General features: G+C 61.9%; 51 protein-coding genes, 2 tRNA genes and 1 pseudogene (1 of these 54 only partly in view). 37 read left to right on the plus strand and 17 right to left on the minus strand.

What is annotated here, in order from left to right; genetic code table 11:
* The 8 genes from leuS to ACVOLI_RS01765 all read left to right on the plus strand — a co-directional run.
* Positions 1-2,307 carry the 3' portion of a leucine--tRNA ligase gene (leuS, locus tag ACVOLI_RS01730; protein WP_481533277.1) on the plus strand. It extends 336 nt beyond the left edge of the window, so only the last 2,307 of its 2,643 coding nucleotides appear in the window; the start codon falls outside the window, past its left edge; it ends in the stop codon at positions 2,305-2,307.
* 91 nt (positions 2,308-2,398) lie between these two features.
* Positions 2,399-2,974 carry an LPS-assembly lipoprotein LptE gene (locus tag ACVOLI_RS01735; protein ID WP_481533278.1) on the plus strand — a complete coding sequence of 192 codons (576 nt, stop codon included), beginning with the start codon at positions 2,399-2,401 and terminating at the stop codon, positions 2,972-2,974.
* A 43-nt stretch (positions 2,975-3,017) separates the two neighbouring features.
* Entirely contained in the window at positions 3,018-4,061 is a 1,044-nt protein-coding gene (gene holA, locus ACVOLI_RS01740) for a DNA polymerase III subunit delta (protein WP_481533279.1), read from the plus strand.
* Complete coding sequence (nadD, locus tag ACVOLI_RS01745; RefSeq protein ID WP_481533280.1) at positions 4,062-4,772, plus strand: nicotinate-nucleotide adenylyltransferase; 711 nt, start codon at positions 4,062-4,064, stop codon at positions 4,770-4,772.
* 60 nt (positions 4,773-4,832) lie between these two features.
* Positions 4,833-5,252 (plus strand): ribosome silencing factor, encoded by a 420-nt coding sequence (rsfS, locus tag ACVOLI_RS01750; RefSeq protein WP_282269796.1) that lies wholly within the window; start codon positions 4,833-4,835, stop codon positions 5,250-5,252.
* 81 nt (positions 5,253-5,333) lie between these two features.
* A complete protein-coding gene (gene rlmH / locus ACVOLI_RS01755; RefSeq protein WP_282269795.1) occupies positions 5,334-5,804 on the plus strand; it encodes a 23S rRNA (pseudouridine(1915)-N(3))-methyltransferase RlmH in 471 nt (156 codons plus the stop codon).
* Between the two features lie 24 nt (positions 5,805-5,828).
* Positions 5,829-5,905: transfer RNA gene (locus ACVOLI_RS01760), tRNA-Asn, on the plus strand.
* Positions 5,906-6,060: 155 nt separating this feature from the next.
* The gene (locus ACVOLI_RS01765) at positions 6,061-7,806 is read left to right on the plus strand and encodes a thiol-disulfide oxidoreductase DCC family protein (protein ID WP_481533281.1); all 1,746 of its coding nucleotides are present in this window, start codon (positions 6,061-6,063) and stop codon (positions 7,804-7,806) included.
* On the opposite strand, the gene ACVOLI_RS01770 is transcribed toward ACVOLI_RS01765, so the two are convergent.
* The 7 genes from ACVOLI_RS01770 to ACVOLI_RS01800 all read right to left on the minus strand — a co-directional run bounded on the left by ACVOLI_RS01770 (position 7,807) and on the right by ACVOLI_RS01800 (position 13,206).
* The gene (locus ACVOLI_RS01770) at positions 7,807-8,598 is read right to left on the minus strand and encodes a DNA adenine methylase (RefSeq protein WP_481533282.1); all 792 of its coding nucleotides are present in this window, start codon (positions 8,596-8,598) and stop codon (positions 7,807-7,809) included. It lies immediately after the preceding gene.
* Positions 8,599-8,731: 133 nt separating this feature from the next.
* Positions 8,732-8,968 carry a DUF2188 domain-containing protein gene (locus tag ACVOLI_RS01775; RefSeq protein WP_481533283.1) on the minus strand — a complete coding sequence of 79 codons (237 nt, stop codon included), beginning with the start codon at positions 8,966-8,968 and terminating at the stop codon, positions 8,732-8,734.
* 23 nt (positions 8,969-8,991) lie between these two features.
* Complete coding sequence (locus ACVOLI_RS01780) at positions 8,992-10,023, minus strand: vWA domain-containing protein (protein WP_481533284.1); 1,032 nt, start codon at positions 10,021-10,023, stop codon at positions 8,992-8,994.
* Positions 10,013-10,237, minus strand: a complete 225-nt coding sequence (locus tag ACVOLI_RS01785; protein WP_481533285.1) for a hypothetical protein — start codon at positions 10,235-10,237, stop codon at positions 10,013-10,015. The genes ACVOLI_RS01780 and ACVOLI_RS01785 overlap by 11 nt, the downstream gene beginning before the upstream one ends.
* Positions 10,234-10,578 (minus strand): hypothetical protein, encoded by a 345-nt coding sequence (locus ACVOLI_RS01790; RefSeq protein ID WP_481533286.1) that lies wholly within the window; start codon positions 10,576-10,578, stop codon positions 10,234-10,236. The genes ACVOLI_RS01785 and ACVOLI_RS01790 overlap by 4 nt, the downstream gene beginning before the upstream one ends.
* Positions 10,578-11,414, minus strand: a complete 837-nt coding sequence (locus tag ACVOLI_RS01795) for a phage BR0599 family protein (protein ID WP_481533287.1) — start codon at positions 11,412-11,414, stop codon at positions 10,578-10,580. Before ACVOLI_RS01795 ends, ACVOLI_RS01790 begins: the two co-directional genes overlap by 1 nt.
* Positions 11,404-13,206: a PLxRFG domain-containing protein gene (locus tag ACVOLI_RS01800; protein WP_481533288.1), complete on the minus strand. Its 1,803-nt coding sequence runs from the start codon at positions 13,204-13,206 to the stop codon at positions 11,404-11,406. Before ACVOLI_RS01800 ends, ACVOLI_RS01795 begins: the two co-directional genes overlap by 11 nt.
* On the opposite strand from ACVOLI_RS01800, the gene ACVOLI_RS01805 reads away from it, so the two are divergent.
* Together ACVOLI_RS01805 and ACVOLI_RS01810 are read left to right on the plus strand one after the other, a co-directional pair.
* The gene (locus ACVOLI_RS01805) at positions 13,205-13,645 is read left to right on the plus strand and encodes a PLxRFG domain-containing protein (protein ID WP_481533289.1); all 441 of its coding nucleotides are present in this window, start codon (positions 13,205-13,207) and stop codon (positions 13,643-13,645) included. The two genes, ACVOLI_RS01800 and ACVOLI_RS01805, sit on opposite strands and share 2 nt — an antisense overlap.
* Positions 13,646-13,750: 105 nt before the next feature.
* Complete coding sequence (locus tag ACVOLI_RS01810; RefSeq protein WP_481533290.1) at positions 13,751-14,092, plus strand: hypothetical protein; 342 nt, start codon at positions 13,751-13,753, stop codon at positions 14,090-14,092.
* A 39-nt stretch (positions 14,093-14,131) separates the two neighbouring features.
* Here ACVOLI_RS01810 and ACVOLI_RS01815 read toward each other — a convergent pair whose 3' ends face one another.
* Positions 14,132-14,767, minus strand: coding sequence for a hypothetical protein (locus ACVOLI_RS01815; RefSeq protein WP_481533291.1), 636 nt, complete (start codon positions 14,765-14,767; stop codon positions 14,132-14,134).
* A gap of 626 nt (positions 14,768-15,393) precedes the next feature.
* On the opposite strand from ACVOLI_RS01815, the gene ACVOLI_RS01820 reads away from it, so the two are divergent.
* The 12 genes from ACVOLI_RS01820 (at position 15,394) to ACVOLI_RS01875 (ending at position 27,248) form a co-directional block, all read left to right on the plus strand.
* The gene (locus ACVOLI_RS01820) at positions 15,394-16,542 is read left to right on the plus strand and encodes an agmatine deiminase family protein (RefSeq protein WP_481533292.1); all 1,149 of its coding nucleotides are present in this window, start codon (positions 15,394-15,396) and stop codon (positions 16,540-16,542) included.
* Positions 16,543-17,038: 496 nt separating this feature from the next.
* Positions 17,039-18,943 carry a threonine--tRNA ligase gene (gene thrS / locus ACVOLI_RS01825; protein WP_481533293.1) on the plus strand — a complete coding sequence of 635 codons (1,905 nt, stop codon included), beginning with the start codon at positions 17,039-17,041 and terminating at the stop codon, positions 18,941-18,943.
* Positions 18,944-19,011: 68 nt separating this feature from the next.
* Positions 19,012-19,536 (plus strand): translation initiation factor IF-3, encoded by a 525-nt coding sequence (gene infC, locus ACVOLI_RS01830; RefSeq protein ID WP_282265677.1) that lies wholly within the window; start codon positions 19,012-19,014, stop codon positions 19,534-19,536.
* A gap of 287 nt (positions 19,537-19,823) precedes the next feature.
* Positions 19,824-20,021, plus strand: coding sequence for a 50S ribosomal protein L35 (gene rpmI / locus ACVOLI_RS01835; RefSeq protein ID WP_002811096.1), 198 nt, complete (start codon positions 19,824-19,826; stop codon positions 20,019-20,021).
* 10 nt (positions 20,022-20,031) lie between these two features.
* Positions 20,032-20,391 (plus strand): 50S ribosomal protein L20, encoded by a 360-nt coding sequence (rplT, locus tag ACVOLI_RS01840; RefSeq protein ID WP_054657697.1) that lies wholly within the window; start codon positions 20,032-20,034, stop codon positions 20,389-20,391.
* A 200-nt stretch (positions 20,392-20,591) separates the two neighbouring features.
* Positions 20,592-21,587, plus strand: a complete 996-nt coding sequence (gene pheS / locus ACVOLI_RS01845; RefSeq protein WP_296253773.1) for a phenylalanine--tRNA ligase subunit alpha — start codon at positions 20,592-20,594, stop codon at positions 21,585-21,587.
* Between the two features lie 136 nt (positions 21,588-21,723).
* Positions 21,724-24,105: a phenylalanine--tRNA ligase subunit beta gene (gene pheT / locus ACVOLI_RS01850; protein WP_481533294.1), complete on the plus strand. Its 2,382-nt coding sequence runs from the start codon at positions 21,724-21,726 to the stop codon at positions 24,103-24,105.
* 21 nt (positions 24,106-24,126) lie between these two features.
* Positions 24,127-24,426: an integration host factor subunit alpha gene (locus ACVOLI_RS01855; protein ID WP_054657702.1), complete on the plus strand. Its 300-nt coding sequence runs from the start codon at positions 24,127-24,129 to the stop codon at positions 24,424-24,426.
* A complete protein-coding gene (locus ACVOLI_RS01860; protein ID WP_057629341.1) occupies positions 24,407-24,763 on the plus strand; it encodes a MerR family transcriptional regulator in 357 nt (118 codons plus the stop codon). Before ACVOLI_RS01855 ends, ACVOLI_RS01860 begins: the two co-directional genes overlap by 20 nt.
* 61 nt (positions 24,764-24,824) lie before the next feature.
* Positions 24,825-24,901, plus strand: a tRNA-Pro gene (locus ACVOLI_RS01865).
* A 228-nt stretch (positions 24,902-25,129) separates the two neighbouring features.
* Positions 25,130-25,954 carry a ParA family protein gene (locus tag ACVOLI_RS01870; RefSeq protein WP_481533295.1) on the plus strand — a complete coding sequence of 275 codons (825 nt, stop codon included), beginning with the start codon at positions 25,130-25,132 and terminating at the stop codon, positions 25,952-25,954.
* Between the two features lie 565 nt (positions 25,955-26,519).
* On the plus strand, positions 26,520-27,248 hold the full coding sequence (locus ACVOLI_RS01875; RefSeq protein ID WP_481533296.1) for a hypothetical protein: 729 nt from the start codon (positions 26,520-26,522) through the stop codon (positions 27,246-27,248).
* A 121-nt stretch (positions 27,249-27,369) separates the two neighbouring features.
* On the opposite strand, the gene ACVOLI_RS01880 is transcribed toward ACVOLI_RS01875, so the two are convergent.
* From ACVOLI_RS01880 to ACVOLI_RS01895, 4 genes are read right to left on the minus strand one after another with little or no spacing between them, the layout of a single operon-like run.
* Positions 27,370-28,467, minus strand: coding sequence for a tyrosine-type recombinase/integrase (locus ACVOLI_RS01880; protein WP_481533297.1), 1,098 nt, complete (start codon positions 28,465-28,467; stop codon positions 27,370-27,372).
* A 6-nt stretch (positions 28,468-28,473) separates the two neighbouring features.
* Positions 28,474-28,671 carry a hypothetical protein gene (locus ACVOLI_RS01885; RefSeq protein ID WP_481533298.1) on the minus strand — a complete coding sequence of 66 codons (198 nt, stop codon included), beginning with the start codon at positions 28,669-28,671 and terminating at the stop codon, positions 28,474-28,476.
* Entirely contained in the window at positions 28,668-28,847 is a 180-nt protein-coding gene (locus ACVOLI_RS01890) for a hypothetical protein (protein WP_481533299.1), read from the minus strand. The genes ACVOLI_RS01885 and ACVOLI_RS01890 overlap by 4 nt, the downstream gene beginning before the upstream one ends.
* Positions 28,844-29,695: a DNA adenine methylase gene (locus ACVOLI_RS01895; protein ID WP_481533300.1), complete on the minus strand. Its 852-nt coding sequence runs from the start codon at positions 29,693-29,695 to the stop codon at positions 28,844-28,846. Before ACVOLI_RS01895 ends, ACVOLI_RS01890 begins: the two co-directional genes overlap by 4 nt.
* A 59-nt stretch (positions 29,696-29,754) precedes the next feature.
* Here ACVOLI_RS01895 and ACVOLI_RS01900 point away from each other — a divergent pair, with 59 nt between their 5' ends.
* Positions 29,755-30,402 (plus strand): hypothetical protein, encoded by a 648-nt coding sequence (locus ACVOLI_RS01900; protein WP_481533301.1) that lies wholly within the window; start codon positions 29,755-29,757, stop codon positions 30,400-30,402.
* A 44-nt stretch (positions 30,403-30,446) separates the two neighbouring features.
* Here the strand turns inward: ACVOLI_RS01900 and ACVOLI_RS01905 are convergent.
* Positions 30,447-31,535: pseudogene (locus ACVOLI_RS01905) on the minus strand (DNA cytosine methyltransferase); the annotation flags it as partial.
* Here ACVOLI_RS01905 and ACVOLI_RS01910 point away from each other — a divergent pair.
* The 7 genes from ACVOLI_RS01910 (at position 31,533) to ACVOLI_RS01940 (ending at position 37,467) form a co-directional block, all read left to right on the plus strand.
* On the plus strand, positions 31,533-31,730 hold the full coding sequence (locus tag ACVOLI_RS01910; protein WP_481533319.1) for a DUF1441 family protein: 198 nt from the start codon (positions 31,533-31,535) through the stop codon (positions 31,728-31,730). The pseudogene ACVOLI_RS01905 and the gene ACVOLI_RS01910 sit on opposite strands and share 3 nt — an antisense overlap.
* A gap of 201 nt (positions 31,731-31,931) precedes the next feature.
* The gene (locus ACVOLI_RS01915) at positions 31,932-33,101 is read left to right on the plus strand and encodes a terminase gpA endonuclease subunit (protein WP_481533302.1); all 1,170 of its coding nucleotides are present in this window, start codon (positions 31,932-31,934) and stop codon (positions 33,099-33,101) included.
* A 1-nt stretch (position 33,102) separates the two neighbouring features.
* Positions 33,103-33,321 (plus strand): phage head-tail joining protein, encoded by a 219-nt coding sequence (locus ACVOLI_RS01920; RefSeq protein WP_481533303.1) that lies wholly within the window; start codon positions 33,103-33,105, stop codon positions 33,319-33,321.
* A complete protein-coding gene (locus ACVOLI_RS01925; RefSeq protein WP_481533304.1) occupies positions 33,314-34,795 on the plus strand; it encodes a phage portal protein in 1,482 nt (493 codons plus the stop codon). The genes ACVOLI_RS01920 and ACVOLI_RS01925 overlap by 8 nt, the downstream gene beginning before the upstream one ends.
* On the plus strand, positions 34,785-35,096 hold the full coding sequence (locus ACVOLI_RS01930) for a hypothetical protein (RefSeq protein ID WP_481533305.1): 312 nt from the start codon (positions 34,785-34,787) through the stop codon (positions 35,094-35,096). Before ACVOLI_RS01925 ends, ACVOLI_RS01930 begins: the two co-directional genes overlap by 11 nt.
* Before the next feature lie 5 nt (positions 35,097-35,101).
* Positions 35,102-37,090 (plus strand): head decoration protein, encoded by a 1,989-nt coding sequence (locus ACVOLI_RS01935; RefSeq protein ID WP_481533306.1) that lies wholly within the window; start codon positions 35,102-35,104, stop codon positions 37,088-37,090.
* The gene (locus tag ACVOLI_RS01940; RefSeq protein ID WP_481533307.1) at positions 37,090-37,467 is read left to right on the plus strand and encodes a hypothetical protein; all 378 of its coding nucleotides are present in this window, start codon (positions 37,090-37,092) and stop codon (positions 37,465-37,467) included. The genes ACVOLI_RS01935 and ACVOLI_RS01940 overlap by 1 nt, the downstream gene beginning before the upstream one ends.
* Here ACVOLI_RS01940 and ACVOLI_RS01945 read toward each other — a convergent pair.
* Positions 37,464-37,685 carry a hypothetical protein gene (locus ACVOLI_RS01945; RefSeq protein ID WP_481533308.1) on the minus strand — a complete coding sequence of 74 codons (222 nt, stop codon included), beginning with the start codon at positions 37,683-37,685 and terminating at the stop codon, positions 37,464-37,466. The two genes, ACVOLI_RS01940 and ACVOLI_RS01945, sit on opposite strands and share 4 nt — an antisense overlap.
* Positions 37,666-37,872 (minus strand): hypothetical protein, encoded by a 207-nt coding sequence (locus ACVOLI_RS01950; RefSeq protein WP_481533309.1) that lies wholly within the window; start codon positions 37,870-37,872, stop codon positions 37,666-37,668. Before ACVOLI_RS01950 ends, ACVOLI_RS01945 begins: the two co-directional genes overlap by 20 nt.
* 1,178 nt (positions 37,873-39,050) lie before the next feature.
* Here ACVOLI_RS01950 and ACVOLI_RS01955 point away from each other — a divergent pair.
* The 4 genes from ACVOLI_RS01955 to ACVOLI_RS01970 all read left to right on the plus strand — a co-directional run bounded on the left by ACVOLI_RS01955 (position 39,051) and on the right by ACVOLI_RS01970 (position 43,939).
* Positions 39,051-39,677: a hypothetical protein gene (locus tag ACVOLI_RS01955; protein WP_481533310.1), complete on the plus strand. Its 627-nt coding sequence runs from the start codon at positions 39,051-39,053 to the stop codon at positions 39,675-39,677.
* Positions 39,678-39,819: 142 nt separating this feature from the next.
* A complete protein-coding gene (locus ACVOLI_RS01960; protein WP_481533311.1) occupies positions 39,820-40,839 on the plus strand; it encodes a hypothetical protein in 1,020 nt (339 codons plus the stop codon).
* 1,231 nt (positions 40,840-42,070) lie between these two features.
* Positions 42,071-42,619: a DUF805 domain-containing protein gene (locus ACVOLI_RS01965; RefSeq protein ID WP_481533312.1), complete on the plus strand. Its 549-nt coding sequence runs from the start codon at positions 42,071-42,073 to the stop codon at positions 42,617-42,619.
* 1,179 nt (positions 42,620-43,798) lie between these two features.
* Entirely contained in the window at positions 43,799-43,939 is a 141-nt protein-coding gene (locus ACVOLI_RS01970) for a hypothetical protein (RefSeq protein WP_481533313.1), read from the plus strand.
* A gap of 54 nt (positions 43,940-43,993) precedes the next feature.
* On the opposite strand, the gene ACVOLI_RS01975 is transcribed toward ACVOLI_RS01970, so the two are convergent.
* On the minus strand, positions 43,994-44,224 hold the full coding sequence (locus ACVOLI_RS01975) for a DUF1653 domain-containing protein (protein WP_481533314.1): 231 nt from the start codon (positions 44,222-44,224) through the stop codon (positions 43,994-43,996).
* 243 nt (positions 44,225-44,467) lie between these two features.
* A complete protein-coding gene (locus ACVOLI_RS01980) occupies positions 44,468-44,776 on the minus strand; it encodes a hypothetical protein (RefSeq protein ID WP_481533315.1) in 309 nt (102 codons plus the stop codon).
* Between the two features lie 292 nt (positions 44,777-45,068).
* Here ACVOLI_RS01980 and ACVOLI_RS01985 point away from each other — a divergent pair, with 292 nt between their 5' ends.
* The 3 genes from ACVOLI_RS01985 (at position 45,069) to ACVOLI_RS01995 (ending at position 46,783) form a co-directional block, all read left to right on the plus strand.
* Positions 45,069-45,338 (plus strand): putative hemolysin, encoded by a 270-nt coding sequence (locus ACVOLI_RS01985; RefSeq protein WP_481529349.1) that lies wholly within the window; start codon positions 45,069-45,071, stop codon positions 45,336-45,338.
* Positions 45,339-45,409: 71 nt separating this feature from the next.
* On the plus strand, positions 45,410-45,874 hold the full coding sequence (locus tag ACVOLI_RS01990; protein ID WP_481533316.1) for a cupin domain-containing protein: 465 nt from the start codon (positions 45,410-45,412) through the stop codon (positions 45,872-45,874).
* A gap of 267 nt (positions 45,875-46,141) precedes the next feature.
* Positions 46,142-46,783 (plus strand): hypothetical protein, encoded by a 642-nt coding sequence (locus tag ACVOLI_RS01995; protein ID WP_481533317.1) that lies wholly within the window; start codon positions 46,142-46,144, stop codon positions 46,781-46,783.
* Positions 46,784-47,054 lie beyond the last annotated feature (271 nt).

The following is a 47,054-nucleotide window of genomic DNA, read 5'->3' on the forward strand; positions in this document are numbered from 1 at the left end:
CGCAGCCAGCTCAAGTCGCTGGGCTATGCGATCGACTGGTCGCGTGAGTTCGCGACCTGCACGCCGGACTATTACGTCCACGAGCAGCGCATGTTCACCCGCCTGATGCGCAAGGGCCTGGCCTACCGCCGCAACTCGGTGGTGAACTGGGACCCGGTCGACAACACCGTGCTGGCCAATGAGCAGGTCATCGATGGCCGCGGCTGGCGTTCCGGCGCACTGGTCGAGAAGCGCGAGATCCCGCAGTGGTTCCTGCGCATCACCGATTACGCCCAGGAACTGCTGGACGGCCTGGATGAATTGCCGGGCTGGCCGGAATCGGTCAAGACCATGCAGCGCAACTGGATCGGCCGTTCCGAAGGCCTGGAAATCCAGTTCGACGTGCGTGACGTGGATGGCGCCGCGCTGGATCCGCTGCGTGTGTTCACCACCCGCCCGGACACGGTGATGGGCGTGAGCTTCGTCTCCATTGCCGGCGAACACCCGCTGGCCGTGCATGCCGCAAAGAACAACCCGCAGCTGGCCGCCATGCTGGCCGAGCTGAAACAGGGCGGTGTCTCCGAGGCTGAGCTGGAAACCCAGGAAAAGCGCGGCATGGACACCGGCCTGAAGGCCATCCATCCGGTCAGCGGCGAGCAGGTGCCGATCTGGGTCGCCAATTTCGTGCTGATGGGCTACGGCACCGGCGCAGTGATGGCCGTTCCGGGCCACGACCAGCGTGATTTCGAGTTCGCCACCAAGTACAGCCTGCCCAAGCTGCAGGTCATCGCGCTGAAGTCGCCCAAGAACGACGACGAACGCAGCTACGATGCCAACCGTTGGCAGGACTGGTACGGCGACAAGACCCGCGAAACCGAGCTGGTCAATTCCGCCGAATTTGACGGCCTGGATTTCCAGGGCGCCTTCGAGGCACTGGCCGAGCGTTTCGAGCGCAAGGCCCAGGGCCAGCGCCGGGTCAACTACCGCCTGCGCGACTGGGGCGTGAGCCGCCAGCGCTATTGGGGCTGCCCGATCCCGGTGATCTACTGCGACAAGTGTGGCGCGGTGCCGGTGCCGGAAGACCAGCTGCCGGTGATCCTGCCGGAAGACGTGACGCTCAACGGTACGGGTTCGCCGATCAAGGCCGACCTGGAATGGCGCAAGACCACCTGCCCGGACTGCGGCGGCGCGGCCGAGCGCGAAACCGATACCTTCGACACCTTCATGGAGTCGAGCTGGTACTACGCCCGCTACACCTCGCCGGGTGCACGTGAGGCAGTGGACAAGCGCGGCAACTATTGGCTGCCGGTCGACCAGTACATCGGCGGCATCGAGCACGCCATCCTGCACCTGATGTACTTCCGTTTCTTCCACAAGCTGATGCGCGATGCGCGCATGGTGGACAGCAACGAGCCAGCGCAGAACCTGCTGTGCCAAGGCATGGTCATCGCCGAGACCTTCTACCGCCAGAACAGCGACGGTTCCAAGGATTGGTTCAACCCGGCCGACGTGGACACGGTGCGCGACGAGCGCGGCCGTATCACCGGCGCGACCCTGCGTGAAGACGGCCAGCCGGTGGTGATCGGCGGCGTCGAGAAGATGTCCAAGTCCAAGAACAACGGCGTCGACCCGCAGACCATGGTGGCCAAGTACGGCGCTGACACCGTGCGCCTGTTCTCGATGTTCGCTGCGCCGCCGGAACAGTCGCTGGAATGGAACGAGGCCGGCGTCGACGGCATGGCGCGCTTCCTGCGCCGGCTGTGGGCAATGGTGCACAAGCACGCCGCCGACGGCGCTGCGCCGGCCCTGGACGCTGCTGCGCTGACTGCCGAGCAGAAGGCGATCCGCCGCAAGACCCACGAAACCATCAGCAAGGTCAGTGACGACTACGGTCGCCGCCACGCTTTCAATACCGCCATCGCCGCGGTGATGGAGCTGCTCAACACCCTGGCCAAGTTCGACGATGCCAGCGAACAGGGCCGTGCGGTGCGTCAGGAAGCACTGCAGGCGGCCGTGCTGCTGCTGAACCCGATCACCCCGCATGCCTGTCATGCGATGTGGCAGCTGTTGGGCCACGCGCAGACCCTGCTCGAGGACCAGCCGTTCCCGCAGGTGGACACGGCTGCACTGGTCAAGGATTCGTTGACCCTGGCGGTGCAGGTCAACGGCAAGCTGCGTGGCACCATCGACGTGGCCGCCGATACCTCGCGCGAGCAGATCGAAACCCTGGCCAAGGACGAGCCGAACACAGCCAAGTTCCTGGCCGGGCTGACAATCCGCAAGGTCATCATCGTGCCGGGCAAGATCGTCAATATCGTTGCGGCATAAGCCGCAACCGGTATCTCAAGTCCAGTTCACGCGGCATCAGGCAGGCTTGCTGCCTGTTGCCGCTCCCGGCCGGCTCCTCCAGACTGTGTGCATGACTCGATACCTGACTGCCCTGATTCTCGCTGCCACCCTCACCGGGTGCGGCTTCCATCTGCGTAACAAGCTCGCGCTGCCTGCCGATATGCCGGCGGTGCAGGTGGATTCAGCGGTGCGTTACAGCGAACTGGTCAAGATCCTCAACCGCGGCCTGCGCTCTTCCGGCGCCACCGTGGTGGAAGACGGCGACACGCCTGCCGTGGCTGGCAAGACGCCAGGCGTTGCCCGTCTCTTGATCCGCTCCGAGCGCTGGGGTGACCTGCCCATCGCCATCGACGGTCAAGGCCGTGCCCAGGAATACAGCCTGCGCTACGCGGTGGTGTTCTCGTTCCTGCGTCCGGACGGCAGCGTGATCGTGCCGGAACAGGCGGTGGAGCTGTCACGCGACTACGTGTCACCGCCGCAGGACGCCACCGGTACCACCACCGAACGCGAAATCCTTGCCGATGAGCTGCGTCGCGAAATGTCGGCCTCGATCCTGCGTCGTATCGACAGCGTGGTCCGCGCCGATGTGGAAAAAGCCCTGCAGGCCCCCAAGCCTGCGGAGGACGCAGCGGGCGGGGCGCACTGAGTTGACGCGTTCTGGCTTTACGCAGGCGCATAGGGGCTGAGCAATGGAGCTGCGACCGGAACAACTGGCCAGCCAGATCGCCTCCCAAGCCTTGGCGCCGGTGTACCTGATCGCCGGCCCCGAGCTGTTGCGGGTAATCGAGGCCGCCGACGCGGTGCGCGCCAAGGCGCGCGCCGATGGTATTGGTGAGCGCGAAGTATTCGATGCCGATGGTCGCGATTTTGATTGGGGGCAGTTGGCCTCCAGTTTCAATGCGCCCAGCTTGTTCAGTGCGCGGCGCCTGGTCGAAGTGCGCCTGCCCAACGGCAAGCCGGGCAAGGAAGGTGCAGAGGTCATCAGCGACTTCTGCGCACGGCCTGCGCCGGATGTGGTGCTGTTGATCACCGCCGGTGAGTGGAGCAAGGCGCACCAAGGCAAGTGGGCCGAGGCCGTCAACAAGGTTGGTGTGCTGTCGGTGGCCTGGGCGATCAAGCCACACGAGCTGACGGATTGGATCGAGCGGCGCCTGCGCAGCAAGGGTCTGCGCGCTGATCCTGCCGCTGTGCAGCGCTTGAGCGAACGCGTTGAAGGCAATCTTCTCGCTGCCGCGCAGGAGATCGACAAGCTGGCGTTGCTGGCCGATGGTCAGCCGCTGGATGTTGCCAGGATGGAGTCGCTGGTTGCCGATGCAGCGCGCTACGACGTCTTCAGGCTGAGTGAGGCGGCGTTCTCCGGACAGGCGCAGGCTGTGCTGCGGATGGTCGCCGGCTTGCGCGCCGAGGGTGAGGCGGTGGCTGCATTGATGCCGATCCTGATCCGTGAACTGCTGATCACCGCCGGGCTGGCCCGGGTGCAGGCCAGTGGCGGCAACCTGGCTGCGGAAATGAAATCCAAGGGCATCTGGGAATCGCGCCAGGCGCCGTTCAAACGCGCCCTGCAGCGACACCCCGATCCCCGCCGCTGGGAGCGCTTTGTCGCCGAGGCCTCGCAGGTCGACCGCATGGCCAAGGGGCGCGCAGAAGGCGATCCCTGGCTTGCGCTGGAACGGCTGCTGGTTGCGCTGGCTGAAGCCCGCGCAGTGCGCCTGCTTGTCCGTGGCGTGCGCTGAATGAGTACTGCCGGGCTGTCGCCGGCAGGCGCTGCCGCAGATGGCGGCCTGTGGCTGCTTTACGGCGGCACCTTCGATCCGGTTCATAACGGCCATCTGGCCATCGCGCGCTGCGCTGCAGCCGAGCTGCAGGTGCCGGTGCACCTGATGCCGGCCGCCGATCCGCCGCACAGGGCGCCGCCTGGTGCCAATGCCGCCCAGCGTGCGCACATGCTGGCACTGGCGGTTGCCGACGAGCCCAACCTGCTGTTGGATACCCGCGAACTGCAGCGTGCCCAGCAGCAGCCCGGCGTGCCGTCATGGACCGTGGACACACTGCGCGACCTCCGCGCCCAGATTGGCCCTCAGCGGCCTTTGGCCATGCTGATGGGCGCTGACAGCCTGCTCGGCTTGCCCAGCTGGCACCAATGGGAGCATCTGCTCGATCTTGCGCATATCGTGGTGGCTGAACGCCCAGGCAGTGGCCTGGATGGCGATCTGCCAGCGGAACTTGCGCAACGGCTGAAGGGCGCCTGGGTCAGTTCGTCCGAAAGCCTGACCGCCAGTCCGGCAGGAGCCGTCTGGCGGCTGCGCCAGCCGCTGCATGCCGAGTCGGCCACCGAGGTACGGGCCGCCATTGCCAGTGGTGGGCCATGGCGGGATCTGTTGCCTTCGGCGGTGGCCGGGTACATCCTTGCGCAAGGCCTGTACGGCAGTGCCGCGCCGGTGTGAATGCCGGCAGCGGGCATGTTCTCTATAATCGTCCCCCTTAATTCATCGAGTTCTGCTGCTTTGACCACCGAAGCCCAAGTCATCAAGACCCAAATGCCCAGCCCGGCACCCTCCGTACCGGCCCTGCTGGCGTCCGTTCACTCCGCCCTTGAGGAGATCAAGGCCCGGGATGCCGTCGAGCTCGATGTGCGTGGCAAGTCCAGCGTGGCTGATTACATGGTGGTGGTCTCCGGTACCTCTACCCGTCACGTCAAGTCGATTGGCGAGGAAGTCGTGCGTTTCGCCAAGAACCTTGGTGTGATGCCGCTGGGTGTCGAGGGCGAGCGCGAAGCCGAGTGGGTGCTGGTTGATCTGGGCGATGTCATCGTCCACGTCATGTTGCCGCGCGTGCGCGAGCTGTACGCGCTGGAGCGTCTGTGGACCGTCGGCGACCAGCCGCGCTCGGCCTACGACGACGAAGACGAGCAGGATGCTGGCTGAGCCTGACGGCCACAGCTTCTGTTGCTGTGACGGCGCCGCAGGGCGCCGTCTTCGTTTGTGCAGGTTGATAGGAGGGGACGCATGAAAGCCAGATTGATCGCCACCGGTGAACGCGCGCCGTCCTGGGTGGCGCAGGGCTTTGCCGAGTACCAGAAGCGCCTGTCGCATTGGTTGCCGCTGGAGCTGGTGGAAATCGAGCCGGGCCTGCGTGGCAAGGGGCGCGATCCCAAGCGCGCGATCGAGGACGAGGGCAAGCGGGTATTGGCTGCGCTGCCCAAGAATCCTTACGTGGTGGCACTTGATGTGCCTGGCAGGCAGCTCAGTTCCGAGCAGCTGGCGCAGCGTTTGGAACACTGGCGTACGCAGGGACGCGACCTGGCGTTCCTGATTGGTGGCCCGGAAGGGCACGCAGCGGAAGTGTCCGCAGTGGCCGACGAGAAGTGGTCGATAGGTCCGCTGACCTTGCCGCATATGCTGGTTCGGCTGGTCGTGGCCGAGCAGTTGTATCGCGCAGCGGCGATGTTGGCCAATCACCCCTACCATCGCGCGTAATTAACGTATAGAATGCGCCTCCCCGCCCGAATAGCTCAGCCGGTTAGAGCACTTGACTGTTAATCAGGGGGTCGTTGGTTCGAGTCCAACTTCGGGCGCCAGTAATATCAAAGGCTTGCATCGGAAGATGCAGGCCTTTTTCATTGCGGACGTAAAATTGGACGTAAAATTACCGGCCTTACGCGCGAGCCCGACAGCCTCACCGATGGAACGATAGGCCTCTCCAGACATACACTCTGGACGTCAGGGGGAGTCAATGGCAGCCAGGATCTACTACGACGGAGAGTGCCCGTTCTGCACGCGCTATACGGCGCTGCTTCGCCTTCGAGAGTCGGTCGGCAACGTCGACCTGGTCAACGTGAGAGACGACGCTGTGGCGCGCCAGGCGCTGCAGGCGAGCGGCTACGACCTCGACCAGGGCATGGTGGTGGATCTGGATGGCCGGCTTTACGCCGGCGCCGACGCCATGCACACCCTGGCCATGCTCAGTGGCGGCAGCGGATTCCTCAATCGAATCGTCGCGAGTGTGTTCCGCTTCGCGTGGCTGGCCACGTTGCTGTACCCAGTGCTGCGGGCTGGCCGGGCGTTGACGTTGTTCGCGCTGGGACGCGAGCGGATCGCCGGCAACTCGATCGAGCATCAATCGCTATTCGCGATCTTCAGCCATGCATGGGGTCTGCTCGCCTACCTGCATCTGCTGTACTACATCTACTACGAAGGCACCACGCACGTCTTCTGGACCACGTGGGCAATCGGCGCCTTGGGTGCCTACCTCACGGTGCGGCCGCGCTCGCCTCGCACGTTCGTGCTGCTGTGCGGCTTCATGCTGTGGGACGCCTGGGCGCAAATGCCGGTGTATTCCAACCACACCATCCTTCGTAACTTCGTACTGCTGGCGATCGCGACGGCCGCGATCTACAACTGGATCCGAGGCCGCAGCTGGTCATGCTTCATGCGCAGCTTCGCGCCGATCGGACGCTGCCTGCTGGCCATCATGTACGTGTTCGGCGTCTTCCATAAGATCAACACCGACTTCCTGGATCCTACCGTCAGCTGCGCCGTCGCACTCTGGCAGACCATGCCGGAGCCGTTGCCGCAACTGGACACGCAGTGGTTCCGCTGGCTGGCCATCTACGGCACGCTCATCGGCGAATCCGCCATCTTGCTCGGGCTGCTGTTCCGGCCAACGCGCCAAGCTGCGATCATCGCCGGCATCGCGTTTCACTCGTTGCTGGCACTGAGCGGCTATGGCTTCTATCCGTCGTTCTCGACGCTCGCGGTGGCTCTGCATCTGCTTTTCCTGTCGCCCGAAGCGGCGACGCGCATCACGACCTCGGCCCAATGGGCGAACCTGCAGGGCGCGCTAGGGAGGCGCAAAGGGCAGCTGCTGGTAGTGCTCTGGTTCGCTGGAATGTGGCTGCTCACCAAGAGCGGCAATACGTCATCGCTCGGCCTGTTCTGGCTTCCGTGGGCGGCCTGGACGATCTACCTGGTCGGCAAATACGGCAAAGACCAAGACGGGGAAACAACGCTGGGCCCGGCGCTGATCTCGCGCTCCTGGATATTGAACGTCGTATCCCTGTTCTTCTTCGTCAATTGCTATGCACCCTACCTCGGGCTGAAGACAGCCCAATCGATGAACATGTTCGCAAACCTGGCGGTCGAAGGCGATTACAACAACCACCTAATCTTGCGCGGCAAGCCCGGCCCGTTTGGTTACCTCGATGACGTGGTGAAGCCAATCTCGGGCGGTTCCCAGGTGTCCACATACGCCGCCTCGCAAGGGCTGCACCTGACGTACTACGATCTGCTGAATATCCTTGAGCGCGATCGCACCGCTGTCGTCACCTACGAACGTCACGGCGTGGTCTACAAGCAGCAGTCCTACACCACGCTGAAGCCGGACATCGACCGAACACTGCATCCTCGCTGGTTCCGGAACTGGTTCCTGTTCCGTCCGATCGACATGCATTCGCCGAAGCCTTGCTCGCTTTCGCAGTGACTACAGCAGCTGCGCCTGGCTATCGTCCCAGTTCTTGATTATCAGTTCGCCGGCGGCCGCCTCGCGGCCGGTGCGGCCGACCGTGTAGTGGATCTGCAGCGGCACCATCGTGAAGCCGTCGAACACGCGGCGGATCTCCGAATGGTCGTTGATCGAGAGAACCACCTTGCCCTGGCACGACCGCATCATGCTGGCCATGCGCTCATACTCGCTGAAGGGGAACTCGACGCCGTAGCCCTCGGTCTCCCAATACGGCGGATCCAGGTAGTGCAGCGTCGCTGGCCGGTCGTAGCGCTGCAGGACCTCGTGCCACGGGCCGTGCTCGATGATGACGTTGGCCAGGCGCAGGTGGACCATGCTGAGCTCTTCCTCGATGCGCAGCAGGTTGAGCTTCGGGCCGCTGCCGCTGGCCACGTAGCCGAAGTTCTGGCCGTGGACCTTGCCACCGAAGGCGAGCTTCTGCAGGTAGTAGAATCTGGCGGCGCGCTGGATGTCAGTCAGCGTCTCCGGCCGCTCCATCTGCGCCCACTCGAACATCTCGCGCGAGACCAGGCTCCAGCGGAACATGCGGACGAACTCGTCCAGGTGATGGCGCACGCAGCGATACAGGCGCACGAGCTCGCCATTGATGTCGTTCAGCACCTCGACCGGCGCGGGGTACGGCCGCAGCAGTAGCGCGGCTGCTCCGCCGGCGAAGGCCTCGACGTAGCATTCGTGCGACGGGAAGTGGGGATAGAGGTGGCGCAGCAGCTTTCGCTTGCCGCCTGGCCAGGGGATGATCGGGTTTGGCATCGTTGCGTGTCCTGATAGGCTGGACCCGCCTCCGCGGAGGTGGCAGGGCCCTGGGCTGGGGACACGTGCGCAATCACGTGATTCTTCTGGCGGCCGCCGGCGTGTTGACGCACGTCGGTGGTCGCCCTGTCTTTCAACCTCTCGTCTGCACCGGGTCGCGACCGTAGGTGCGCTCGTCCTGGATCCGGCCGTCCTTGCCCTTGATGAACAGCTGCGCCGGCTTGCCCTGCTGCCAAGCGCGGTTCGCCGCGTCGACGGCGTAATCGATTGCCGGCTGCTTGAGCTCGAACGTGCCGCTCACGACGCTGTCGCGCGTCACGCTCCAGCCGCCCTCGACGTCGGGGAGTACTTCGAATCGGATGCGTCTCATGCTTGGCTCCTGCAGCCGTGTGTCTAAGCAACGTATGGGGTAACGCGATCTATGATCAGCGCGTTCTTCTCGCCCGAAAGCTCGTCCAATGCGATCACGTAATGCAGATCAGTCCCGTCCGAAAGGTCGATGTTCATGCCATAGCAGGCGAGCGCGGTGATGCCGTTGACAATTGCGCCCGCCTCTTCGGCGATCTGCAGCGAGGTCATCCCGGATCCGGCGTCCGCGGGCTCGCCATCGGTGACGAAGAAAGCCAGCCGCTTAGCGTCGCCAGGTGCTCCCGAGAAGAAGTCCGGCATGTCCATCACGCCGGCCGTGAAGTACGTGGTGTAAGCCGACGTGCTGCCGCTCACCCAGGTCTTGAGGTCATCGATGTCGCTGCTATCAACGCCGCGCCGCAGAATCGATGTCCGACCTGCAGGCGAAGTGCCGAAGCCGACGATCATGATGTCGGTGTTCACATTGCGCTCGGCGATCAGCGAGCCGATGAAGTCCAGCGCCGCGTTGATCGCGGACTTCATGTTCGTCAGGCGCGTCTGCCCGTTTGGGGTCATCGTGTCCATCGACCCGGACAGATCCAGCGCGAAGTAGACAGCGACCGATGAAGGCGAGACCAAGCCTATCTCCGCCACTTCCGGGTACCAGCACTCGTCGTTGTCCCAGCCTTTCAGGATCCGCCGCAGCTTGAAAGAGGCGGGTTTCGGATAGGGGTTGAAGGCGCCGTACCGGCCGCCCTGGAACACGCCGCCGGCTCGGCCGCGATAGGCGCTCTGTTCGGGTCCAAGCTGCCCCGCTAGATAGCCGCTGGGCGCTTGGCTGGGCTCTCCGAATCTGACGTCGAACGTTCCGGAGATGCCGCCTTCCGATGTCTCGCCGCCCCACAGGTTCTCGGCGTTGATGTAGATCTGACCGCTGCTGGTTAGCTCGCCGCGCCATGCCGTGCGATCACCGCCCCGGAACTCGAGGAACGCGTCGATCGGACCCTTGCACCAGCCGAAGTGCATGATCAGCTTGTACCAGTAGCCGACGGTGGTCTTCTTGCTGCTACCGCCCATGCTCTGCCTCTTCCTGTTCTTTTGCGTGCGCCACCAGGGCAAGCGCGAACCCGTCGCCGGTCGCTTCGAGCACCGCCGCGTCGATGCCGTCGCGCACGAAGCTCGTCCAGTCCAGGCCGTGCCTTGCAAACCAAGCACGGCCGCCGGCAGCACAAAAGCCCGGCTTCGGCCCGAAACCTCGAATCGTTCGCATATGCTCGATGCGCACGATCACTTCTTGCCGCCTTTCTTTCGGATAGCGTCCGTGCCGGCGGGCTTCCAACCGAGGACGATCGAATCGTCGACCCACACGGTGCCGTAGATCCGGATGATCGACTTGCCATCTTTCACGGTCGGCGCGTTGCCCTTCTGAGCCTCCTGGTTCTGCGGCTTGGGACGCATCGCGTAGGACACAAGCAGCGACAGGATGATGACCACGATCGCCCAGATCACTTGCACCCATGCGGCGTGCACTGGGCGGCCACCGACATACTTCGTGGCATAGACGCGGGCCCGCGCCTCGTAGGCGATCGCGAGAAACAACGCGCGCAGGCGCTTAGCGTGAAGGGAGCGCATCACCACACCGGGTTCCCATCGAAGAGGTTCTTCACTGGCAGGTACATCGACCCGCCGTAGTTTTCGCCGTTCTCGAAGTAGCCGTCACAATCCGCCCAGTTGTGCGCGCATCCTGGGTAGGCGGTCACCTCAAGGTCATCGGCAAGATCTGCGGCGCCGTAGTTGACGACGATCGCGGCGCCCGTGTGGGCCATGATGGTGCGGAATTCCTTGAGGCCATCGGCCCGCGTCCATTCGATGTAGCCGCCAGCCAGACGCCCGACCGGCAATGTCGCGAACTCCGGTGCGGTGAGCATCAATCCACTCACGTCGCTCAGCACGGCGGGCAGCGCATGGAGTTCCTTGTCGACGTTGCACATGCCCAGGCCTTGGCCGTACAGCGCTAGTGGGCAGCCACGCTGCCACTTCAGCTGCAGCCCGCTCCTGCGGCCAGATGTTCGCGACGGTTCGCACGTGAGTTTCAGTGTCGTGTCGGTGTAAGAAGGAGCAACGACGCGGCCGATCCACTCGGTCGCCACCTCGCTGTCGCCGTAGTGCTGCGCCATGCAGGTGACCATCACTGGATCGCTGGGCGGGTACGGCCGCCACCACGACGCGATCTCCACGTCGTCGTCGCCCAACTTCAACGGCAGCGTAATGGTCACGTTGCTCCGTTTCGCATCGACGCCTTCACGGATCGGGCCGCGAGCGATGCTGATCGGCATGAACTCTTCCGAACCAATGGTGATCACTCGGTCGGCGCTGGTGTAGTGCTTGGCTATGGGGCCGCGCTCGAACCGGAAGAGTGCGATCGGCTGGCCGAACCAGCGACTGAACTCGCGAATGCTAAACGTCATCGGTCACCGCCATGAAGCTCATGTCGCATACGCCGATGCCGTCAGCGTCTGTCTGGTGGTCGATCTCGATCTCGTCGCTGGCCTGCGTGCAGAGGCACATGAACGACACGAGCCGGATCCTTGCCGGCGTGACGCTTGCGCCCAATGCCGAGCTCAACGTCAGCGATTCATTGGCTCCGGCCTCGCTGGATCCGGTGACCCGGCGGTAGTAGACCGTGCCGTCCTTGAGTTCGATGCGGATGTCGCGCCGGCCCTGTTGCTGGCGGCCGAACAGCGTGTAGCCGCACCACTGGACGGCGACGGTCGTGCTATCGGCCGCGATGGTAGCCACTACCTTCAGGTCAGCAGACCAGCTGGGCACCCACACCGGCGACAACCGACCCGCCAGACCGTAGAGCAGCGATCGGACGACGCCATGCTCGACGCGGCCATCCATCAGCCAACGGTGCGAGGCGCTACGGAAGGCACGGCCGGCCAGGTCGAACACGGAAGGCGGTCCGCTGCCCTCGTCGACGATCTCGATCTGCCGCGCATAGCTGGACGTAGGATCTGATCCCTCGTCGGGCCGATGCTCCAGGACCGGGAACCCGAGGTATAGGGCGGCCGGAAGGATCGCGGGCCAGTCGCACGCCTCTGCGATTTCGAAGCTGACGCTGCGCTTGCCTGCGACGTCGTTCCAAGCGCGCTCTTCCGCGCCGTCGACGACTCGGGCCGTGCGGATGGGGTACAGGCGGGTGCCTGCTGGCCACGCGGCAGTGAGAGGCTGCAGCAGCGCCAGGCTATCGCTCAGAACTGCGTCGATGGTCACGACCTCAAACGCGTTCACCGAGCGCCACAGCATCGCCTGGCCGCCTTCCCGGAACTCGAATCCGGCAGTGCGGCAGGGAACGACGGTGACGTCCTCGGCGACGCCAGCAGACAAACGCTGGACGTCTGGCCAGATCGGCAACGCCCACAGCTTCGTGCCGCGATCGAACAGAAGCGCATCCGCCACACGCCGCGCTTGCTCTTCGGCGACAACGTCGAAGGTGAAGGTGCGGCGCGGGCTGATCCACCCGCCTTCCGCGAACCCACTGCCGGTGTCGAAGCTCGCTTGCGAGAGCAGCGATGCGATCTGCGCGCCCTGGGCGAGCGCACCGGCGATGAAGCCGATGTTCTGCGGGAATCCTGCCTTGCTCGCTTCGGCCACGTTCTGCGCTAGCGCGACGGCCGCCTGCGCGACGGCGAACGCCTTGCTGATCGCGAACAGGGCGCGATACGTCTTGCTCTGCTCGCCGCCGTAGGCCTTGGCGATATCCGCCAATTGGCCGAACGTCGAGGAAGCGCCCGCAAGCATCGCCTGCTGGCGGGCCGATTCAATCTGGCGCAGCGCGTTCTGGTGCTGCGTGGTGAGCGCTTGTTCCTGCGCGTTCCACTGCGCCTCGACGCCGTCCTTCAGGCCCTTGGGCAGCATGGTCTCTACACCACGCATGGTGTGGCCCTCTCCGACCTGCTGGGTGCCCACCAGGACGTTTTTGAGAACGCCACCCATCGGGCCTGCCGCCTGCTCCAGCAGGTGGTTGAACAGCCCTCGGCCCTCGAGCTCCCGATCGGCGTCGCGGATCCAAAGGGAGTCCAGTCCCACACGGCCAGCTATGTTGGCACCGGTGAGTTTGTTGACTGGCCCCCGCAGCAGAACCTCGGCGCCGCTGGGGCCCAGTGCCTCGGCGAGGAGCGCTCTGAACTCCGTCTCTGCGTCCCAAGGCTCGTCATCGTCACCGAACGCGGACTGCAGGGCGTTGAGGGTACCCATGGCCACGCCCATCATCGGCAGGCCCAGGGCGCCCGAGAACAGGGCGCTCAATACCTTGCGCGGCGATCCAGTGCTCGAGGATGTGAGTCCGTGGCAGGTGCTGCTGCAGGGCGCCGGCTTCAGCCCAGCCGAGGTGGCGGAGCGGTATGAACGCAACCGCGCGCTGAAGAACTACGAGGAGCACATCACCAAGCGACGCCAGAGCCTGATGAATGCCTACGCCATGGCCATCCGGAACGGTGATGCAGCGGATCGAGTTGCGGTCATGGAGAAGGTCCGTGCGTTCAACAAGGCGAACCCGGAGCTCGCCATCTCCTCCGACAGCATCCGGGCTTCTTTGAAGTCCCGGGCCAGGTACAGCGCGAAGGCCGAAGCGGGCATCGTCATCAACCCCAAGCTGGCGGCGCGCCTGCAAGAGAGGGTGGGGCCGGCGGAGTAGGCATGTGCGAGGAAATGCAACTTTCTTGCACCCCAAGGTGGACGGTAAAAAAAGGGGCAATTTCGGGGCGTCGGCAATCCGCCGGCGTTGTTACAGGGGTTAGTTTTGAAAAAGGAAAAGCAAAGCCAGCGTGCCCTGGTACTTTCGTTTGGCAGCGAGGTTGCACCGGGCGGTTTCCGGCCGGTGCATCCAGACCAGGACGCAGGCAGCGGCACGCCTGACGGCAGGGAGCATTGCCGCAGGGCGGCCGAGACCTCGATGGAGAAAGAACTCAGCCCCGACCACGTCGTACTGTATGCCGAGTTTCGCAAGGGCCGCGGCATGCCATCGACTGGTGTTGTGAAGCAGTTTGATCAGATCACGAAGGACATGCTGACCCAGGCTCGTTCCACGCAAGTTGTGGCGACGATGATCAGAGCGGAGCTGGGACTGCCTGAGCTCGGTTGATCTGCATCGCTCTGGCGGGTGAATGCTCGCCAGAGCCAGCTATGCATTCTGGGACAACAGCAGTGCGCGATGCTCAGCTTCTTCTTTCTTCCGCCGGGCCCTGTATTCAATCACCTTCCTCTCAAAGAGAGACGTTGGATCCCATTGGCCATCGTTCTTCCGTGGTCTAAGACGGGCATGTGAACGAAGTCTCGAAACCGCTTTTATTGCGTCAAGGCCAATAAGGGAATACTGATATTGGCTCTCTTGGTATGTCCGGATATATTCGGGGGGGTCATCCCCGTAGGTGAACACATCTGCGATCGCGTTATCCGCCGCTCTTACCTGGTTGGGTAAGTCCAATATCGGGAACATGACATCTTCGGGGATGGATAGCCATTCCACTTGGAGCTGCTCCGGCTCAAATTTTGGGCGCGAAGCCCTAGGGTGCATCTCCCCTATTTGATCGGGCTCCCCGCTGTCTTGGGCAACCTCGCTACATGCAAGGATGAACCTGTCGAGCTCGCCCCCGACAATGGCTGTCAAATAGGCGGCGGCCTTCTTGGTCCTTTGTCGATGAGACCACCACTCTCGAATAGTGGTAAGGAATGCACCCACAATGACACCGAGCAAGCCGATCAAGGCTGGAGTCATTTGTTGAAGGAGCTTCCATGCTTCTGGGCTCAGGTCGTCCATGGCCTTGATAAGTGAACTTGGGAAAGTCGTTATAGGCCGGTGGCGCGCTAGCCGCAAGGCAGCTCCTATGCCGCCTACGCTAGGTGGACATCGGGTGTCATCACTCTGGCATCGCTGCCGTGTCGCGACCACGGCAGGATGGGGTTCTCAGTGTCGCGATCTGTCGCGCACTGTCGTGCTTAGTGATTGATTTTCCTAGTGTCCCGGGACCTTGACATGGTAGGGGTCACAGGTTCGAACCCTGTACCGCCCACCACTTGAAACTACGCGGCAGCGACGGTTTCGGTGGATTCACGTGACGAGCGAATCAGGCGTTCTGGCCTCCCATTCGCATCCCGTAGACCCCGGCAGATCCGGGTATCTCTTGGTTCAGCAGAGTCCCTTGTGGTCACTCTTCCTGCGCGTCTCGCAGTGCGCTGGATTGCGTGCTGGGCGATGCCGTGTGTGAGTCCCTCGCTACGCCTGTCGCGACAGCACCTTCATCCGTTGCACGGGAGTATCTGTTCGCCTGATGCTGCGAGTTTCTCTGGTGTTGGCGGTGGCCGGGTGCTGCGTGCGCTGCTATCCGTTGGCCACGTCCCGTGGGCTGGCTGGTTGCCCTGTTGAATATTCGTTGAGGTGGCGTGATGTCCAGTCGTAGGCAGTTTCTTGCCCAGCTTTCTGTTGGTGTCGGTGCGGCGGCATCTGTGAAGATCGGCATGTCTGCGCCGCTGGTGGCAATGGCCGAGCCGCAATGGCGCGTGCCTGCGGAGGAGGCGTCGCAGGAGCGTGTATTTCTCGCCTATGCCGCATCCAGGGCGGTCTGGCGTGATTGGGCTGGCCCGGTGAACCGGACGGTTGCGCTGCTTGCCAGGACGATAGCCCGCTATCAGCCTGTCACCATTCTGTGCCGCCAGGCGCAGGAGGCTGAGGCCAGGCGTGCCTGCGGCACTGCCAACATCCGCTATATGCCGATGCCGCTCGATGACATCTGGGTGCGCGATTACGGCGGTTGTTTCGTGCTTGGGCCTGATGCGCAGCTCGCATTGGTTGATTTCAACTTCAATGGCTGGGGGCGCAAGCAGGCTTTTGCGGCCGATACCGCTGTGGCGAAGATCTTGAGTGGTGATCTGCAGGCACGCTATATACGCAGTCGCCTCATCGGCGAAGGCGGTGGTATCGAGGTGGATGGTGATGGCACGGCGATCATCACCGAGAGTTGCTGGGTCAACGACAACCGCAATCCGGGCATGAGCAGGGGGCAGGTCGAGGCTGAACTGAAGTCGGTGCTGGGCTTGCGCAAGATCATCTGGTTGCCGGGAATCAAGGGGCGCGACATCACCGATGCCCATGTTGATTTCTATGCCCGTTTTGCCTCGCCAGGTGTGGTCATTGCCAATCTCGACAACGACCCTGAGTCCTATGATTTCGCGGTTACCCGCCGTCATCTGGAGATTCTGGAGGCAGCCACCGATGCGGCCGGGCGACGATTGCAGGTGCATACGCTGTCGCCACCGCAGGCGCCGCGCGACAACGTGTACACGCGCGAAGCCGACTATGCGGCGGGTTACATCAATTTTCTGCCAATCAATGTTGCGGTCATCGCTCCCGAGTTCGGTGATGCCGAGGCAGATGCGCGCTGCAGGGATCTGCTGAAGTCGCTCTATCCGGGGCGCGAGATCGTCCAGCTCAATATCGACCCGATTGCTGCCGGTGGTGGCGGCATTCACTGCGTGAGCAAGAATCTTCCGGTTTTTGGTGGGGCACGGCGGCAGCTGGGTGTGGCTGGGCATTGAGGATCCGTGGGTGTGCGGCCGTTTCGAGGGGGCGGTTGGCTGGACCGTCGGTTACTGGCCGCAGGAGGCCATCGGGGCCTACCCGTGGTTGCCAGCTTTACGGGTTTTGCCGGGCTTTCGGGCGGTCCCGGGTTGCTTGGTCGGCGTGGCTGGGGCGCCTTCATTCTGCTGAAGTCCGGCTGCGGGGGCTGGGGTTCAGGCTTCTGGCGCTGGGGGTGGCGTGTGGCGCGGAAAGTCCCCAGAGCAGGTTTGCCCCGATTGGTTTACTATCTTCCCCAACAACCCCTTCGGCAATCGAGGTGGCCCGCGCCAAGCGCCGGCCGAGCGTGTGACATGAGCACTACCATCGCCCACTGCTGATCTCCCGCCACCGCCCTGATGCAGGCGCCGTCGTGGCGCTTTTTTATTGCCCGAAACCCCATGAAACTCCCTTGAGGCAGCGCCTGTTGGCGTTGTTTCCAACCCGCTCGGCGGGTCGTGACCTTTGGTGAATCCCATGATCAACATCACTCTCCCAGACGGCAGCGTCCGTCAGTTCGAAAACCCGGTCAGCGTCATGGACGTTGCCCAGTCCATTGGTGCGGGCCTGGCCAAGGCCACCATTGCCGGCGCCGTGGACGGCGTGCAGGTCGATGCCAGCGACGTGATCGATCACGACGCTTCGCTGCGCATCATCACCGCCAAGGACGAGGAGGGTGTGGAAATCATCCGTCACTCGTGCGCCCACCTGGTCGGTCATGCCGTGAAGCAGTTGTACCCGGAAGCCAAGATGGTGATCGGTCCGGTCATCGCTGAAGGCTTCTACTACGACATCTACAACGAGCGCCCGTTCACGCCGGAAGACATGGCGGCGATCGAGAAGCGCATGGGCGAGCTGATCGCGCAGGACTATGACGTGATCAAGAAGGTCACGCCGCGCGCGGAAGTGGTCGAAATCTTCAAGGCGCGTGGCGAGGACTACAAGCTGCGCCTGATCGAAGACATGTCCGACGACATCACCGCGATGGGCATGTACTACCACCAGGAATACGTGGACATGTGCCGCGGCCCGCACGTGCCGAACACGCGCTTCCTGAAGTCCTTCAAGCTGATGCGCATCTCCGGTGCGTACTGGCGTGGCGATGCCAAGAACGAGCAGCTGCAGCGTATCTACGGCACTGCCTGGGCCGACAAGAAGCAGCTCGAGGCCTATATCAAGCGCATCGAAGAAGCTGAAATGCGCGACCACCGCCGCATCGGCAAACAGCAGGACCTGTTCCACCTGCAGGAAGAGGCGCCGGGCCTGGTGTTCTGGCACCCGAAGGGTTGGTCGATCTGGCAGGTCGTCGAGCAGTACATGCGCAATGTCTACCGCCAGAGTGGTTACGGCGAAGTGCGTTGCCCGCAGATCCTCGACGTGAGCCTGTGGAAGAAGTCCGGTCACTGGGATAACTACCAGGACAACATGTTCTTCACCGAGTCGGAGAAGCGCACCTATGCGCTGAAGCCGATGAACTGCCCGGGCCACGTGCAGCTGTTCAACCAGGGTCTGCACAGCTATCGCGACCTGCCGATCCGCTACGGCGAGTTCGGCGCCTGCCATCGCAACGAGCCGTCCGGCGCGCTGCACGGCATCCTGCGCGTGCGTGGTTTCACCCAGGACGATGGCCACATCTTCTGCACCGAGAGCCAGGTCGAAGCCGAAGTGACGGCCTTCCACCAGCAGGCGCTGGCGGTGTACAAGGCGTTCGGTTTCGAGGAAATCCAGGTCAAGATCGCGCTGCGTCCGGAATCGCGCCTGGGCGATGACGAGACCTGGGACAAGGCCGAGGGCGCGCTGCGCACCGCGCTGTCCAGCTGTGGCGTCGAATGGCAGGAGCTGCCGGGCGAGGGCGCCTTCTACGGCCCGAAGATCGAGTATCACCTGAAGGACGCCATCGGCCGTACCTGGCAGCTGGGCACCATGCAGGTCGACTTCATGATGCCGGGTCGCCTCGGTGCTGAATACGTGGACGAGAACAGCCAGAAGCGCCATCCGGTGATGCTGCACCGTGCGATCGTGGGCTCGATGGAGCGTTTCCTGGGCATTCTGATCGAGCAGCACGCCGGTGCGTTCCCGACCTGGCTGGCGCCGGTGCAGGTGGTGGTGGCCAATATCACCGACGCCCAGGCCGATTACGTCGACGAAGTTCGCAAAAGCCTTGCAAATCAAGGCTTCCGGGTTGACGCCGATTTGCGCAACGAGAAGATCGGCTATAAGATTCGCGAGCATACGCTGCAGCGCGTACCGTACCTGCTGGTCGTGGGCGACCGCGAGAAGGAGAACGGGGCCGTGGCGGTACGCACGCGGTCAGGTGAAGACCTTGGTTCGATGTCGGTTCAGGCCTTCGTCGAGCGGCTGCAGGCAGAATTGAAGCATTGAAGTAAGTAGGGCCCCGGCCCCGGCGGACACTCCGCAGGGCCGGTACTAATCCACTTGGAGATTGCAATATCAGTATCCCTGACAACAAACAGAACCGCCGTAATCAGGAAATCCGGGTGCCGCGCGTACGCGTGATCGGCAGTGACGGTGAAATGATTGGCGTGTTGTCGCGCGACGAAGCGCTGTCCATGGCCGAAGATGAAGGCCTGGACCTGGTTGAAATCCAGCCCCAGGCCGATCCGCCTGTCTGCAAGATCATGGACTTCGGCAAGTTCAAGTTCGAGATGCAGAAGAAGGCCAACGAGGCCAAGAAGAAGACCAAGCAGGTCGAGATCAAGGAAGTGAAGTTCCGTCCGGTTACGGACGAGGGCGACTACCAGATCAAGCTGCGCAACATGCGTCGTTTCCTCGAGGACGGCGACAAGATCAAGGTCAACATCCGCTTCCGTGGCCGCGAAATGAGCCATCAGGAACTGGGTCGCGAGATGGCCAACCGGATCGAGGCTGATCTGGGTGAGGAAATCGTGATCGAGTCCCGTCCGCGCCTGGAAGGCCGGCAGATGGTCATGATGATCGCGCCGAAGAAGAAGTAAGCCGTCGGCCCACGGGCCTGCTGCTTTGCTGAACAGGGAGGGGCTTCGGCTACCTCCCTGTTTGCATGCCTGTTCAGCCAATTTGGGTGCCAGCCTGCTTGCAGTTTGCAAGTGGCTGGTGCACAAGGCATAATGGGCGGCCCGGTTCGCCGGGTTTGTTGTTTGCTTCACCCCCAGGACCTGCCTGCCTCCAGTGGGAGCGCGGGCTTTTGACAGACAAGGGCAAGGATGGAAAGTGTGGGTCAGCCCACCGCCCAGTCAGTAAAGAGACCATCAAGGACATAGCAATGCCCAAGATCAAGACCAACCGGGCGGCGGCCAAGCGTTTCCGCAAGACCGCCTCCGGCAAGTACAAGTGCGGTCACGCCAACCGTAGCCACATCCTCACGAAGAAAGCGACCAAGCGGAAGCGTAACCTGCGTCAGACGAATCACGTCCGCGCAGAAGACGCAGGCCGTCTGGACCGTATGCTTCCCTACCTCTGAGGACTGAACCATGGCACGAGTAAAGCGTGGTGTGCAGGCGCGCCGCCGCCACAAGAAAGTATTGGATCTCGCCAAGGGCTATTACAACGCCCGTCGCAAGGTCTTCCGCGTTGCCAAGCAGGCAGTCATCAAGGCGCAGCAGTACGCCTACATTGGCCGTAAGCAGAAGAAGCGCAATTTCCGTTCGCTGTGGATCACCCGCATCAATGCGGCTGCCCGCATCAACGGCCTGAGCTACAGCCGTTTCATGAACGGCCTGCTGAAGGCTGGTATCACCCTGGACCGTAAGGTTCTGGCTGATATCGCCGTGCACGACGCAGCCGGTTTTGCCGCTCTGGCAGAAAAGGCCAAGGGCGCACTGGCGGCATAAGCTCTTCCTGCAGCAGTTGTAGCGTTCACGCGCAGCGGCTGTGGTGAGACAATGCATGGGGAAGGGCGCAAGTCCTTCCCCATTCTTTTTTGTGCTGGTTGCCGCTGCCGATGGTTGCGCGGCGGTCAGCCACTGGTGGCGACGGGGGTCGGCCCGGCGCGTACCGCGTAGGCAAGCCGGCCAGAGGTTTCGTCGATCCCATGAGTGACATCCAATCCTTGACCGCGCAGGCGCTGGCCGATGTGGCCGCGGCGCAGAGCCCGGAAACGCTGGAAAACCTGCGTGTTTCGCTGTTGGGCAAGAGCGGCAGCATCACCGCACAGCTCAAGCAGCTTGGCGCATTGCCGGCCGACGAGCGCAAGGCAGCAGGCGAGGCGATCAATATCGCGCGCGACGCCGTGTCCTCCGCGTTGGGTGAGCGCAAGACGCTGCTGGAAAACGCCGCGCTGGATGCACGCCTGGCCTCTGAAAGCATCGATGTCACCTTGCCGGGCCGCCATGGCGAACGCGGCGGCCTGCATCCGGTCACGCGCACCCTGGAGCGCATCACCGAAATCTTCGCCCGCCTCGGTTACGAACTGTCCGAAGGCCCGGAAATCGAAGACGACTGGCACAACTTCGAGGCGCTGAACTTCCCGCCGCACCACCCGGCGCGCGCCATGCATGACACCTTCTACTTCGGCGACGGCCGCCTGCTGCGCACGCATACCTCTGGTGTGCAGGTGCGCTACATGGGCGACCACAAGCCGCCGCTGCGCATGATCGCGGCCGGCAAGGTGTACCGCAGCGACAGCGACCAGACCCATTCGCCGATGTTCCATCAGGTCGAAGGCCTGCTGGTGGACGAGCACTCCAACTTCGCCGACCTCAAGGGCACCTTGTCCGAGTTCGTGCGCGCCTTCTTCGAGCGCGATTTCGAGATGCGTTTCCGCCCGAGCTACTTCCCGTTCGTGGAGCCGGGTGCGGAAGTGGACATCGCCTGGCAGCAGCCCGATGGCAGCACCCGCTGGCTGGAAGTGCTGGGTTGCGGCATGGTCCACCCGAACGTGTTGAAGTCTGTTGGCATCGATCCGGAGCGCTACACCGGCTTCGCTTTCGGCCTGGGCGTTGAGCGTTTCGCGATGCTGCGTTACGGCGTCAACGACCTGCGCGCCTTCTTCGAAAACGACGTCCGCTTCCTCAAGCAGTTCGCGTAAACGAGCAGCTGTAGTGCCGAGCCATGCTCGGCAGCTCCTGATCCGCTCAATAACGTTGACCAACCCCAGGCGCAAAGCGCCGGGTATCAACAAAAAAAACCGCAACGGGAGGCGCGCCTCCCATCAAGGTAGACACATGAAATTCTCTGAAAGCTGGCTGCGCAGCCACGTACCGACCACCGCATCGCGCGACGAACTCAGCGCCGTGCTGACTGCCATCGGTCTGGAAGTCGAAGAAGTCACCGCGCTGGGCGCAGGCCTGGGCAACGTGGTGGTCGCGCGCATCGTCGAAGCTACCCGCCATCCGGAAGCCGATCGTCTGCAGATCTGCAAGGTCGATGCAGGCCAGTCCGAACTGCTGCAGATCGTCTGCGGCGCGCCGAATGCGCGCCCGGGTCTGGTCGCGCCGCTGGCCATGGTTGGCGCGCAGATCGGCGAATTGAAGATCAAACCGGCCAAGCTGCGTGGCGTGGAATCCAACGGCATGCTGTGTTCGGCCAAGGAGCTGGGCCTGGACAACGATGCCTCCGGCCTGCTGGAACTTCCGGACGACGCACCGGTCGGCACCACGCTGGTTGATTACCTCGGCCTGCCGGATGCCAGCATCGAGATCAAACTCACCCCGAACCGCGCTGACTGCTTCAGCGTACGCGGCATCGCCTTCGACGTGGCAGCCGCTACCCGCAGCGAAGTGAAGCCGTTCGCTGCCGACGCCGTACCGGCTCAGGGCGCTCGTGAACTGAGCATCCAGCTTGATGCCGGTGCCGAAGCACCGCGCTACCTCGGCCGTGTGATCGAAGGCGTCAATGCCGCTGCGACCACGCCGCTGTGGATGGCCGAGCGCCTGCGCCGTAGTGGCGTGCGCCCGGTGTCGCTGCTGGTCGACATCACCCAGTACGTGATGCTGGAACTCGGTCAGCCGATGCATGCTTATGACCTGGATACGCTGAAGGGGCCGATTGCCGTGCGCCGTTCGCGTGCCGGTGAAAGCCTCAAGCTGCTGGACGGACGCGACGCCGCGCTGGATGACAGCTTCCTGGTGGTGACCGATGCCGACCGTCCGGTCGGCCTGGCTGGCCTGATGGGTGGCTTCGATACCCGCGTCACCGATGCGACCAGCAAGGTATTCCTGGAGGCTGCGCATTTCGCCCCGGCGGCGATCATGGGCCGCGGCCGCAAGCTCGGCCTGCACACCGATGCCGGTCACCGCTTCGAGCGTGGCGTGGATCCGCAGCTGCCGCGCACTGCCATCGAGTACGCGACCAAGCTGGTAATGGACCTCGCGGGCGGCACGCCGGCGCCGGTCACCGAGGCCGTGCGCGAAGCCGACCTGCCGGTCGCCGCCAGGATACTGCTGCGTCGCGCCCGCATCGTGCGCGTGCTTGGCATCCAGATTGAAGACGCCGAAGTCGAGCGCATCCTGCGCGCGCTCGGCATGCAGGTCGAGGCTGTTGCAGATGGTTGGAACGTTACCGGCCCGAGCCGCCGTTTCGACATCGCCATCGAAGAAGACCTGATCGAGGAGCTGGCTCGCATCCACGGCTATGAGTCGATCCCGACCACCTTACCGGGCGGCGCTGCACGCATCGCCATGCCCAGCGAAACCCGTCTGGATGACCTCAGCGTGCGCCGCCAGCTGGTGGCCCGCGAAATGCTGGAAACCATCAACTTCGCCTTCGTCGATGCCGAGCTGCTGAAGCAGTGGCAGCAGAGCGAAGGCCTGGTTGCGCTGGCCAACCCGCTGTCGGCGGAGCTGGCAGTGATGCGCCCGCTGCTGCTGCCGGGTCTGGTGGCAACCCTGGGTCGCAACGTCGCCCGTCAGGCTGGCCGCGTGCGCCTATTCGAGATTGGCCGCGTGTTCGCGGCGCAGGCCGGCGAGGGCAAGCCCGCGCCCAAGGAAACCGTTCGCATTGCAGCTGCAGTGTGCGGCGACGCTGCCACCCTGCAGTGGGGCGAGAAGGCGCGCAAGGTTGATTTCCACGACCTCAAGGGTGATCTGGAATCGCTGGCTGCGGCCTCCGGCGCCACGCTGGAATTCCGTGCCTCGCAGCGCCCGTATGCGCACCCGGCCCGTTCGGCGGACATCTGGCGTGATGGCGAGTGCATCGGCTGGATTGGCCAGCTGCACCCGCGGCTGACCAAGGCGATGGACGTGGATGCCGATGTCTATGCTTTCGAGCTGGACCTGGCCCCGCTGGCTGCACGTTCGCTGCCGCGTTCCAGCGAGTTGTCGCGCTTCCCGGCCGTGCGTCGTGATCTGGCGGTGGTCGTGGCTGAATCGGTCAGCTGGGCTGACCTGTCGGCCACCATCCGTGCTGCCAGTGGCGAACTGCTGCGCGAAGTGGCGCTGTTTGACCGTTATGTCGGCCAGGGCGTCGAGCCGGGCTTCAAGAGTTTGGCTATGGGCTTGATTTTGCAGGACAAGTCGCGCACATTGACGGACCGCGACGTGGAAGCCGTAGTCACCGAGGTGGTGGCGGCGATTGATCGCGGGCACGGCGCAAAGATCCGTGGCTGAGGCGGCATACAGGGAGCAGGCATGGCATTGACCAAGGCGGAGATGGCGGATCGGTTGTTCGACGAAGTTGGTCTGAACAAGCGTGAGGCCAAGGAATTTGTCGACGCGTTTTTCGATGTGTTGCGCGATGCGTTGGAACAGGGACGTCAAGTGAAGCTGTCGGGCTTCGGCAATTTCGATCTGCGGCGCAAGAACCAGCGCCCGGGTCGCAACCCCAAGACCGGCGAGGAAATTCCGATTTCCGCCCGTACGGTAGTCACCTTCCGTCCGGGCCAGAAGCTCAAGGAGCGGGTGGAGGCATATGCTGGATCCGGGCAGTAACCGCGAACTTCCGCCGATTCCGGCCAAGCGCTACTTCACCATTGGTGAAGTGAGCGAGCTGTGCGACGTAAAGCCGCACGTGCTGCGCTACTGGGAAACCGAGTTTCCCAGCCTTGAGCCGGCCAAGCGCCGTGGCAACCGCCGCTACTATCAGCGCCACGACGTGCTGATGGTCCGGCAGATCCGCGGCCTGCTGTACGAACAGGGCTACACCATCGGTGGCGCCCGCCTGCGACTGGAAGGCGAGGGTGCCCGCGAAGAGTCGGCGCTGAGCAACCAGATCATCAAGCAGGTGCGCATGGAGCTGGAAGAAGTACTGCAACTGCTCCGTCGCTGAACTTTTTTGTGTGAAAACCGGTATAATCACCGGCTCGCCGCAAGGCGAAAGCAGTAACGATCGGGGCGTAGCGCAGCCTGGTAGCGCATCTGCCTGGGGGGCAGAGGGTCGTCGGTTCAAATCCGGCCGTCCCGACCAATTACTGATTTAAGAACAAGGGCTTACGGCATTCGTCGTGAGCCCTTTTTCGTTGTACACCCTATTTGCACCCTATTTGCACCCTATTCGAGTGGCAGCAGCGACATTGCAATGGTGGTGAAGGGTCGCAGTTTGGATGTTTCGGCCCCTAAGATCGTCAGTTGCTGCGATCTACTTGGGTTAAGATTGCAGAGATTGTAAGGAGGTGGTATGGGTCGGGCGAAAGTTGTGTCGTTGATCAACATGAAGGGAGGGGTCGGTAAGACGACACTAGCTGTCGGGCTTGCGTGGGAGCTCGCGAAGAGTCATCGAGTTCTCCTCGTCGATATCGATCCGCAGTTCAACGCAACCCAATGGGTCGTTGCGCCCGAGATCTATCTCCAATGGGTCCGCACCAAGCACACCGTTCTGAGTGTTTTTCAGCCTCCATCGAGTGCAATTGCCAACATGGGGTCGGCCCCCGTCGTGCCGCCAATCAAGCCAACACCCGCCTCCACGATCATAAAAGTGAAGAAGGGGGGCTGGCAGCTCGACATCTTGCCGTCGATTCTCGACCTGATGAAGCTTGACGCAGCGCCACGCGGTACCGAGAACCGACTGAGGGTGTTCTTGGAGAAGGTGAGGGATGACTACGACTATGTCTTGATTGATTGCCCGCCCACGGCCTCGCTTTTTAGCTACAGCGCTTTCCTTGCGTCTGATGCGTACATGGTTCCGGTGAAGCCTGATCCGTTGTCGGTGCTTGGCTTGCCACTCCTGGAGCGCGCAATGCTTGATTACGAAGAAAGGTCAGGGCAAGAGCTGCCTAGACTGGGGCTGGTATTTACGCAGGTCCGGCAAACAGAGGCGATGCAAGCCACAATGGACGAAGTGCGGCGCGGGTATCCTGGCGAGGTATTTAAGAACTTAATTGTTCAAACGACCGGGGTAGCGGAAGCGGTCGACGGCAACCTGCCTCTGCAGTTGTCTGCAAAGGGAGGGAAGTTGGCTGAAGTTAAAGTTGCGCTCGAAGGCATTCGCGCTGAATTTGTAAAGAGGGCTGGCATGCTATGAAAACCCGTGATTCAAAAAATTTTGGGACCACTCGCCAGCGTTATCTATCTCTTGTTTCTCGCTTATACGATTTGGCCTCTGAGTTCGCCGATGAGGAGCTCAAGGAGATGATAAGAGAGTGGGCTGCACATGATCGAAATGGTGTCAGAGATGCGATCGAAGCCCTTGTTCGCCTTCACGCTGACTGCCGCCCAGTCGTAGAGAAAAACACCACGTACTCGATATCGCATCCTAGAAAGGAAGGGCGTGCAGGACCATCTTTGGTGATATCTGACGACCGGCCGCCTATCTTTAGATCCGCTGCTTCGATTGAAGAGATACTGTCGGATAAGTTGCTGTTTCCTAAGCTTATGGATATCGCAGTCCTACTGCCTAGTGCGATAGATCCACCGTTCAAGGAAAGCCGAGATCGATATATTCGACGCGTAGTTAGATCTCTAGATTCGGTATCGGAGCGCGAAAAGTCGGAATTCTTGAAGCGCGTACGTCAGAGAATCGAGATACACGGTGACGATGGGTCATTCATTTCGAGCTGGAAGAATCTTATTAGGGATCTCTAACAGCAATGACAGCACGTGTCGTTAACCCTGCGGCAGCGCAGGTTAAAAAGGATTTTGGCGACTACTGGCGCGCCGCCGAGAAGGGAAGGCTGGAGGACCCTGCTCGGCAGCGTCCGTTGCTGGTATCTGCTCACAAGTATGCCGTTTGCTTTAGCCAGCTTAGTCGTGCGATGTCTCCGATGGAGGAACATCGACGAATCTTCTTGCAGGAAATCTCTTCTGATTCGATGCATCTTGTCCACGCGCTCATAAATGGTGACGCGCGCGGCGCCCGCTTCTATCTGCGGAGTGTGATTGAGAATTTTTGGCGGCACCATTATTTCAGGGACCACCCGATTGAGTATGGCTGGCTCACGACACGTCAGAAATATTACGTCGAAATGAAAAATCTGCGTGAGCATTGCTCTTGGCTTGATTGCTTCAGAGAAGGCAACGCCTCTTGGCTGGGGAGCCTGTCCAAGCTGTATGCCGACCTTTCAACTTCGGTGCACAGTACTTCATCTCGAACTTTGGTTTTACGAGGTGCCTTGGAGGACATCAAACTCGCCGATAATCAGGCCGTTGAGGTTTCAAGGGATTTACATGCAGTCCTTAAGGCTTGTTTAGCTCTCTCGATTTATTCCGAGAGCGCGGTTTTTTTGGCGCTTCATGTCAATGTTCAGGAGCTCCTACTAGGGGTTCTAAATAAGAGCCACAGAGATTGGTTGGCGAAAAATCTCCCAAGTGAAGAGTAGTCGCGAGTTGATCGCGTAAATTGTAGTGTCCGCCCATTTGGCGGAGGCATTGTCGGCGGTTTAGACAGGTTCCTGGTATGCCGTTCTCAGCAGGCATGCAGTCACGTCGAGCAGCTATGTCTCAGCGAATGTGAATCGGAAAGGGACTGACATCTGTCCACGGTGCCTCATGTCCCGCAAGGTAGTGCTCCGTCATGGCGACATTGCTGTGGCCCATGAGTGCTTGGATTTGCTCGTTCGTCCAGCCCGCTTCTTTGAGTAGTGCGCCACCCAAGCTGCGGACCTCGTGGAAGGTTGGTGGGTTGTCGGTCTCGATGCCGGCGGCATCGCGCGCTGTTGCGAATGCGCGCGACAGCTGTTCCGGCAGTACCTGGGTGTGGTGTTCTCGGTCCTTTGCTCTCATGTTGCTGGGTCGTGCTTTCTCCGGCAGGCGATGAATCAGAAACGGGGAAACGACTGCGTCCCGGCACTGGCCCAGCAGCTCGGCCAGGGGGCCGGCCACGGCAATCTTCAATCGCACGTTCGTGGAGCCCTCCGTCTTGGCGGGGATCACCCATAGCGAGCCATCGTGCACGTCGGAGAACTTGGCGCTGACCACGTCGTCGCGGCGGAGCAGGGTCAGCAGCGACAGATCCATGGCATTGCGCACCCACTGTGGTGCCGCATCCCAGATCTTCCGGTAGTCATCAATGGTCAGACGCTCGCGCTTCCGTGTGTGAGAGAACTTGCGGGTGGCCAGGGCAGGGTTGGTGTCGATCCAGCCTTCTTCGACTGCGCAGGCCAGAATCCAGCCCAGCACCAGCCGGAACTGCTGGCGCGCGCGCTCCGACTCGGTCACTTCCCGAATGAAAGTGGCGCATGCCTTCACGGTCACCTCTGCAACAGGCGTGGCGCCCAGGCCGGCCTCGATGCGGCGGATGACGCTCTCGTACACCTCAGCCGTCTTCGGTGCCCACTTGCGACCGGGAATATCGTCGGCGCGGAACACCTTGATGGCGTCAGCTACTGTTTCGCCCGGCGTCAGCACTCGGCCGACCAGGTCATTGCCCGGTATCAGCAGTGCATTGAGCTTCTTGGCTGCGGCGAAGGCCTTGGCCTTGTCCTTGCCCATGGAATGCTCTTTGCGGGTTATTGGATGCCGGTATTTGTACCCATCTCGGTTGGGGTACAGATTTGCGGGCCAGTCACGGCGGTTCGTTTTGCGCACACGTCCCATCATGGCAAGTTACGCCGCCGCCAAGACGCTGGCGACCAGATCGTCGCCACCAGCCAACCACGCGTGCTCATCGACGTACCACTGGCCGACGACCTTGGTTGCAGGGATCTTCCCATTGCGGCACCACCGCCCGAGTAACTGGGCATCGGGGCGGCTGTCCTCATCGAAATACTTTTCTGCCCATTTGCGGGCAAGCACAAGCTTCATGCTGTCTCTCCTTCCAGCGCCGCGCGGGCGCTCTTGATTCGGTCTTCGTTGGCCAGCTCCTGGGCGCGGAGCCGGATGATTTCGTTTGCGGCCGCGGCCAACTGCTCGCAGAGAAAGGCTTTGCGCGGCTGCTTCATCCGCTTGGCCGGCTTGGGGAATAGCTGCGGGGTGGTCATGCGACATCTCCCAGCGGCAGGCCTGGTTGGTGGCCACAATCGATCGATGACGGTGAGATCCAAAGGCATTCGGTGCGGGTAGCGCCGCCGCGACCCGCCGAAATGCGCGCAGTCGTCTCGACCCTTTGCCAGCCCATCAGGGTGTCGTCGTACAGCTCGGTTCGGTAGCCGCTGACTACGACGTGGCCGCGGAGCTCAAGGAGCGCAGCGAGCAGGTCCTGATGATCCTCGATCGACATTTCGTGCCGGTAGTAACCAGCTTTGCCGGCCTGCATTACGCGGGTGCTATGTACATATGGCGGGTCCACGTAGTGCAGGGTCTGCGGGGTGTCGTGCTGCTGCATGACCTCGATCGCCGGGCGGTTCTCGATGAGCACGCCGGTGAAGCGTTCGGCGATCGCGGCGAGGCCGTCGGGGTACTTTAGCCAGTGGTGCTGGGCGGTTCCGTAGGCTCGCTGGGAGTCGATGCGGAACCCAGTCTTTCCCTTCGTGGCACCGGCAGAGCCGAAACCCATCTGAGCCCTGATCAATAGCCGGCGTGCGCGTTCCACCGGTTGCTCGGTGGGTTCCCAAGCTTGCTCGAACTCCGCTCGCGCATAGGGCGTTAGCCGGCATGCCTCTACCAAGCGGGCACACTGATCAACGTTCTGCAGTACGCGGAAGAAATTTACGACGTCACCGTCCAGGTCGTTGTATACCTCGGAGTAGCTGCGCGCCTTCGTCAGCAGGACGCCGGCAGCACCTCCGAAGGGCTCCACATATGTGCGATGGGCCGGCAGGTGTTGGTGGACCCAGCCAGAGATCCGGAACTTCGCGCCGTGATAGCGGAATGCAGGGGCGTTGATCATGCGGACGTTCCTCGTGCGCACATGGCAAAATGCCGCCCAATCCACAGGGGGATCAGGGAATGAGCATGTTGGATGGGGTGAGTCAATGCTGGTTGTTGAGCAGAACCTGCGCCGTGAACTGGAGCGCCTGGGCGACGGTCGCAACATTGATGGCAGGCACGATCGCCCTTTATGTCGGATTGGCGCCTATGTTCATTGCTCGCAAGCAGCGAGCACGTATTGGCCGTGTCGAAGCACGAGTGGCGGCTTCGGACTTGAGGCTGCAGGCTCTTCATGTGGCAGCAGGGCTCAGGCTGCTCGAGCATTCCACCACGCCCTCGCACATCTATCGTGTCGCTACAGCGCAGTTTCAGGTTCTTGACGTCGAGAGCTGTCGGAAAGTACTTCCTTACCTGGATGCCCTCCCGGAGGAGCTTGAAGGACCCCTGAGTAGTGTTATTTCCGATATCGGTATTGGAGTCAGGGTCCTTAATCGCCTCGAAATTGAGAATGGCGAAAGGCAGTACGACGCAACTGGTCCAAGAACGTTGTATGCGACGCTGCTCACTAGTATTGAGGCTGCGCGTGAGGCTCTTTGGACTGCGATTGGCGATGAAAGCCCACTGGAGGCCTTGGAACCCGGAGCGAGCGAGCTTGCGGAAATCCTCCGAGCCAAGGCTCGCGCTGACCTTGTTTCGTACCTCACAAGCGTGAAGCACGTCCGCTAGAGCGCGAACCGTGACCATTTTGTTTGCGTCACCAATATGGTTGTTCATGCTGCGACCCTCTCGGGTGCTTTGATGTTTCCGAGATTCGCCCGCGCCAACGCCGCAATGGGTGGGGGGCTGACGCTGTTGCCTACCATGCGCACCGCTGCGCTGATGCTGAGCGGCGTGCCGTTGGCGGTGCGATCGATGATGTAGTCGCGCGGGAAACCTTGGGCGCGGAACAGCTCGTGTGGCTTGAGCATGCGCAGGCCGATGTCCACGATCACGTAGGGCGTGCCTTTGACCATCACCATGACCAGGCCAAGCCGGTCCTTGGTCGTGATTGTGTCCAGTGGATCGTGTAGATCGACCGCGATACCGCTCCCGTAGTACTTCACCAGGAACGCGGCGACGCGCAGGGCGCCCGCTTCCTGCTCAGGTGATAGCTCTGCCAGTTCGGCGGTGACCAGCCGCTGTTGGCTGCCGCTCGCTGTGATGGTGCTGACCGGGTCGCGCGCATCGTTGCCAGCGCCTTGGTAAAAGCCACCATTTGCCTGCTCAAGGAAGGCAGTCATAAGGCCCTGGCCGCCTCCGCTGGCAACGATAGTCCCGAGCGGCCCCTTAATGTCGTTGATACCGTGGCTGAAGCGCTTCCCGGGTGACTTCCCTTCGCCATGGCCCATCTGGACCAAGCACGAGACAGCGACACCCAATGCGTGGGCCGCGCCAGCTGGGCGGGCTGCACCTGCGCCTGCTGTGATCGTCGGTACCGGCTCGGTGGCAGGCGTCCCAATGCTGTCGCCGCGGAACTTGACCAGGTGTGGTGCAACCACCGAGAAGTGCCCACCCTTCACGCCGGCGCAGACGGTGCGCAGGGGCTCGTCGGCTGCCATCGTCCGCTGGTTGCTGGCGTTGGCGTGCTCTGCGATGAAGGGCCAGATGCTTCCTCGGTACTCACTGGAATCACAAAGAACGCTTGCCCCGGCGTATCCATTCGGGACGATGAAAGGGTCGGCCGAGTTGATAACGTGGCGCATGACGCCCTTTGCGATACGGCGCATGGTGGCGTCGGCCAGCGGCCGGGGACGGGTGAAGATGGACGGGCAGGGGATAGAGAAGTCCAAGCAGTCTGCAGCGGTGACACGCGGCAGCTGGCTGAGGCCCGGGAGGCCGACTACGCCGCCCTGGTCAAAAAGGTTGTGCAGTTCTTCGACACCTTGCCCGACGTGCTCGAACGCAAAGCGGGGCTGACACCGGACCAGGTCGTGAAGGTGCAGGACGAATGCGACCGCGTCCGCCAATCCATGTACGAGGGCATCACCGATGACGACGTACGCGACAGCGCGTAGCGTTCGCCTCGGCGTTGCCGAGATGATCCGGCCGCCGAGGCGAATCCGGGTAAGCGAAGGGGCCAAGGTGTTGCAGGTGGCCAACGCGGCCGGTGCCGCCGGCGCGTGGTGGTGGACGACGTGCAGAAGCTGGCACGGCACTACTCCCTGCTGCATTGCCCGCACTGCGGAGTCGGCCTACAGCACCGGTGGAAGGAGGGCATGAACCGCTCCGGTGTCTGGGCGGCAGAGGGACAGGTGGTGCACCCCGACGGCACGGTGATCGGTGAGCGCCCCGAAGCGCGCATCGCAAGCTTCTGGCTGGGCGGCGTCGCGGCCGCGTACCAGTCCTGGGAGTCGCTGGTGGAGCGCTACTTTCAGGCGCTGCGCACCTTCGCCACCACCGGCGAAGAGCGGCCGCTGAAGACCACGCACAACGTTGACGGCGCCATTAACTACGTGCCGATGGCTGCCCGCTCGGTGAGCGCCCCCAGCGAGATGAAGAACCGTGCGGAGGACTGGGGCAGAGGCGCGGTGCCGGCAGGTGTGCGGTTCCTCACCGCCACGGTTGACGTGCAGGGCAATCGGTTTGTGGTGCTGGTGCTGGGTTTCGGCATCGGCGAGTCCGGGCAGCTTGAACGTTGGGTGGTGGACTCCTTCACGCTGCGCACGTCGACGCGCCCGGACGGATCTGGCGGCTTCTTGCCGTTGGACCCGCCCAAGTACCTCGAAGACTGGGAACGGCTGGTCGAGAAGGTCATCACCCGCCGCTACCCGCTCGCCGACGGCACGGGTCGCACGATGCCTATCCGCATGACCGGCATCGACTGGGGTGGCAAGTCCGGCACGTCGGTCCGCGCGCTGGAGTTCTGGCGGTCGCTGAAGGCTCGGAAGCTGCACGCGCGGGTTCGTCTCATCAAGGGCGACACGCGGCGCGAGGGCGCACTGTTCCGCGAGACGTTCCCGGACAGCAGTAAACGTAAGGACCGCAAGTCCGGATCGAAGGGCGACGTACCGCAGTTGTTGCTGAACGTGGATCGGCTGAAGGACACCGTGAGCGCGAACGCAAAACGGGCCGAACCGGGGCCGGGCTACTACCACTTTCCGGACTGGTTGCCGGAGGCGTTCTACGCAGAGCTGACGGCCGAATCCAGGACCGCGAAGGGCTGGGAGAACCTGGCCAACCGGCGCAACGAGGCCTTCGATCTGTGCGGCTATGCAGAGGGCTTGGCGCTGTGGATGAAGGTGCCGGCGATCAACTGGACCGCACCGCCGCCGTGGGCAGCGGAATGGGACGACAACCCCGAAGTGAGGGCGGACGATGCCGCCCCGGCATCGCCGCCGCGTGCGCGAACGCGCCGCGTCATACGCAGTAAGTATCTGGGACGCTGAAATGGCATTTACGAAAGAACAGACCGTGGCGCTGGAAGAGGCGATCGCGGCCGGTGTGCTGAGCGTCCGTTACGCAGACCGCACCGTGACATACCAGAGCCTGGATGCAATGCGCAGGCTCCTGAAGCAGATGCGCGAGGAAGTGGGCGAGGGTTCGGGGCCGGCTCGCCGCCGGCACCGCGTCGTGCGTCTTTATCAGTCGGGGACGGGCAATGGCTGAAGTAGTTGAAGGCAGTTACCGCGCTGCGGGCAACGGACGTCGCTTGCGCACGTTCCGGCCCATGTCACTGGGGCCGAACGGCGCCTTGTTGGGCCTTCCCACGCTACTGGCGAGGGCGCGACACCTGGCGCGTAACGACCCGTGGATGGTCAGTGCGCTCAACAAGAGCGTTTCCAACGGCATCGCCACCGGCATCCAGGCAAAGGCCCTCTGGGGCGGCAAGGCCCACAAGAAGCTGGTCGCCAATCTCTGGCGCCGCTGGGGCAAGTACGCCGACGCGGATGGCGTGCTTGATTGGAATGGCCTGCAGGCGTTGGCCTGGCGCGAATGGAAGGAGGCCGGCGAGGTATTCGCTCGGCTCCGGTATCGCCGGCGCGAGGATGGACTGCCGGTGCCGTTGCAGGTCCAGTTGATCGAAGCCGAACAGTGCCCCCAGCACTACAACGGCGTGGCCAGCAACGGAAATGCGATTCGGCAAGGCATCGAGTTCGATCACATCGGCCGGCGCGTCGCCTACTGGATGTTCCGCGAGCATCCAGGTGACCAGCACTTGCAGGTCAACGGTAACGAGCTGGTTCGCGTGCCCGCTGAGCAGGTGCTCCATCTGTATCGACCCAACCGTGCGGGCGCCATCCGGGGCGTACCAGGTTCGGCCCCGGCGCTGCTGCGTATGTTCAACCTTGATCGGCTGGACGATGCGGTGCTGGAACGGCAGGCCTTGGCCAACCTCTTCACCGGCTTCATCACCAAGAAGTCCAGTGCGGACAACGAGGATGGAGATGCAGTTGGCGACCTGATCTCCGGGGAAGACGAAGACGGCACCGCGATCGGTGGACTTGAACCGGGCACGTTGCAGGAGCTGCCCCCGGATACGGAGGTGAAGTTCACCGAGCCGCCCGGCGCCGGCGCGGACTACGGTGACTTCCTGCGTGGCCACCTGCTCGCCATCGCGGCCAGCCAGGACGTGCCGTATGAGGTGCTGACTGGCGACCTGCGCAATGTGTCCGATCGCGCGCTGCGGTTGATCCTCAATGAGTTCCGCCGCGTTATCGAGCAGGACCAGTGGCTCTACATGATTCCGATGTTCTGCCAGCGCGTGCGCGATGCGTTCTTCGACCAATCAGTGCTGGCCGGGCTGCTGAAGGTGCCGCGCTATGCATCGCTGCGCGATGAGGTGACCGAGACGTTGTGGGTGCCGGAGGGTTGGCCCTGGAGCCATCCGGTGCAAGACGTGAACTCCGAAGTGAAGGCCGTGCGCGCCGGCTTCAAATCGCGCTCTGCCGTGGTGCTGGGCTCGGGCGAAGACCCTGAGCAGGTTGACCGCGAGCAGAAGGACGACAACGACCGGGCCGACAAGGCGGGCCTGACTTACGACAGCGACCCCCGCCGCACCAACGCCTCCGGCGCGCGGCAGGGCACGAAAACCGGCGCCGAAAGCGCCGACGACGATGAAGGAAACAATGATGACGAGTAAGCCCGGCCTGCTGGCCCGACTCCTCAACCGTGGTAACAAGGCCCCGGTGGTGGCCACGCTGGCGGCCGCGGTCCTCAACCAGCCGCTGTTGGTGCAGCCGGCCATCGGCGAGGCGCTGGTGGGCGGCTACCTGGAGGGAAAGATCACCAGCGCAAACAGCGAGCTGAGCGCGGACCGATTCGAGGTCACCGGGCCGCAGTTCGCAGGTCATCACCGCACACCCGGTCACTACGGCCGAAAAACGCGCCGCCGACGTGAAGGCGAAGCTGGACCCCACCAACATCTACAAGAATCGAGGTAACTGATATGGAGATTTCCCTGGCCGGCACCCGCACCGGCGAATTCCTGCTGTCCGAAGCGAACGGCGAGCGCAGCCGCGAGCTGATCCGCATCCCGGCCGGACAGGGCATGTTGGCCGCTGGCACGCTGTTGAAGGCGGACAACACTGTCGCCGTCAACGGCGCCGATGCCGTCAAGGTGCTCTACGGCCCCGTCGAAACCGGCGCTGATTCGGATGCGCTGGCAGTGAAGGGCGCAGCGGTGGCACGTGATGCCGAAGTGTTCGGCGAGAAGCTGGTATGGGCTGGTGGCGTGAGTGCTGATCAGAAGCTGCTGGCGGCGATCAGCCTGGCCGAGTCCGGCATCGTTACCCGCTGGACGGAAGCGCCTATTGCTTCCAACACCGCCTATCACCTGGTGTTTGCGGACACCCCGCTGGTTGGTACGGCGGGTGAAGTCCTCGAGCCGATCGTGGCGCACGTCAAGGACGTGTCGGCGGTGTATCTCGCCGGGTCGATGCTGATCAACAAGGTGCTGGCGCCAAAGCCGCCCAAGGCCATTGGCCAGCAGCAGGATTCGGTCTACTCGATCTCCGGCGCCCGCAACCAGCTGCGCCCGTATGAGCCCCTGCCGTTGCTGTTTGGCCGGGTGCGAATCACGCCGGACCTGCTGAGCAAGCCTTACACCTGGTACGAGGGCAACGATCAGTACCTGGGCCTGCTGCTGTGTGCCGGTATCAATGTGGGCCGCGTGGAGCCTTTCTACAACGGCGACACGGAGCTGGCGAACTACGAGGGCGTGCAGGTCTACCACGCCGGCTACAGCCAGATGCCGAACCAGCCCATTCCGCTCTACAGCAATGCCGACACGATTGATGGCGCAGAGCTGACGAAGGACAAGGCATGGGTCGAGCGCACCACCAGCGCCGACACGGTTCGAATCCAGATCAATCTCGAATACGTTCTTGGGGGTACCGGCACCAGCGGCAAGAGCTACACCGTTGGCGAGACCGTCGAAGCGCAGTACCGGACAGCTGGAGCCACTACCTGGCTGCCGCTCGTTTCCCAGAACTTCCGCTCTGACCGCTTCGACGTGCGCCGCGCCACGCTGGCCAAGGACGTTGCCCGGGGCCAGTACGACGTGCGGGTGCGCATTCTTGGCTATGGCAATTATTCCGGCAAGAACACCCAGAAGAATGACTTTCAGTGGACCACGCTGACCAGTATGCAGGCGGACGATGCCGACTACACCGGCCTGTCCCGCACCGGCGTGCGAATCAAGGCCACCGGCCAGCTCAACGGGTCACCTGATGAACTGCGCGCTGTGGGCCATGCAGATCCGATCCCAGTGTGGGATGGCGCTGTCTGGTCGACGGTGGAAAGCAGCAACCCCGGTGCCCACATCCTCGCCTATGCCCGCGGCATTGTTCGTGATGGCCGCCTGCTGGGTGGCATGGCCTTGTCGGATGAGCAGATCGACATCGAGTCGTTGAAAGCGTTCTCCCTGCACTGCGCAGCCAACGGCTACACCTACGACTGCTACATCAAGGACGCCCGGAACCACGATCAGGTGCTGGCAGCGATCGCGCTCGCCGGGTTCGGGCAGATTACCTGGGCGGGCGGTCGGCTGGGCGTCGTTTGGGTGGCCCAGGAGCAGCCGCTCTCCGGCGTGGTCAACATGGCCACCATCAAGAAAGGCCAGTTCCAGGTCGACTACAGCCTGTCCAACGCTGCCGACGGCATCGAGTACACCTACCTGGACAGCACCACGTGGGAGACCAAGACGCTGCGCGTGCCGGCACCGGGCGTCACTACGATGCTCAATCCGGCGCAGGTCTCCGGCGAAGGGGTGACCAGCGAGGCGCACGCCGCATGCCTCGCCCGCTGGCATCTGGCCCAATCGCTGTATCAGTACAAGGACACCCTCCCGCCCAAGGCCGTAGATGACGATGTGACGTGCACGCTTGGCCATGAGTTCATGCATGTGGCGCTTGGCAACTATCACGGAGAGAAATGATGGAAGGTGTGATGCTGTTAAGTGCAGCCGGTGACATCGAACGCGTGTTCGATGAGTTGAATCGGGATGTGTTGATTGGCAGACGGCTCGAGGTGTTTTTCGAGCCCAGTGGCGACGGCTCACCGAGCCTCAAGGGCAAGCTGATCTGGCACACGGAATGGGAGCACCGGATGGGCGATGTGCTCCGCGGCACGTCGCTCGGTCCCCGCATCGAGCGCACCATTGAGCAGGTCGCGGCCGGCGAGTTCGGCGGTGTCCCGGGGATGGATGTCATTGCGGTGGTCAAAGCGGCGTACGTGGCCCACGCTTCGGAGACATTCGGTATTGAGGCGAGACCGTCGGAAGCGCCCCCTGTCGATGAGGACAGTCAGGGTTAAACGAGCCCCTGCAGGCTGCCTTCGGGGGCAACTCCGAGTTTCACCAGCCAAGTTGCGATCATTTCAATGATCGCCGTCTCGTCCTCTGGGTACTGGTCGATCAAACGTTCCTCGACGTCGTCGCAGACGCCCCAGAAGGCCTTCGACTCGCCATGGCTGAGCAGGGCATGGCTGATCTCGTTGAAGGCAAGCTCGTAGTCAGCGATCTGTTGGTTCATCAGGGTTACTCGCTCGGATGCAGGCCAAGGCCTCGATGACGTCTTGCACCTGGTCGTGGAAATGGTCCAAGTCCTCGATCGCCACTCGCGGTTCGACAACCTCGACTTCGCCGGCGACGATCTCGGCCAGATCTCCGGCAAGGGCGGTCTGAGCCTCAGGTTTGAGGCGGGTACGTACGAGTTCCATTTGCAAGAGCGGGCAATGCGACGATCATTGCGGCAGTGGCCAGTCCGAACGCGACCTGCCTAAGCATGCTTTTCATCAGCAACTCCTGTTTGTCGTCACTCCATGTGACGCTGCGTTTCTATCATCGCCGTTCAGTTAACGCAAACGACCATGCCGCCCGCCCCCATATCGGTACCCCTTAACGCTTGCGCCGACGGGGCTTTCTCGGCGGCACCTACACCTCTGGGACATAGCGTACGTTTCCTGAGTGCGTGGCCTGTTAAGCGGAGGCAGCCAGGCCATCGTATAGCCCCAATATCTCGCGCTCCCACTGACGTGCCCAGGCTTCAATGAACCGCTCGGCCTCCGCAACATCGTCGTGGAACGAGTGCGTCATATGGCGGGTTTGCAGCTTGCGTGTGCAGCGCGCTAGTCCATTCAGTAGCGGGGTTACAGGAAGCGATTGCCCGATCGCGTAGGACCCGCGCTTGCCCGTCGAAGTTGGCTTGCGAGGCGAAGGAGGGTAGGGAATTGGTAGCCATGACCGAATTCATCTGACCGGGGTGACTCACTTACTGAGATCGACCACCTCTACCGCATTGGGGGGGCAGCTGGCGAATTCGGTGTTCTACGCGGCCAGCAAAAAGCCCTGTGGCTGAGGAGTTGGCGGGATGGCAGGGCCGTTGGCGGGAATCCTTTGGCTACTTGCACCCACGGCGAATTCCGTTGCGTGACGCATTGCAGCGGGATTGACCTCGACTTCTGTCCTAACCTCCGCTGGCCTGAATAGTCAGGCCTACAAGGAGAGTGGCATGAATAAGTGGCTCAAGCGCGTTATCGCCTGCGGCTTCCTTTCAATGGCTGTCTTTGGTGGTACGGCTTCAGCGGCTTGGTGCGGAAAGCCGTGCAATGACGTTTACTTGGCATGTAAAGCGAGCGGTACGGATCTGGCGGTTTGCCAAGCGAACTTTGAAGAGTGCATGGAGTTGCGGTGTGGGGGAAACCCATAAGTTGAACGAGCCCCGCCATGCGGGGCCTTTCTTTTGGCGTGATGGCTTCGCAGGGGTGACTGTGGGCTTGCTCGTGGCGCCCTACCGGCGGTCCGCCCGTAAGAGTCACGAAGACAGGCGCTGGGTGAAGAAAATGTGATAAATAGGCCGAAGCGGCGGCATGACGCTGCCGGGACAGGGGGGCGAGGGATGAAGATAATCTTGTGTGCTGCACTCATGCTGTTAGTCACTGGCTGTATACCTCCGGCAAAACCCACGTCGGTGTCACACGCCGTAGTCAGTTTTCACGAAATGAAAGCTAGGGAGGAAGTCCTTGGCGAAGTGGTGGTAGACAACCGCGGCCCCGAACTCGAGGCGAAAGCAAAGCTGGCGACCGCTCTCGAGTGGGAAAAGGTCATCGCCGAAGCGCTAGATGAGGCAAAGGTGGAGTGCAACGGCTTTATCTCTGATCGGACTACAAAGTCCGAGAAGCGCCGGAAATGGCCAGCTGTATTGATGATCTCGGGAATTGTTGCGAGTAGCGTGATCGTTCCTACGCTTGCAGCTGGCAACGCTGCCGCGAATTCCGGATGGATAGCCGGAATTGGCGGATTATCTGGTGGGGCGGTGGCAAGTTCAAAAGTACTCGAAAGTTCCGGACTAAGCGGCGCAACCGACGCGAGAGAGCGCAATGCTGTAGCAAAAGTTTTCCGAGAGCAGGCTGGCATCGCTCTAGACCCGAGTCTACCGGTGGACGAGAGGATGCGTGCCGCGATCAAGATCAAAGCGGAGTGCATGGCTCCAGAGATTCATGTGCCGAGCGCGACTACTAGCTGAAAGAAGATAAGACCCGGGCCGATCACCTGGCCGAGCTTGGCCAGTACGTCGCCGACAACCGGGCCAATACGGTGGACGTCTGCAAGGAGGAACTGCAGGGGGAGTTGCTGAAACTCTCAGACCTGCTAGTGGCCAAAGCCGCATGAAGCAACAAGCCCCGCGACGCGGGGCTTGTTACTCACCCTTGCTCCTGCAGACGTCTGCCAGAGGCGCCGCCGATGTTATCCTGCTGGCCTTCCAAAGGACGGATTTAATATTTATGACATTGATAATTGCAGCCCATGCGGCGAAGCACGAGAAGCCTGGAATCTGGTTCGCCGCAGATAGCATGATCTCTCGGGGAACGGTCGTCCTTTGTGAGTATAGGAAAACTCATGAAGTGCGTGTGCGAATCAATGCGCCCCGATTCGAGCGTGACCACATAGTTGATTTTGGCAAAGTGATCTGCGATGTTCCGATTATTGTTGGGTTCGCGGGTGACTTGACTACTGCGCACCACATTTTGAATCAAATTTCAGATCACCTTTCCAACTTGATTGCCTATATGGACACGGAGGGCAACCCTTCGCTTGTCATGAAATGTGAATTTTCGATCAGTAAGGAGCTTGGGAATCGCCTGCCCTCGAATAAGCAGGATTTCAAATCTTCAATAAAGCTACTTGATTCGAAATTCATTGCGGGCGTTGTTGAGCATTCATTTAACCTGGCGCTTCAGTCGGGGCGTCGCTATAAGATCAATGAGGATGAGATTAGGAATCTGAATGCTCAGTTTGTTGTGGGCTTGCAATGTCCTAAGGAGATGTCGTTTCATCTCTACCGTATTTCTCCGGATTTTCCATCCCCAGATTACTTGCCTGAGATTTCGATGACTGAGGTTAAGCCCGGGAAGGTGGTCACGATCGGTGTGGCAGGTCAGGATTCGGATGTTCAGGCTTGTCGTGATCGGGCCTGTGCTGCGGGTGAGGACCTTGGGGAAGGATTGTTCCGTCATTTGGTGAAGCTCGTGGATAGCCATGAAGTTGATTCCATTGGGCACCCATGTGTTCTGAAGAAGTTCTCCGGATCAGGCATAGAAACGGTCAAGTTGACAAAGCTCACTCCAGGGGCAGGTGAGGCAAATGCCAATCTAAAAGGTCAGGATCACGTTCCCTCGGATTTTTGAAGCGAATGGCTTAACGCCGTTTGTTAACCGAGGTCGGTTCGATGTAAGGATGGCGCGAAATTGAATTATTGATGTGTAGTGAGCCGATTTTCTGAGCCCGCCCCATAACCCCGTTGAACCTCCACCGCGCCGGCTCAGCATGTCTTAAACCAAATGGGGCAGGGCATGAACGAGCAGACCGAAATCACCATGGAAGTGACCAAGGGGATCACCTACACCAGCCGGCGGTGAGGCCGCGCTGTCGATCGCGGGATAAGGCGGTGCTGCAGGCACTGATCAGCAAGCGGCCGGCGGCTGAGATGAGGGTGTCGAGGTGAGCTCGGCACTGCAGTTGAACGACAATTCGGACTGCAAATTATCCTTCGATCTATTCCGGCGGGGACTGCCGAGCCAAGCTCTGCAATCCCTTCAGCCAGCGTTGGCGGCGTGGCGATCGGTGCGATTGACCGGCCTCAGTATTGGCCCTATGACGAGGACAAGCAGGAATGCCCAGTGGGCACGAAAGCGGGCGGCTTCACTATGGGACCAAGCCCGGCAGGTTGCCGTAGCAGCGTCCGGCGATTGGCGATCGAGTCACCGAAGTAATGCCGGCGCCGACAGGTTGAGGCGGGAGGCTGCGAAGTTCGAGGCGATGGCGGCGCGCTGGGAGCCGGAAGAGGTGGAGTTGCATGCACCCTATCGCCGCATAACTCGTTGATACGTAAAAGCCGAGATGGAGGCTTTCGGACCCGTGCCGTTACCCCATCTTTCCTATAGATTCCAACAACTTGGTTGGGTCATTGCAGATGCCTGGGGGGCAGAGGGTCGTCGGTTCAAATCCGGCCGTCCCGACCAATTACTCGCTTTGGATGAAGGGCTTGCGGCTTACGTCGCGAGCCCTTTTTCGTTTTGTTTCCAGGTGTTTGCTGCTTCGGCAATGAGGTGCCGGTGCTGGCTGTTTGCCGCGGCGCTTTGGGCCTGCCGGGATGGTGCAAGGTCGTCGCGCGGACTGGATGCTGTGGAGCGGCGATTGGCCGTCTCCGGCCTCCAATCCATCCGCTGCGGGCTGCCCTCAGGATGAACCCACACACACGAATCACAGGCTCGCAGGGCGCTATGCTCGGGCCAGGCCAGGGGCCGCCAGTGCCAGGTCGGGTTCGTGTCCTGCCCGTGTCGGGCTGATGTCGTTACCCAGAACCGGGAAGGGCACGATGATGTCGGTAAGCCAAACAACTGATTCAAGGGGTCTTTCATGCACATCAACAGCGCCCGACTTCGCGAGCTCCGCACTGGCCGGCAATGGTCGCAGGAGCAGTTGGCCAATCTGAGCGGTTTGAACCTGAGGACCATCCAGCGCCTTGAGTCAGGCGCGAAGATCTCGACGGAATCCTTGCGGGCACTGGCTGCCGTCTTCGAGGTGCCTGCCGAAAGCCTGCTGACGGGCAATCCGTCCCCCAGTCAGCCTGCGCTGGAGGCGATGCGCGACGGCGTGCTGCGCGGCCTGGAGTTCACCGGCACCACCCCGCGGGCGGACTTCTGGTGGTTCGCCCTTGCTGTGGCGATGGTGCTTGCCTTCGCCCAGCTTTTCGCTGAAGCCATTGGCCAATGGGCGCTGGAAATCGCCTCGCTGCTGGTACTGCTGCCCTGGATCGCGGCCTGTACCCGGCGCCTGCGCGACGCTGGTTTCAACCCGTGGTGGCAGCTGATCAGTCTGGCGCCGGTTGGTGGCATCCTGGTGCTGCTCTATCTGCTTACCTATCCCAGCAAGGCGAAGGAGCCGGCCGAGGTGGCTGCGGGATGAGCAAGGATGCCTATGGCTGGGTCATGTCTGGATGCGGGTATGACGTGCAGCTATCGGTGATCTGTCACCTTCTTCGCTGGAACCCGCAACCCTTGGAGCGGGCTACGATATGACGTGGTGCGGATAACCGGCATGAACGGTATAACCGGACCAAGGATCCGGTCATTGGGTGCTTAGTCCTATGCGAGTACTTCTGGTATTCCTCCTGTTTGTAGTGGCTGTTCCAGAGGGGCTGGCAAAATGCAAGTCGCGCTTCTATGTGATTTCCGGCTCGGTCGTCGACGCCAGTGGTGCGCCGTTATCTGGCGCAATGGTGGGGGCCTCTTGGCTGCAGAATTCGCGAGCTTACGGGCCCGCTTTGGCACTCACTGATCAGAATGGCCTGTACTCGCTACCCATCAGGTTCGACCTCAGCTCGGGTTACTCGTTATGGGGCGACAAGTGCAAAGGAGTCCTTCGTCAGTTCTCTCTTTCGGCGTACACACTTACTGAAAGATCGGCCCCAATCCCAGTTCCAGTCGGGCAGGGCTCCAACATCGAGGCGCCCCGCATTCAGATCAGCCAGCCGATCGAGCGAGAGCCACTCTGGCCGGATGAGTTCAGGGCTGACTGATCGTTCAAGTCGACGCAGCTTGGCTGAAGCACTTTGATGTCGTCAGTCGGCCGCGAATCCCAGCTTCTGAGACGCCCCGGCGCCATGCTGGGCCATGCTTCCACAGAACTTCAAATGGGCGAAGGTCGCAGACTTCGAGGGCCAACTGACGGCAATCTACGTCAACGAAATCGCAGTATCCCGGTTGGTCGAGCGGCTGGACGGATCGTGGTTCGTGAACCTGGCGTACCACCTGCCTCCACCTGGCGGAGCAGTGCTGCATCCGCCACGTAACTGCCGGAGCTACGAGACCGGCAGGGCGGGATGCGAAGAATGGGCGCGGCGGAATGAGCGCAGATTGCGAGCTGAGACGGCAGAGATTGCGTTCAAAAAATGGGGGCATCGCTAGCGGCAGCTCCCTCCGGACTTGGGACTGCGTAGCTTGTTTGTTCTTGCAGCACCTCACGTTGCTCAGACCCTGCTGGGGTAGGTCAAGACGGTGCAATGCTGCCCGGCGAGGTTTAGGATCACAGCCCCAAAAGGGCGGCCGTGCTTGATCGCCCGACGTCTGACGTAATGAGGCTGCAATGAACTATCCCGGTAAGCCATCCGCCCTGTGGCGCGTTCTGGAATTTCTCTTCGGCGGCAACATGATCGAAGGAACGGTGAAGACAGCGCTCTGGGTTTTGGCGATGGTCGGTCTTCTGAGCTGGTTGTCCTGCCGGTAAGGCCATCAGCCGGCTGCGGCGGCGAGGGTGCTGCTAGTGTCTGCTACGCAGGTATCAGCCCTGGTAGGCAAACCTTGGCTGGGGCACACCTTCGACAGTCACCTGTTCCACGAACATCGCATAGGGGCGGGCCCATACGCCCAGGTCGCCGTACAAGGGCTTGTAGAGGACCAGAGCTTCCAATGTTTCGCTGCTCCGGGCGAGGCCGATGACTTCGTACTCGCCGCCTTTGAAGTGGCGATAGCGTCCAAGTGCGAGGCTGGGAAGAGCAGGTAGGTCGGACATAGATGGTTTCTCTGTCGGGTGGGGCGGCGGATCGTAGCAGTTGGAAGAAAGGCTTGCCCTGCGGACTGCAGATGAGGTCAGCTTCGATCGATGACGGTGCGCGCCTATCGGCTCAAGTTCACTTGATCCAATCACACCCCGAAGAACGGTAGAAGCGTCGCCTTGATACCGTGATGTACACCGGTGGCTGATTTGCGATCAGATCAAGGGCCGCCAAGAGTGAATAACAACTCGCGTCTATCCTCAGCGCTTGCCCAGGTAGCCTTCCAGGACTTGCCTGGCCAGCGTCAGGTTGGTCACGATGGTAGGGCCGAGGAGCGCTCGCGTGGCTGGGCCGTTGGTGAGGCTCAGGCCACGAATATCGAGAGACTGCCTGATGCGCTTGCCCACGAATCTCTCCAATTGCGGAGATGCGGGCAATGAGGCGCGGATCTCGCGCATCTCGATGATCGCCTCGCGCCAGGCTTTCTCATCGGGGGTGGCTGAGGAGAAGACGGTGATGAGCCTGTCCAAGGTGGTCAGCATGTCGTGAAGCAGCGTGTCTTTGGGCATGTTCTGCTCCTTCGCCAAAGGATGAATTTTACCGGCTGCCAGATGGGATTCAAACCGGCAGGCACCGCGCAATCCTGCCGGTGGCGTTGATGTGCAGGTGGACTGTTGGAGCAGGGCTCAGTCTGGCAATCCAAGGCTCTGGCGGTCTCGCGAGAGCCGAAAAGCGCGTGCAACGCTTTTGCGCGAGACTTTGAATGCGGCGCCCACGTGGGGTGGTGGCGAGAGCGCAGGGTCATCACAATCTTTTGCTGGCCTGCTGCCGAAAATAGGGCAGTCATCCTGGAGAGCATCCATGAAATTCTTTGTACTTGGTGTAGCCGCCTTGCTGATGTCTGCTGCGGTCACGGGCTGCGCGCCGAAAGATGACGCGAAGACAGAGGCGACGCAGCCGCGTGTGGGCATGGCCAATCCTGCATCCGAGCACTGCGTGAAGAAGGGCGGCAAGGTCGAGATCAAGAAGAACCGCGAGGGTGGTGAGTACGGCATCTGCCATCTTGCTGATGGCACCCAGATCGAAGAATGGGAGCTGTTCCGGCGCGATAACGCGGCCGGCACGAAGTAAGCCGCTGGTTTGCATCGCATGTGGCTGATTTTGCTACTGTCACGGTTTGTCCTGCTTGAGCGAAGCCTGGAATGAGTACGGTGGACCAGTTGGTGGCGCAGTTGCAGTTGGCGCCACATCCGGAAGGCGGCTACTTCCGCCGCTTCCATGAATCGCACCAACACATCATCGTCGAGGGCGTAACACGTCCTGCGTTGACGGCTATCCACTACCTGCTTGGTGCGGGGCAGGGCAGCGCCTGGCATCGCATCGATGCGGAGGAAATTTGGCAGTGGCAGGCGGGCGAACCGTTGCAGCTGTTGTTGTGGGAGGGTAATGGCGCTGCAATCAAACAGATCGAGCTGGGTGCCGTAGGCGATGGGCGGCAGTCATTGGCGATCGTGCCCAGGGGCGTGTGGCAGGCTGCGCGGCCGCTGGGTTCGCACGCTTTGGTCAGCTGCATGGTTGCGCCGGGCTTCCTGTGGTCGGGGTTTGAGCTGATGGCGGCGTCAAGTGATGACGCGGTGTGGCTGCAAACGCATGATGGTTGGGTATAGGTGAGTTGGTGTTCGGTGTGACTTCCTTGCCCCGAATGTTCGGCGTACAAGGTGCGGCCGCGCGTCAGGCGACAGCGATCCGGCAGAGGACATCATGGATGGAGAAACGCACTCTGACCCCGGTTTTTCGTATGAGGATGGTTGATGGCGAATGATGGTTGTCCGGATCCGTGCGGTGGCACAGGTGATAGTTCGCCAGACACGAGGCATCAGCAGATGCCAGCATGGTTGCGTGGGCCACGGTGGCGGCGTTGGCTGCTGATCGTGATGCTGTTCCTGGTTGGCTGGAGCGCGTTGTTTGGTGGTTGGATTGGCATTGCGCTGTTACGCGATTCGACCGACAGGAATGCCGGTGCCGTTGCCTTCAACATCGTGTTGGTGGTGTTCATGGCGACGGGTATGTTCTTGATATTGCAGCGCGGGCTCTATCGCTGGTTCTGGCATATCGAGCGCAGACGTGGTCACGGGTGGTTTGAGCCTGGCGGCAAGGCAATGCAATTTGGCGCGACGCGTACCGACACGCCGCCCGTCATCGCTTGGCCGTGGCAATTGCGGTTGCGCCATCTGGGCTTTCTGCTGCTTGGCATGGCGACGCTGCTGTTTATCTTTCTGCCTTTTGAGAACCAGCTTGCGATTGGCGGCTTTCTGGCGCGCCACAGTGCTGGCAGGGCATCGGCCGGAAGCCTGTCCATGTTGATCTTCGCCTGGTTGCCTTTGCTGCTGCTTGGCGGCCTGTCGATGTTGCTGTTGTCGCGGCAGATCCGGCGTCGGGACGCAGGCCAATTGACTGCAGAAGGGAAGCTGCTGCTGGCTGCGGAGGTGAACTGGCTGTTCTCCTTTGCCACCGCTTTTGCCATGACCATGTTGTTGTGCCGCCTGTTCGGCGCAATGGTGGTTCGCTACGTGTAGAAAACCGGGGTCAGAGTCGTATTTTCACATCGGTGCGCTGGAAGCACGTCGGTGGGCCGAGTTGCTGATGGTGATTGCCGGCATGGCGTTGCAGGCCCATTTTCTCTATTCCATGGGGCCTGCATTGGTGGCACCGAGCCATTGCTCGTTCAGCTGCGGTGTAGCGGTGTACTGGGGGGCCGCGGGGGGGCGGGGGGGGGGGGGGGGTGGTGACCCATCCCGCGGCAAGCAGGCCCACCGAGAATGGGCGGAAGGGTAATATGGTGGGTAT

The sequence above is a fragment of the Stenotrophomonas sp. STEN029 genome, assembly GCF_056760015.1.

Excerpts from the sequence above, each read along its gene's own strand:
- ACVOLI_RS01735 (WP_481533278.1), top strand. The coding sequence starts at position 2,399 with ATGACTCGATACCTGACTGCCCTGATTCTCGCTGCCACCCTCACCGGG.
- holA (WP_481533279.1), top strand. The coding sequence starts at position 3,018 with ATGGAGCTGCGACCGGAACAACTGGCCAGCCAGATCGCCTCCCAAGCC.
- nadD (WP_481533280.1), top strand. The coding sequence starts at position 4,062 with ATGAGTACTGCCGGGCTGTCGCCGGCAGGCGCTGCCGCAGATGGCGGC.
- rlmH (WP_282269795.1), top strand. The coding sequence starts at position 5,334 with ATGAAAGCCAGATTGATCGCCACCGGTGAACGCGCGCCGTCCTGGGTG.
- ACVOLI_RS01765 (WP_481533281.1), top strand. The coding sequence starts at position 6,061 with ATGGCAGCCAGGATCTACTACGACGGAGAGTGCCCGTTCTGCACGCGC.
- ACVOLI_RS01770 (WP_481533282.1), bottom strand. The coding sequence starts at position 8,598 with ATGCCAAACCCGATCATCCCCTGGCCAGGCGGCAAGCGAAAGCTGCTG.
- ACVOLI_RS01775 (WP_481533283.1), bottom strand. The coding sequence starts at position 8,968 with ATGAGACGCATCCGATTCGAAGTACTCCCCGACGTCGAGGGCGGCTGG.
- ACVOLI_RS01780 (WP_481533284.1), bottom strand. The coding sequence starts at position 10,023 with ATGGGCGGTAGCAGCAAGAAGACCACCGTCGGCTACTGGTACAAGCTG.
- ACVOLI_RS01790 (WP_481533286.1), bottom strand. The coding sequence starts at position 10,578 with ATGCGCTCCCTTCACGCTAAGCGCCTGCGCGCGTTGTTTCTCGCGATC.
- ACVOLI_RS01795 (WP_481533287.1), bottom strand. The coding sequence starts at position 11,414 with ATGACGTTTAGCATTCGCGAGTTCAGTCGCTGGTTCGGCCAGCCGATC.
- ACVOLI_RS01805 (WP_481533289.1), top strand. The coding sequence starts at position 13,205 with ATGGCCACGCCCATCATCGGCAGGCCCAGGGCGCCCGAGAACAGGGCG.
- ACVOLI_RS01800 (WP_481533288.1), bottom strand. The coding sequence starts at position 13,206 with ATGGGTACCCTCAACGCCCTGCAGTCCGCGTTCGGTGACGATGACGAG.
- ACVOLI_RS01815 (WP_481533291.1), bottom strand. The coding sequence starts at position 14,767 with ATGGACGACCTGAGCCCAGAAGCATGGAAGCTCCTTCAACAAATGACT.
- ACVOLI_RS01820 (WP_481533292.1), top strand. The coding sequence starts at position 15,394 with ATGTCCAGTCGTAGGCAGTTTCTTGCCCAGCTTTCTGTTGGTGTCGGT.
- thrS (WP_481533293.1), top strand. The coding sequence starts at position 17,039 with ATGATCAACATCACTCTCCCAGACGGCAGCGTCCGTCAGTTCGAAAAC.
- rpmI (WP_002811096.1), top strand. The coding sequence starts at position 19,824 with ATGCCCAAGATCAAGACCAACCGGGCGGCGGCCAAGCGTTTCCGCAAG.
- rplT (WP_054657697.1), top strand. The coding sequence starts at position 20,032 with ATGGCACGAGTAAAGCGTGGTGTGCAGGCGCGCCGCCGCCACAAGAAA.
- pheS (WP_296253773.1), top strand. The coding sequence starts at position 20,592 with ATGAGTGACATCCAATCCTTGACCGCGCAGGCGCTGGCCGATGTGGCC.
- pheT (WP_481533294.1), top strand. The coding sequence starts at position 21,724 with ATGAAATTCTCTGAAAGCTGGCTGCGCAGCCACGTACCGACCACCGCA.
- ACVOLI_RS01855 (WP_054657702.1), top strand. The coding sequence starts at position 24,127 with ATGGCATTGACCAAGGCGGAGATGGCGGATCGGTTGTTCGACGAAGTT.
- ACVOLI_RS01860 (WP_057629341.1), top strand. The coding sequence starts at position 24,407 with ATGCTGGATCCGGGCAGTAACCGCGAACTTCCGCCGATTCCGGCCAAG.
- ACVOLI_RS01875 (WP_481533296.1), top strand. The coding sequence starts at position 26,520 with ATGACAGCACGTGTCGTTAACCCTGCGGCAGCGCAGGTTAAAAAGGAT.
- ACVOLI_RS01880 (WP_481533297.1), bottom strand. The coding sequence starts at position 28,467 with ATGATGGGACGTGTGCGCAAAACGAACCGCCGTGACTGGCCCGCAAAT.
- ACVOLI_RS01885 (WP_481533298.1), bottom strand. The coding sequence starts at position 28,671 with ATGAAGCTTGTGCTTGCCCGCAAATGGGCAGAAAAGTATTTCGATGAG.
- ACVOLI_RS01890 (WP_481533299.1), bottom strand. The coding sequence starts at position 28,847 with ATGACCACCCCGCAGCTATTCCCCAAGCCGGCCAAGCGGATGAAGCAG.
- ACVOLI_RS01895 (WP_481533300.1), bottom strand. The coding sequence starts at position 29,695 with ATGATCAACGCCCCTGCATTCCGCTATCACGGCGCGAAGTTCCGGATC.
- ACVOLI_RS01900 (WP_481533301.1), top strand. The coding sequence starts at position 29,755 with ATGAGCATGTTGGATGGGGTGAGTCAATGCTGGTTGTTGAGCAGAACC.
- ACVOLI_RS01915 (WP_481533302.1), top strand. The coding sequence starts at position 31,932 with ATGAACCGCTCCGGTGTCTGGGCGGCAGAGGGACAGGTGGTGCACCCC.
- ACVOLI_RS01920 (WP_481533303.1), top strand. The coding sequence starts at position 33,103 with ATGGCATTTACGAAAGAACAGACCGTGGCGCTGGAAGAGGCGATCGCG.
- ACVOLI_RS01925 (WP_481533304.1), top strand. The coding sequence starts at position 33,314 with ATGGCTGAAGTAGTTGAAGGCAGTTACCGCGCTGCGGGCAACGGACGT.
- ACVOLI_RS01930 (WP_481533305.1), top strand. The coding sequence starts at position 34,785 with ATGACGAGTAAGCCCGGCCTGCTGGCCCGACTCCTCAACCGTGGTAAC.
- ACVOLI_RS01935 (WP_481533306.1), top strand. The coding sequence starts at position 35,102 with ATGGAGATTTCCCTGGCCGGCACCCGCACCGGCGAATTCCTGCTGTCC.
- ACVOLI_RS01940 (WP_481533307.1), top strand. The coding sequence starts at position 37,090 with ATGGAAGGTGTGATGCTGTTAAGTGCAGCCGGTGACATCGAACGCGTG.
- ACVOLI_RS01945 (WP_481533308.1), bottom strand. The coding sequence starts at position 37,685 with ATGAACCAACAGATCGCTGACTACGAGCTTGCCTTCAACGAGATCAGC.
- ACVOLI_RS01950 (WP_481533309.1), bottom strand. The coding sequence starts at position 37,872 with ATGGAACTCGTACGTACCCGCCTCAAACCTGAGGCTCAGACCGCCCTT.
- ACVOLI_RS01955 (WP_481533310.1), top strand. The coding sequence starts at position 39,051 with ATGAAGATAATCTTGTGTGCTGCACTCATGCTGTTAGTCACTGGCTGT.
- ACVOLI_RS01960 (WP_481533311.1), top strand. The coding sequence starts at position 39,820 with ATGAAGCAACAAGCCCCGCGACGCGGGGCTTGTTACTCACCCTTGCTC.
- ACVOLI_RS01965 (WP_481533312.1), top strand. The coding sequence starts at position 42,071 with ATGCACATCAACAGCGCCCGACTTCGCGAGCTCCGCACTGGCCGGCAA.
- ACVOLI_RS01970 (WP_481533313.1), top strand. The coding sequence starts at position 43,799 with ATGAACTATCCCGGTAAGCCATCCGCCCTGTGGCGCGTTCTGGAATTT.
- ACVOLI_RS01975 (WP_481533314.1), bottom strand. The coding sequence starts at position 44,224 with ATGTCCGACCTACCTGCTCTTCCCAGCCTCGCACTTGGACGCTATCGC.
- ACVOLI_RS01980 (WP_481533315.1), bottom strand. The coding sequence starts at position 44,776 with ATGCCCAAAGACACGCTGCTTCACGACATGCTGACCACCTTGGACAGG.
- ACVOLI_RS01985 (WP_481529349.1), top strand. The coding sequence starts at position 45,069 with ATGAAATTCTTTGTACTTGGTGTAGCCGCCTTGCTGATGTCTGCTGCG.
- ACVOLI_RS01990 (WP_481533316.1), top strand. The coding sequence starts at position 45,410 with ATGAGTACGGTGGACCAGTTGGTGGCGCAGTTGCAGTTGGCGCCACAT.
- ACVOLI_RS01995 (WP_481533317.1), top strand. The coding sequence starts at position 46,142 with ATGCTGTTCCTGGTTGGCTGGAGCGCGTTGTTTGGTGGTTGGATTGGC.